This window comes from Bradyrhizobium sp. RD5-C2 (assembly GCF_019972155.1).
GTDB lineage: Bacteria > Pseudomonadota > Alphaproteobacteria > Rhizobiales > Xanthobacteraceae > Bradyrhizobium.
In genome coordinates, this window is sequence record NZ_BOVL01000056.1 from 1 (window position 1) to 55,620 (window position 55,620).

The 55,620-nt window shown below is 64.1% G+C and carries 53 protein-coding genes and 1 pseudogene (1 of these 54 only partly in view); 30 read left to right on the top strand and 24 right to left on the bottom strand.

Annotated features, from left to right (window positions below; translation table 11 throughout):
- Nucleotides 1-644: 644 nt before the first annotated feature.
- From BraRD5C2_RS34630 to BraRD5C2_RS34650, 5 genes are all read right to left on the bottom strand, one after another.
- Nucleotides 645-1,034, bottom strand: a complete 390-nt coding sequence (locus BraRD5C2_RS34630; protein WP_223976070.1) for a DUF1330 domain-containing protein — start codon at nucleotides 1,032-1,034, stop codon at nucleotides 645-647.
- Nucleotides 1,035-1,507: 473 nt separating this feature from the next.
- Entirely contained in the window at nucleotides 1,508-2,278 is a 771-nt protein-coding gene (locus tag BraRD5C2_RS34635) for an SDR family NAD(P)-dependent oxidoreductase (RefSeq protein ID WP_223976073.1), read from the bottom strand.
- Nucleotides 2,279-2,352: 74 nt separating this feature from the next.
- Nucleotides 2,353-4,017 carry a thiamine pyrophosphate-binding protein gene (locus tag BraRD5C2_RS34640; protein ID WP_223976076.1) on the bottom strand — a complete coding sequence of 555 codons (1,665 nt, stop codon included), beginning with the start codon at nucleotides 4,015-4,017 and terminating at the stop codon, nucleotides 2,353-2,355.
- 118 nt (nucleotides 4,018-4,135) lie between these two features.
- Nucleotides 4,136-5,362: an ABC transporter substrate-binding protein gene (locus tag BraRD5C2_RS34645; protein WP_223976078.1), complete on the bottom strand. Its 1,227-nt coding sequence runs from the start codon at nucleotides 5,360-5,362 to the stop codon at nucleotides 4,136-4,138.
- 230 nt (nucleotides 5,363-5,592) lie between these two features.
- A complete protein-coding gene (locus BraRD5C2_RS34650; RefSeq protein ID WP_223976081.1) occupies nucleotides 5,593-6,054 on the bottom strand; it encodes a PACE efflux transporter in 462 nt (153 codons plus the stop codon).
- 149 nt (nucleotides 6,055-6,203) lie between these two features.
- Here BraRD5C2_RS34650 and BraRD5C2_RS34655 point away from each other — a divergent pair, with 149 nt between their 5' ends.
- The 3 genes from BraRD5C2_RS34655 (at nucleotide 6,204) to BraRD5C2_RS34665 (ending at nucleotide 9,311) form a co-directional block, all read left to right on the top strand.
- A complete protein-coding gene (locus BraRD5C2_RS34655) occupies nucleotides 6,204-7,094 on the top strand; it encodes a LysR family transcriptional regulator (protein ID WP_223976083.1) in 891 nt (296 codons plus the stop codon).
- A 102-nt stretch (nucleotides 7,095-7,196) separates the two neighbouring features.
- Complete coding sequence (locus BraRD5C2_RS34660) at nucleotides 7,197-7,925, top strand: SDR family oxidoreductase (protein WP_223976086.1); 729 nt, start codon at nucleotides 7,197-7,199, stop codon at nucleotides 7,923-7,925.
- A 111-nt stretch (nucleotides 7,926-8,036) separates the two neighbouring features.
- Nucleotides 8,037-9,311, top strand: a complete 1,275-nt coding sequence (locus BraRD5C2_RS34665) for a tetratricopeptide repeat protein (RefSeq protein WP_223976089.1) — start codon at nucleotides 8,037-8,039, stop codon at nucleotides 9,309-9,311.
- 44 nt (nucleotides 9,312-9,355) lie between these two features.
- Here the strand turns inward: BraRD5C2_RS34665 and BraRD5C2_RS34670 are convergent, their stop codons facing one another.
- Nucleotides 9,356-10,573: a GGDEF domain-containing protein gene (locus BraRD5C2_RS34670; RefSeq protein WP_223976091.1), complete on the bottom strand. Its 1,218-nt coding sequence runs from the start codon at nucleotides 10,571-10,573 to the stop codon at nucleotides 9,356-9,358.
- Nucleotides 10,574-10,834: 261 nt separating this feature from the next.
- A complete protein-coding gene (locus BraRD5C2_RS34675) occupies nucleotides 10,835-11,494 on the bottom strand; it encodes a TetR/AcrR family transcriptional regulator (protein ID WP_223976094.1) in 660 nt (219 codons plus the stop codon).
- Between the two features lie 267 nt (nucleotides 11,495-11,761).
- Between BraRD5C2_RS34675 and BraRD5C2_RS34680 the strand changes: the two genes are divergently transcribed.
- From BraRD5C2_RS34680 to cynS, 4 genes are all read left to right on the top strand, one after another.
- On the top strand, nucleotides 11,762-12,304 hold the full coding sequence (locus tag BraRD5C2_RS34680) for an OsmC family protein (protein ID WP_223976097.1): 543 nt from the start codon (nucleotides 11,762-11,764) through the stop codon (nucleotides 12,302-12,304).
- 35 nt (nucleotides 12,305-12,339) lie between these two features.
- On the top strand, nucleotides 12,340-13,467 hold the full coding sequence (locus BraRD5C2_RS34685; protein WP_223976098.1) for an acyl-CoA dehydrogenase family protein: 1,128 nt from the start codon (nucleotides 12,340-12,342) through the stop codon (nucleotides 13,465-13,467).
- Nucleotides 13,468-13,513: 46 nt separating this feature from the next.
- Nucleotides 13,514-14,392 carry a sulfurtransferase gene (locus tag BraRD5C2_RS34690; protein WP_223976100.1) on the top strand — a complete coding sequence of 293 codons (879 nt, stop codon included), beginning with the start codon at nucleotides 13,514-13,516 and terminating at the stop codon, nucleotides 14,390-14,392.
- 99 nt (nucleotides 14,393-14,491) lie between these two features.
- Nucleotides 14,492-14,980, top strand: a complete 489-nt coding sequence (cynS, locus tag BraRD5C2_RS34695) for a cyanase (protein WP_223976102.1) — start codon at nucleotides 14,492-14,494, stop codon at nucleotides 14,978-14,980.
- A 59-nt stretch (nucleotides 14,981-15,039) separates the two neighbouring features.
- Here the strand turns inward: cynS and purB are convergent, their stop codons facing one another.
- Both purB and BraRD5C2_RS34705 read right to left on the bottom strand, forming a co-directional pair.
- Complete coding sequence (purB, locus tag BraRD5C2_RS34700) at nucleotides 15,040-16,470, bottom strand: adenylosuccinate lyase (protein ID WP_223976105.1); 1,431 nt, start codon at nucleotides 16,468-16,470, stop codon at nucleotides 15,040-15,042.
- A gap of 189 nt (nucleotides 16,471-16,659) precedes the next feature.
- A complete protein-coding gene (locus BraRD5C2_RS34705; RefSeq protein WP_223976107.1) occupies nucleotides 16,660-17,487 on the bottom strand; it encodes an isocitrate lyase/PEP mutase family protein in 828 nt (275 codons plus the stop codon).
- A gap of 115 nt (nucleotides 17,488-17,602) precedes the next feature.
- Here BraRD5C2_RS34705 and BraRD5C2_RS34710 point away from each other — a divergent pair, with 115 nt between their 5' ends.
- Together BraRD5C2_RS34710 and BraRD5C2_RS34715 are read left to right on the top strand one after the other, a co-directional pair.
- Complete coding sequence (locus BraRD5C2_RS34710) at nucleotides 17,603-18,559, top strand: LysR family transcriptional regulator (protein WP_223976110.1); 957 nt, start codon at nucleotides 17,603-17,605, stop codon at nucleotides 18,557-18,559.
- A 103-nt stretch (nucleotides 18,560-18,662) separates the two neighbouring features.
- The gene (locus BraRD5C2_RS34715; protein ID WP_223976114.1) at nucleotides 18,663-19,055 is read left to right on the top strand and encodes a hypothetical protein; all 393 of its coding nucleotides are present in this window, start codon (nucleotides 18,663-18,665) and stop codon (nucleotides 19,053-19,055) included.
- Nucleotides 19,056-19,095: 40 nt separating this feature from the next.
- Here the strand turns inward: BraRD5C2_RS34715 and BraRD5C2_RS34720 are convergent, their stop codons facing one another.
- The gene (locus tag BraRD5C2_RS34720; protein ID WP_223976116.1) at nucleotides 19,096-19,419 is read right to left on the bottom strand and encodes a DUF1476 domain-containing protein; all 324 of its coding nucleotides are present in this window, start codon (nucleotides 19,417-19,419) and stop codon (nucleotides 19,096-19,098) included.
- A 347-nt stretch (nucleotides 19,420-19,766) separates the two neighbouring features.
- Between BraRD5C2_RS34720 and purC the strand changes: the two genes are divergently transcribed.
- Genes purC through BraRD5C2_RS34745 form a run of 5 tightly spaced genes read left to right on the top strand, consistent with a single transcriptional unit; the run spans nucleotide 19,767 to nucleotide 23,066 of the window.
- Nucleotides 19,767-20,534, top strand: coding sequence for a phosphoribosylaminoimidazolesuccinocarboxamide synthase (gene purC / locus BraRD5C2_RS34725; RefSeq protein WP_016843454.1), 768 nt, complete (start codon nucleotides 19,767-19,769; stop codon nucleotides 20,532-20,534).
- 15 nt (nucleotides 20,535-20,549) lie between these two features.
- On the top strand, nucleotides 20,550-20,792 hold the full coding sequence (gene purS / locus BraRD5C2_RS34730; protein ID WP_029083848.1) for a phosphoribosylformylglycinamidine synthase subunit PurS: 243 nt from the start codon (nucleotides 20,550-20,552) through the stop codon (nucleotides 20,790-20,792).
- A gap of 12 nt (nucleotides 20,793-20,804) precedes the next feature.
- Nucleotides 20,805-21,386: a hypothetical protein gene (locus BraRD5C2_RS34735; protein WP_223976119.1), complete on the top strand. Its 582-nt coding sequence runs from the start codon at nucleotides 20,805-20,807 to the stop codon at nucleotides 21,384-21,386.
- A 4-nt stretch (nucleotides 21,387-21,390) separates the two neighbouring features.
- The gene (purQ, locus tag BraRD5C2_RS34740) at nucleotides 21,391-22,092 is read left to right on the top strand and encodes a phosphoribosylformylglycinamidine synthase subunit PurQ (protein ID WP_223976121.1); all 702 of its coding nucleotides are present in this window, start codon (nucleotides 21,391-21,393) and stop codon (nucleotides 22,090-22,092) included.
- 5 nt (nucleotides 22,093-22,097) lie between these two features.
- Nucleotides 22,098-23,066, top strand: coding sequence for a tripartite tricarboxylate transporter substrate-binding protein (locus BraRD5C2_RS34745; protein WP_223976124.1), 969 nt, complete (start codon nucleotides 22,098-22,100; stop codon nucleotides 23,064-23,066).
- A gap of 9 nt (nucleotides 23,067-23,075) precedes the next feature.
- Here the strand turns inward: BraRD5C2_RS34745 and BraRD5C2_RS34750 are convergent, their stop codons facing one another.
- Nucleotides 23,076-24,056 carry a DMT family transporter gene (locus BraRD5C2_RS34750; protein ID WP_223976127.1) on the bottom strand — a complete coding sequence of 327 codons (981 nt, stop codon included), beginning with the start codon at nucleotides 24,054-24,056 and terminating at the stop codon, nucleotides 23,076-23,078.
- A gap of 156 nt (nucleotides 24,057-24,212) precedes the next feature.
- Entirely contained in the window at nucleotides 24,213-24,587 is a 375-nt protein-coding gene (locus BraRD5C2_RS34755; protein WP_223976130.1) for a winged helix-turn-helix transcriptional regulator, read from the bottom strand.
- 107 nt (nucleotides 24,588-24,694) lie between these two features.
- Here BraRD5C2_RS34755 and BraRD5C2_RS34760 point away from each other — a divergent pair, with 107 nt between their 5' ends.
- Entirely contained in the window at nucleotides 24,695-25,408 is a 714-nt protein-coding gene (locus BraRD5C2_RS34760) for a glutathione S-transferase family protein (RefSeq protein WP_223976133.1), read from the top strand.
- A 72-nt stretch (nucleotides 25,409-25,480) separates the two neighbouring features.
- On the opposite strand, the gene BraRD5C2_RS34765 is transcribed toward BraRD5C2_RS34760, so the two are convergent.
- Both BraRD5C2_RS34765 and BraRD5C2_RS34770 read right to left on the bottom strand, forming a co-directional pair.
- Nucleotides 25,481-27,715, bottom strand: a complete 2,235-nt coding sequence (locus BraRD5C2_RS34765; protein WP_223976136.1) for an alkaline phosphatase family protein — start codon at nucleotides 27,713-27,715, stop codon at nucleotides 25,481-25,483.
- 274 nt (nucleotides 27,716-27,989) lie between these two features.
- Nucleotides 27,990-28,481 (bottom strand): PaaI family thioesterase, encoded by a 492-nt coding sequence (locus BraRD5C2_RS34770; protein WP_223976139.1) that lies wholly within the window; start codon nucleotides 28,479-28,481, stop codon nucleotides 27,990-27,992.
- Between the two features lie 185 nt (nucleotides 28,482-28,666).
- Between BraRD5C2_RS34770 and purL the strand changes: the two genes are divergently transcribed.
- Nucleotides 28,667-30,898: a phosphoribosylformylglycinamidine synthase subunit PurL gene (gene purL, locus BraRD5C2_RS34775; RefSeq protein ID WP_223976142.1), complete on the top strand. Its 2,232-nt coding sequence runs from the start codon at nucleotides 28,667-28,669 to the stop codon at nucleotides 30,896-30,898.
- Nucleotides 30,899-31,008: 110 nt separating this feature from the next.
- Here the strand turns inward: purL and BraRD5C2_RS34780 are convergent, their stop codons facing one another.
- Nucleotides 31,009-31,269 (bottom strand): GlsB/YeaQ/YmgE family stress response membrane protein, encoded by a 261-nt coding sequence (locus BraRD5C2_RS34780; protein ID WP_223976144.1) that lies wholly within the window; start codon nucleotides 31,267-31,269, stop codon nucleotides 31,009-31,011.
- 302 nt (nucleotides 31,270-31,571) lie between these two features.
- Entirely contained in the window at nucleotides 31,572-32,756 is a 1,185-nt protein-coding gene (locus BraRD5C2_RS34785; RefSeq protein ID WP_223976146.1) for an acyltransferase family protein, read from the bottom strand.
- A 186-nt stretch (nucleotides 32,757-32,942) separates the two neighbouring features.
- Here BraRD5C2_RS34785 and BraRD5C2_RS34790 point away from each other — a divergent pair, with 186 nt between their 5' ends.
- On the top strand, nucleotides 32,943-33,116 hold the full coding sequence (locus BraRD5C2_RS34790; protein ID WP_021077845.1) for a DUF1328 domain-containing protein: 174 nt from the start codon (nucleotides 32,943-32,945) through the stop codon (nucleotides 33,114-33,116).
- A 124-nt stretch (nucleotides 33,117-33,240) separates the two neighbouring features.
- Here BraRD5C2_RS34790 and BraRD5C2_RS34795 read toward each other — a convergent pair whose 3' ends face one another.
- Nucleotides 33,241-33,600 (bottom strand): DUF427 domain-containing protein, encoded by a 360-nt coding sequence (locus BraRD5C2_RS34795; protein WP_097675699.1) that lies wholly within the window; start codon nucleotides 33,598-33,600, stop codon nucleotides 33,241-33,243.
- A 210-nt stretch (nucleotides 33,601-33,810) separates the two neighbouring features.
- Here BraRD5C2_RS34795 and BraRD5C2_RS34800 point away from each other — a divergent pair, with 210 nt between their 5' ends.
- On the top strand, nucleotides 33,811-34,047 hold the full coding sequence (locus tag BraRD5C2_RS34800) for a BolA family protein (RefSeq protein ID WP_021077843.1): 237 nt from the start codon (nucleotides 33,811-33,813) through the stop codon (nucleotides 34,045-34,047).
- Nucleotides 34,048-34,077: 30 nt separating this feature from the next.
- Nucleotides 34,078-35,259 (top strand): low temperature requirement protein A, encoded by a 1,182-nt coding sequence (locus tag BraRD5C2_RS34805; RefSeq protein WP_223976148.1) that lies wholly within the window; start codon nucleotides 34,078-34,080, stop codon nucleotides 35,257-35,259.
- Between the two features lie 9 nt (nucleotides 35,260-35,268).
- Here BraRD5C2_RS34805 and BraRD5C2_RS34810 read toward each other — a convergent pair whose 3' ends face one another.
- From BraRD5C2_RS34810 to egtB, 3 genes are read right to left on the bottom strand one after another with little or no spacing between them, the layout of a single operon-like run.
- A complete protein-coding gene (locus BraRD5C2_RS34810; RefSeq protein ID WP_223976151.1) occupies nucleotides 35,269-35,664 on the bottom strand; it encodes a DUF4345 domain-containing protein in 396 nt (131 codons plus the stop codon).
- A 26-nt stretch (nucleotides 35,665-35,690) separates the two neighbouring features.
- Nucleotides 35,691-36,659, bottom strand: coding sequence for an L-histidine N(alpha)-methyltransferase (egtD, locus tag BraRD5C2_RS34815; protein ID WP_223976153.1), 969 nt, complete (start codon nucleotides 36,657-36,659; stop codon nucleotides 35,691-35,693).
- Nucleotides 36,660-36,712: 53 nt separating this feature from the next.
- The gene (gene egtB / locus BraRD5C2_RS34820; RefSeq protein ID WP_223976155.1) at nucleotides 36,713-37,966 is read right to left on the bottom strand and encodes an ergothioneine biosynthesis protein EgtB; all 1,254 of its coding nucleotides are present in this window, start codon (nucleotides 37,964-37,966) and stop codon (nucleotides 36,713-36,715) included.
- 292 nt (nucleotides 37,967-38,258) lie between these two features.
- On the opposite strand from egtB, the gene grxD reads away from it, so the two are divergent.
- From grxD to BraRD5C2_RS34840, 4 genes are all read left to right on the top strand, one after another.
- On the top strand, nucleotides 38,259-38,591 hold the full coding sequence (gene grxD / locus BraRD5C2_RS34825) for a Grx4 family monothiol glutaredoxin (protein WP_223976157.1): 333 nt from the start codon (nucleotides 38,259-38,261) through the stop codon (nucleotides 38,589-38,591).
- A gap of 2 nt (nucleotides 38,592-38,593) precedes the next feature.
- A complete protein-coding gene (locus BraRD5C2_RS34830) occupies nucleotides 38,594-39,139 on the top strand; it encodes an O-acetyl-ADP-ribose deacetylase (protein WP_374708081.1) in 546 nt (181 codons plus the stop codon).
- A gap of 49 nt (nucleotides 39,140-39,188) precedes the next feature.
- Nucleotides 39,189-40,475, top strand: coding sequence for a serine hydrolase domain-containing protein (locus BraRD5C2_RS34835; RefSeq protein ID WP_223976159.1), 1,287 nt, complete (start codon nucleotides 39,189-39,191; stop codon nucleotides 40,473-40,475).
- A 104-nt stretch (nucleotides 40,476-40,579) separates the two neighbouring features.
- Complete coding sequence (locus BraRD5C2_RS34840; protein WP_223976161.1) at nucleotides 40,580-41,842, top strand: serine hydrolase domain-containing protein; 1,263 nt, start codon at nucleotides 40,580-40,582, stop codon at nucleotides 41,840-41,842.
- 22 nt (nucleotides 41,843-41,864) lie between these two features.
- Here BraRD5C2_RS34840 and BraRD5C2_RS34845 read toward each other — a convergent pair whose 3' ends face one another.
- The 4 genes from BraRD5C2_RS34845 to BraRD5C2_RS34860 all read right to left on the bottom strand — a co-directional run bounded on the left by BraRD5C2_RS34845 (nucleotide 41,865) and on the right by BraRD5C2_RS34860 (nucleotide 45,206).
- Nucleotides 41,865-42,932: a threonine aldolase family protein gene (locus BraRD5C2_RS34845; RefSeq protein WP_223976163.1), complete on the bottom strand. Its 1,068-nt coding sequence runs from the start codon at nucleotides 42,930-42,932 to the stop codon at nucleotides 41,865-41,867.
- A 92-nt stretch (nucleotides 42,933-43,024) separates the two neighbouring features.
- Nucleotides 43,025-43,642: a 30S ribosomal protein S4 gene (rpsD, locus tag BraRD5C2_RS34850; protein WP_223976164.1), complete on the bottom strand. Its 618-nt coding sequence runs from the start codon at nucleotides 43,640-43,642 to the stop codon at nucleotides 43,025-43,027.
- 270 nt (nucleotides 43,643-43,912) lie between these two features.
- Entirely contained in the window at nucleotides 43,913-44,698 is a 786-nt protein-coding gene (locus BraRD5C2_RS34855) for an acyltransferase (protein ID WP_223976166.1), read from the bottom strand.
- A 118-nt stretch (nucleotides 44,699-44,816) separates the two neighbouring features.
- A complete protein-coding gene (locus BraRD5C2_RS34860; RefSeq protein WP_223976168.1) occupies nucleotides 44,817-45,206 on the bottom strand; it encodes a cupin domain-containing protein in 390 nt (129 codons plus the stop codon).
- Nucleotides 45,207-46,143: 937 nt separating this feature from the next.
- Between BraRD5C2_RS34860 and BraRD5C2_RS34865 the strand changes: the two genes are divergently transcribed.
- The 7 genes and pseudogenes from BraRD5C2_RS34865 to BraRD5C2_RS34895 all read left to right on the top strand — a co-directional run.
- The gene (locus BraRD5C2_RS34865; RefSeq protein ID WP_223976169.1) at nucleotides 46,144-47,145 is read left to right on the top strand and encodes a formylglycine-generating enzyme family protein; all 1,002 of its coding nucleotides are present in this window, start codon (nucleotides 46,144-46,146) and stop codon (nucleotides 47,143-47,145) included.
- Nucleotides 47,146-47,171: 26 nt separating this feature from the next.
- Nucleotides 47,172-48,974 (top strand): arylsulfatase, encoded by a 1,803-nt coding sequence (locus BraRD5C2_RS34870; protein ID WP_223976170.1) that lies wholly within the window; start codon nucleotides 47,172-47,174, stop codon nucleotides 48,972-48,974.
- Between the two features lie 64 nt (nucleotides 48,975-49,038).
- A complete protein-coding gene (locus BraRD5C2_RS34875; protein ID WP_223976171.1) occupies nucleotides 49,039-50,088 on the top strand; it encodes an HAD family hydrolase in 1,050 nt (349 codons plus the stop codon).
- Between the two features lie 37 nt (nucleotides 50,089-50,125).
- Nucleotides 50,126-51,526: pseudogene (locus tag BraRD5C2_RS34880) on the top strand (DUF1254 domain-containing protein); the annotation flags it as partial.
- Nucleotides 51,521-52,510 (top strand): DUF1254 domain-containing protein, encoded by a 990-nt coding sequence (locus tag BraRD5C2_RS34885; RefSeq protein WP_374708090.1) that lies wholly within the window; start codon nucleotides 51,521-51,523, stop codon nucleotides 52,508-52,510. The pseudogene BraRD5C2_RS34880 and the gene BraRD5C2_RS34885, both read left to right, overlap by 6 nt.
- 49 nt (nucleotides 52,511-52,559) lie before the next feature.
- The gene (locus tag BraRD5C2_RS34890; RefSeq protein WP_223976172.1) at nucleotides 52,560-53,585 is read left to right on the top strand and encodes a SphA family protein; all 1,026 of its coding nucleotides are present in this window, start codon (nucleotides 52,560-52,562) and stop codon (nucleotides 53,583-53,585) included.
- Nucleotides 53,586-53,698: 113 nt separating this feature from the next.
- A protein-coding gene (locus BraRD5C2_RS34895) for an adenylate/guanylate cyclase domain-containing protein (protein WP_223976173.1) crosses the window boundary here: on the top strand, nucleotides 53,699-55,620 show its 5' portion. It continues 181 nt past the right edge of the window; the window shows 1,922 of its 2,103 coding nt (coding positions 1-1,922); the start codon lies at nucleotides 53,699-53,701; its stop codon lies beyond the right edge, outside the window.

Consider the following 55,620-nt stretch of genomic DNA (forward strand, 5'->3'; position numbering starts at 1 on the left):
ATCGGGTGGTCGACATGCAGGCGGTCGATGTCGAGCGCGACCTCGACGGCGAGCTGGCGCGGCTGGAGGGGAGTTTGCGGCAGGAGCGGTGAGCTTTCGCCGGCTGAGAGCCTAATGGCGTCGAGATCGACCGCGGGCCTCTCCACACGTCGTCCTGGCGAAAGCCAGGACCCATAACCACTGCATTCGGTGATGAATGGGATCGCCGCCCCAGCGTCGCGCAACAATTGAGACTTGGGGTAATGGGTCCTGGCTTTCGCCAGGACGACACTGAATGTGGCATTGCCGACATCCTCAATCGTCGTCCCGGCGAAGGCCGGGACCCATACTCCGCGGCCGGTGTTGTGAACGGGACTCGTCTTTGCAGTATCGTTCAGCAATGAGCATCTGTGGTTATGGGTCCCTGCTTTCGCAGGACGACATCGAATGTGTTGTGCGGTCCGCGAGTCACACATCCGCATTCTCGCGACATGATCTGTTCGAGTCTTGCTCTTCGTTCCAACCTCTCATTGAGCAGAGGGTGCAGGGAAAGCCGGGTGCCCTTGCAACGGATCGGTCGATTGCGATCGGACCCGGCTAGATTTGACACCGTGAAAAGTTGAGAGGCTTCGGGCGGCGGGCCGGGCCCGCCGCCTTTCGCGTGGTTATTTCTGCTCGACGCCCTCGATCCCGATTGCACGGAAGCTGGCATATTTGTTGCCGACGTCTGCCTCGAGCTGGGTCTGCTTGGCACCGAACGCCTTGAGCGAGTCCATATCGGGAAACTGGATCAGCACCACGCGATTTGGTGGCGGCGCCCCGTTCATGGTGATCGTCTTGTTCAGACCGCCCGCGAGGTATTTGCCGCCGTGCTCCCTGATGTTGGCTTGCGCCTTCGGCAGAAAATCCTTTGCGTAGCCGTCCTGATCCCTGACATCGATTTCCGCAACCGAGTAAGCGGGTATCTTGGCCTGCGCGTGCAGGACGCTGCCGGCGCCGACGCCCAGAACAAAGCTGGCGATTGCAGCCGTTGCAACCTTGGAAACAGACTTCATTGCCATTGTCCTCCCTCGTCACGTGCGCGGACGCCGGGGCGCACGCTGCCCGGTTCGAAATCGGCAGCGCCATAGCAAGCGGGAAAAACGCGTTCTTATCGCCGGCGATCTGTATGATTTCGTACCGTCATGCGTGATGCAGGACGTACAATCACAATCATCCTCAGTCAGGGCCGGATGGTTCAGCTTTCCACGACGAATGGCGAGGCACTAAAAAGGGATTGATCCAAATCCACGATGACACGGCTCTCGCCGTTCAACCGCGTAGGCAAGCCGCACTTGACGCGCAGGCGATCAAGCGTATCGCTCTCAATTCGCGTTTGGAAGATGCCAAACCCGGCCAAATCGTTTCCACAAATTTCCAGGCTCGCACTCACGCGTCATAGCCAGACAACGGGACGATTGCAGATACGGACTTGTTTCGCCCCGTCGCGGTCACGCCCCGACGGTTCCTGTCGCCTCTTTCGCAAAGCTCAGGCAGCGCTGTAGCCGCCGTCGACCACTTGCGATGCGCCCGTCATGAACGACGCCTTGTCCGAGCACATCCAGACCACGGCCTCGGCGATTTCCTCTGGTACCCCCAGGCGACGTGCGGGCACCTTGGCGATGATTTCGTCGTATCGTTCGTCCATCGTCTCCTTGGTCATCGGCGTCTTGATGTATCCGGGATTGACGCAATTCACGCGGATGCCGTCCTGGGCGTATTCGATCGCAGCGGACTTGGTCAGCCCGACGACGCCGTGCTTGGTCGCGACATAGTGCGCCGACGTGGCAAGGCCGACCAGCCCGGCGATCGAGGCTGTGTTGACGATGGCGCCGCCATCACCTTGCTTCAGCATCTGCGCGATCTCGTATTTCAGGCACAGGAACACGCCCATCAGATTCACCGAAAACATCTTCGCCACCGAAGGCTGGGTGAGCTCATGGATGCGCTGGCCGGGCGGGCCGACGGAGCGCCCGGCCACGCCGGCATTGTTGAACGCGCAATCGATGCGCCCGAACGCCGATACCGTGCGGGCCACCATGTTGGCGACATCGGCCTCGTCGGTGACGTCGCCCTGGATCGCAATCGACTGGCCGCCCGCGGCGTTGATGAGCGCGACCGTCTGTTCGATGCCATCTTTCGAGAGATCCGACACCGCGACGCGCGCGCCTTCGCGGGCCATGGCAATCGCCGTTGCCCGACCGATGCCGGAGCCGCCGCCTGTCACCAACGCAGCCTTGCCGTCCAGAATGCCAGCCATCAGAAGCTCCTCCAGCTTTTTTTATGGAGCATGATCTTGTCGGAAAACCGCTGCGCACTTTTCCGGATCATGCTCTAGCGCTTGCCTTCGATTGCGATCTCGACGAGGTACGGGCGCTGCGCCGCGACAGCCTTTGCGACTGCGCCGGCGATGTCGTCCGCCTTTTCGACCCTGACCGCCTCGACGCCCATGCCGGCCGCGAGATGCACGAAGTCGAGCGCGGGGCCGGTGATGTCCATGTTCTGGTAGGGATGCTGGGTGCCGGCTTCGAAATTCTGTCGCCAGACGTCCACATTGTGCTTGAGGATGCGGTACTCGCGGTTGGCGAGTACCACGAACACGATCGCAAGCTTGTGGTGCGCGGCGGTCCACAGCGCCTGGATCGCGTACATCGCCGAACCGTCGCCGGAGATCGCGACAACCGGACGGTCCGGCATTGCGACCTTGACGCCGATCGCGCCGGCAAGACCCTGGCCGATGCCGCCGCCACGTCCGCCGAAATAGTCGCCGAAGCCGCGATAGTCGAAGGCGCGGGCGAGATCGAGGCTCGCGGTGATGCTCTCATCGACGATGACCACATCATCGGGCAGGCCGCGGCGCAGTTCCGCGGTGACGCGCGGCATCGAGCTCGGCTCGCGGTTCCAGCTCTTCTCGACGCGCGCGCGATAGGCTTCCTTCTCTTTCGCCTGCAGTTCGGCCAGCGCAGCATTGCGATTTTGCGCAGCCTGCCTGAAGTCTGCGCTCGCCTTGGCGCGTAACGCGTCGGTCAATGCACTGATGCTGACCGCGATGTCGCCGACGATGCCGGCATCGAGCCGGTTGTTGAGCGCGAGACGCTCGCTTGAGGCTTCGATCTGGAGCAGGGACGCGCCGTCGGGAATGTGGCTATCAGGCGCGAACCAGATGTCCTCGAAGAATGGGCCTCCGATCAGCAGCACGAGATCGGTATCGCCGAGCGCCTTGCGCACCTGCCGGGCGTCGCCGGGGAGCGACTGACGATAGCTCGGATGATTGGTCGGGAAGGGTGCGTGATGCCGCAATCCTTCGAACCACACGGTCGCACCGATCGTTTCCGCAAGCGCGACCAACGCCTGTTCGTCGCCCGACCGCGCCACGTCGTCGCCGGCGATGATGGCCGGATTCTTCGCCTTCAGCAGCAGTGCGACCAGAGCCTCGATGCCTGCCGGATCGGGGCGTGTCGATCGCCACAGATTGTCCGGCGTCGATGCATCGACCGCGGTCTCCTGTTCCAGGACGTCGATCGGGAGCGATACGAACACCGGCCCCTGCGGCGCATCGGTCGCCACCTTGAACGCACGGCGCATGATCGGTGCGATCTCGTCGGCGCGCTCGATCTGAACGCTCCACTTCGTCACCGGGGCTGCCATCGCAACGAGGTCGTGGCCGAGCAGCGGATTGTTGAGCCGCATGCGCGTGTCCTGCTGACCCGCGGTCACGACCACGGGCGAATTTGCTTTCAGCGCGCCGTAGAGCGAGCCGATGCCGTTGCCGAGGCCCGGAGCGACGTGCAAATTGGCGACGGTGACGCGTCCCGATGCCTGCGCATAGAAGCTGGCGGCGCTGACGGCGACGCCTTCGTGCAGCGCCATGATGTATTCGAGTTTCGGGAATGCCGGCAGGCTGTCGAGCAGCGGTGTTTCCGTCGTGCCGGGATTGCCGAAGATGTGACGCACGCCGTGCGACACGAAGGATTCCATCAGCACACGGCGTCCACGCATTCACTTCCTCCCGGTCGTTTCTGATCCGTTTTGCGCATCATCGGCCGATGAGCGGCCGATGGCAACTGCGACAAGGTTTGCGTACGCCGCGCTGTCTTTCGCGGGGCGCCGTGGACGATCACGCCTTCGAAATGCCGCCGTCGATCACGGGACCCAGCGGCTCGTAACGTTCGCCGCTGAAGCGCGTCAGCTGCAGTTGCTCGAGCGGATAGTAGTCGGTCGGCGAGGTGTTGATCTTGATGCCCGGCAGCAGCATGTCGGATTCGACATCCTTCAAGTTCGCCGCCTGCTTGATGATGTTTTCGGACGAGACGTCGTCGCCGCACTGCTTGAGCACCTGAACCAGAATCTGGCTGGTGAGATAGCCGGTGACCGCGTAGATGTCGTTCCTGGCCGCGGCCGGATCGTATTTGTCGAGGAAGGCACGCCACTTCTGAATGGCGGGATCGCTGTCCCAGGCGGCGTCGACGGGATCCTTCAGATAGGCGCTGGAAATGATCCCCTTGGACACGTCGAAGCCTGCGGCCTTCAGGGTCGAGCCGGCGGAGGAGGCGTTGTTGCCGATGTAATGCGCCGGCTGCCAGCCGAGCTCGGCGATCTTCTTGATGCCTTGCGCGGCGAATTTCGGCGTGGTCATGCTCATGAACACGTTGGCGCCGGCGGATTTGCAGCGGACCACCTGGCTGTCGATGGTAGGATCCGCGGTCTCATAGGATAGCTCCGCCACGATTGCAGAGGTCTTGCCGCCAAGTCCGTCCTTAAAACCCTTCAGCACGTCGCGTCCGAAATCGTCGTTCTGGTAGACGATGCCGATCTTGGGATCATTCTGAGTCGACAGGACATGCTGCGCGAAGGCCCGGCCCTCGATCTGGTAGCAGGGCTGGAAACCCATCGTGTAGGGGAAGTTCTTGTAGTCGCCGAACTTGGTGGCGCCCGAGGCGATGAAGAGGTGCGGGACCTTCTTCTGGTTCATGTATTTCATGATCGCCGCATTGGTCGGTGCACCGAGCGGCGCAAACAGCACATCGATTTCGTCGCCTTCGACCAGCTTGCGCGCCTGTTCCACCGTCTTGGCCGGGCTGTAGGCATCGTCATAGGTGATGTATTTGATCATGCGGCCGTTGATGCCGCCTTGCTCGTTGATCATCTTGAAATAGCCGCCGGGCGTGCGGCCGATCGACGAATAGACCGCAGCCGGTCCCGAATAGGCGTCGATGTTGCCGATCACGATCTCGGTCTTGCCTTTGGCAATGGCGGGCTTGCCGAGCAGCAGCGTGGCCGCCGTGGCGGCAGCGCCCTTGATGAGATGACGGCGGTTGAGTTGGGGGGAACGGTTCCTTGGCATTGTAGTCCTCCGCTTCTTCTTGTTGGCCGTTTTGGCATTGTTGGCCGTTTGGCAGCCTCTGACGGGCATGTCGGCTTCAAGCATTGTACCGCGCTCGAGCCGGATCAAGCCAGTGTATGAGCGCGGCCCGGCGGAACTTGTGCGTAGTCGCTACCATCGGGAATATTGCTGCGGTGTCAGGGTCCGGCGCGGCAGATCGAATGATCCGCCGCGCCGGACACCAAGATCGATCAGGCCGGCAGGGCCCGGCTTGCCGTGCGACCGTGCGGGCTGAGCTCGCGCACCGGAAACACGCGATCGTAAGCGATGTTGAAGACGAACGCGTAGACCAGATAGAAGGCGACGATCGAGATATCCATCATCAGCGCGGCCCACAGCGAGACGCCGAGATACCAGGCGACGAACGGGATCAGCAGCACGATCAGGCCAGCCTCGAACAGCATCGCGTGCACGACGCGGATCGGCATCGTCTTGGCGACACGGCCGGTGACGCGGACCAGCGCGTGGTCGAAGCCGAGATTGAACAGCAAGTTCCAGATCGTCGCCACCGTCGCCGAGACGACGCCGATGACGCCCATATGGGCGACCGGCTGATTGAACAGCCAGGCGGCTGCCGGCGTGAAGATGGCGATACCGATCAGTTCGAACAGGACTGCGTGCCTGATCCGGTCGGAGAAGGAACGCATAGACATTTTGAAACCCTTTCTTGATTCTTGTTTTGACGCGTTTTCTTCACGCGAACCGGCATCCACTTCGCTTGAAAACGCTCTCGTTGTTGCGACCGGGTTTCTATCTGATATTGTGGGATTAGAAAGTTAGGTAATATCTGGAAAAGAGATAGATGGCCGTTTCCATGGACCAGCTCGAATCCTTCGTGGCGGCGGCCGAGCAGGGCTCGTTCTCCGGTGCGGCACGGCTGCTGAAGAAGGCGCAATCGGCCGTCAGCACCCACGTCGCCAATCTGGAGACAGACCTTGGGATTGCGCTGTTCGATCGGACCGGGCGCAACCCGGTGCTGACCGAAGCCGGTGTGCGGCTGTTGCCGGAAGCAAGATTGATCCTCGATCGCCGCGAACACCTGATCGGTGTCGCCAGCAGTTTCGAGGCGCATGTTGAGAAGCGGCTGGTGGTGGCGATCGACGAGCTCTATCCGGAGAGCGCGGTCGGCGAGCTGTTCGCGGAATTCGCCAAGCGCTTTCCCCATGTCGAAGTGGAGCTGCTGTTTCCGATCATGGAGGACGTCAGCCGTCTCGTGCTCGACGGCAAGGCCGATGTCGGCGTGATGTGGCGGCAGGAGCAGCTGCCGCCCGAACTCGGCTTCAAGACCATCGGCTGGGTGCCGCTGCAGCTCGTGTGCGGCAAGAACCATCCGTTGGCGCATGGGCGGGTGGATTGGGAGGAGCTGAAGCGGCATCGCCAGATCATGGTCACGGTGCGCAACGAAGGCACCGAGCGGCACCGGCTGCGTGTCGCAGCCGAGGTGTGGTGGGTCGAGAGCCATTGGGTGATCCTGCAGATCCTCAAGCAGGGCGTCGGCTGGGCGCTGATCCCGGCGCACATCATGGCGAGCTCGCAGATTGCCGAAGAACTGGCAATACCCGAGCTGGAATTCGGCGAGGGCGCGCATCCCGTCGCGCTCGAAGTGGTTTGGCACAAGCAGCGGCCGGCCGGACCCGCGGCAAAATGGCTGCGTCGCCGTTTCGCAACGCGGCCGCCGATGCTTCGCATGTGACGGGCCATGCGCGTCGGACAACGTCGCTGGCCGCACGGGAGCTGACATCGCGACCGCGATGTGTTGCCATGTGTGCCGCACTGACCGGACAGGGTGGAGATGATGGCGAAGCAGTTGGAAGGCAAGGTCGCGGCCGTGACCGGCGCGGCGTCGGGCATTGGACTTGCGAGCAGCGAGGCGATGCTGGCCGCGGGCGCGCGCGTGGTGATGGTCGACCGTGACGCGGCCGCGCTGCAGGCGCTCGCCGGCAAGCACGGCGATGCGGTGATCCCGCTGGTCATCGACCTGCTCGATCCGAAGGACTGCGCGACGCTTCTGCCAAGGATCCTCGAGAAGGCCGGCCAACTCGACATCCTGCACGCCAATGCTGGGATCTATGTCGGCGGCGATCTCGTCGATGCCGATACCGGCGCGATCGACCGGATGCTGAACCTCAACGTCAATGTCGTGATGAAGAACGTGCACGACGTGCTGCCGCACATGATCGCGCGCGGGACCGGCGACATCATCGTGACGAGCTCGCTCGCCGCGCATTTCCCGACGCCGTGGGAGCCGGTCTATGCCTCGTCAAAATGGGCGATCAACTGCTTCGTCCAGACGGTGCGGCGCCAGGTGTTCAAGCACGGCATTCGCGTCGGCTCGATCTCGCCGGGGCCCGTGATCAGCGCGCTGCTCGCGGACTGGCCGGCGGAGAAGCTGGAGGAAGCCAAGGCTTCGGGCAGCCTGCTGGAGGCGAGCGAGGTCGCCGAGGTCGTGATGTTCATGCTGACCCGGCCGCGCGGCATGACGATTCGCGACGTCGTGATGCTGCCGACGAATTTCGATCTGTAGGCAGCATCGCGCCAATACCGTCGCCGGCGCGCCGTTGCGGCACAGGCAACGGAAGGTTGTGTTGCGGGCAGGGGCTTTGCTACTAGTCTCCCGGTGGGCGTGGGGGACGAAGTGACAGAACGGGCAAAACGTGCATTCGCCGCCAGGGCGATGATGATCGCGCTTGGTGTATTGCTGGCGCCAATTCCGGCTGCACGTGCACAGCTTCTCCTGCCGGCCAAGTGCACCGTGGCCGGAAATATCAGCCTGGACGATCGTATCGCAGGTTGCACTGCCTTGATCGAGGCGATGTCGACCAATTTGCAAGGGGCGATCTCCGCACATTTTCGCCGCGCCGCGCTCTATCTTGATAAGGGCGACGTTGATCGGGCAATCGAGGACTACAGTTACGTCATCGAGCACGATCCGAACAATCTGATCGCCCTTCTCCGCAGGGCATGGGCGCACAAACGGAAGGGCGAGGTCGATACAGCGCTTGCCGACTACGGTCGAGCCATAGAACTCGCTCCAAAAGACACTTACGCATACCTGGGACGGGCTGGCGCCTACCTGATCAAGCAGGATGTTGACAGCGCGATCGACGACTACGGCCGAGCCCTTCTCACCCATCCCGACAATGTGGCTGCGTATGTCGGCCGCGGGCGCGCCTACAATCTCAAGGGCGAGCCAGATCGGGCGATAGCCGACTGCAATCGTGCGATCGAGATCAGCCCGGAACGCGGGGCGGGGGTGGGCCTCATTTGCCGCGGACACGCTCACATCATCAAGGGCGACATCGAGCTCGCATTGGACGACTTCAATCAAGCTATCGGTTTCAGTCCAAAAAATCCCCTGCCTTATGTTGGCCGCGCCAGCATCCTTCGCGCTCGCGGCGACCTCGAACTCGGACTATCCAACATCAAACAGGCGATCGAGCTGACCCCGAACGATCCTCAACTTCATCGCTGGGCGGGGAGCGCTTACTTTCAAGGTGGGCTCCTGTCGGAAGCGCACGACGCGTTCGTCCGCGCCAGCGAACTCGATCGGAAGGATGTTTACACACTGCTATGGCTCGACCTCGTGCGCCAGAAGACCGGCCAACCGAGCGGACTTGATGAAGCCTCCGGGCGGCTTGACCTGTCGAATTGGCCGGCGCCGATCGTTCGCTTGTTCCTCGGCGCTACAACGCTTGAGGATGTCGTAAAGGCCGCCGACGATGCCAATCCAGTCAAGATGAAAGGGCAGCTCTGCGAAGCGCATTTCTATGCCGGTGAGCTGGCGCTGGCGAAAGGTGCGACGGACGAAGCCGTGCGGCTGCTTCGCCTCGCCGCTGACGGATGCCCGAAGATCTACTTTGAATGGGCGCCAGCCAATGCCGAGTTGCGCAAGCTCGACACCAGACACTGATGGCGTTTGACGGTCGCTGGGCCGCGTTCCTGCCGGACGTCGCCTCAGGCGGCGCCGCGATCGAGCGCCGGCGTGGGGTCCTTTTGCGTCAGCCGGCGCAGGGCCGCAACGTTGGTGGCGACGGACGCCAGGCGGCACTGTGCCTTGCCGTCGGATTTGGCTTCATAGAGCGCGGCATCGGCAACGGCCAAAAGCTCCTCGGCCTCGGTGCCGTGCTCGGGCGAGACAGCGACGCCGACACTGACGCCGACCTTTGCGAAGATGCCGTCGGCCAGCCGGTAAGGCATCGTGACGGCCTGGATGATGCGCTGGCCGATCCCGAGTGCCTGCTCGGCGGTGACGCCGTTCGCCAGCACCACGAATTCATCGCCGCCGAGCCGCGCGATCACCGAGGTCTCGGGTAGAGCGCGCCGCAGCCGCTCGGCAGCCAGCATCAGCACCTGGTCGCCGGCCGCATGGCCATAGGTGTCGTTGATTGGCTTGAAATTGTCGAGGTCGAGGAACAGCAGCGCGAACGGCCTGTCGTGTCCGGCCGGAGCCGTGAGCTTGGTGTTCAGCGCGGCGACGAAACCGGCGCGATTGCGCAGTCCGGTCAGGGTGTCGTGATGGGCAAGATGGCCGTTCTCGCGCTCGGCGCGCATGGTTGCGATCAGCATCTTGTTGAGGCGGAAGGCCGCGACCGTCATCGCCGCAAGATACATCGGCACCTGCAGGAACACGATGAAGAGCAGCGGCTCGTCGGCCAATGCCGCGCCGGGCACGATCGGGCCGAGGCTGAGCAAGATCATGGTGCCGGCAAGGCGCGGGGCGCTGAAGTTGCGAAAGCAGATGCCGCCGACCATCGCCGCCGCCGACAGCGAGGCCAGCATCGCAACCACCCAATCGCCGCTTGCAAGGCTGATCAGCATGCCGAAGCCGACGCTCGCGCTCCAGGCGACTGCGAGGACGAGGTGAAGATCGGTCGGCGTCGGCCGCCCCTCGCGTGCCGCGCGATGGGCAGCCACGAGCACCGACAGTCGCGAGAGGCAGATGACGAGTTCGAGGATGACCCAGGCGATGAACGGCGCGGTCGGCTCGCGGATCGCAATCACGGCCGCGACGGCGACCGTATTGACCGCGCCGGCCGCGAACACCGGCAGTGAGCCATAGAGATCCCCGATCAGCGCCGCGCGGATGTCATCGGGCACGCCCGGACCCGCATCGGCGAGCCAGCGCGTCACGCCCCAGCGCGGCTGGCTGTATCGTCCTTTTTCGGACTGCATTGTTCTTGCCTCGTACTTTCACGGCGCAACTGACCCGGGTGGACCTAACAGGCGTTTAAGGCCGCGGCGGATCGCGCGGTGTGATTGACGACCGGTAAACCCGGCGGGCGATCGCACCGCCGAATACCGATGCCGGAAGCTGCGATGCGGCCGATGGTCGCGACGTCCATTCGGCCGGCGGTTAATTTTTGAGCGGGGGTGCCGATCAAAGCGGGCAGCGAGGTGATCGGGGGCGTCGCTCTACCGCAGCGTCCTTCTGTGTCAGACCGCCACCAGTTCGTCCGCGCGGCCCGCGCGCTTCGCTTTCTTCAGCTTGGCCGGCGCGAACAGATTGCTTGCGGCGAGGCCCGCGGTGTCGGCGACCGTAGGGTCACATGACACCATGGCAGCGACAATGGCGCCGTCGATCAACAGCGCGAGCTGATGCGCGAGCACCGCCGGTTCGGTCGCGCCCATCTCGCCGGCGAGCTTCTCGATATGCGCCAGCACCACCTTCTTGTGCTTCAGCGCGATGTTGCGGAACTGCTTGGCGTCCTTGTCGTGCTCAGCGACCGCGTTGATGAACGGGCAGCCGTAGAAGCGTTCCTCGGCAAACCAGGTCTTGAGGGCAGGGAAGATCCGCGACAGCTTGGTCTGCGGATCGCCGCCGCCGGCCTCGATCGCACCGATGAACCACTCACGCCACTGCTTGCCTTCGCTTTCCAGCACGGCATGCACGAGGTTGGTCTTCGAGCCGAACAATTTGTAGAGCGTGGTCTTGGCGGTTCCGGCTTCGTCGATGATCGCATCGATGCCGGTGGCGTTGATGCCGTTCTTGCAGAACAGATGCGTCGCCGCATTGAGCAGGCGCCCGCGCGCGGACTCGTCATCGCCGGCGGCGAACGCGGCGGCAGGTTTTTTCTTCACAAGCGATTTGGCCATGCGCGGTAGTAAATCGGAGCGCGTCAAAATCATCAAGTCGCATCTTCACGGGGTCGGGCATGTGCGCCGTCCTGCGCTCAAAGTAATCGCGGCAGCGCGGCAGATGCACCGCGTTTGAGCAGCCGCGACCTGATCAATCCGCGGGCAGGCAGAGCTAACCGTCTGCGCGATTTCAGCTTTTGATTTGGCGGAGGACTGGCACGCTTCGTGCAGGAAACAGACCGTTCGGTATCCTTACCCAATCCATCGCTCCCAGGGAGAAAACTGATGACCGCTGTCGCTCAAAAAACCGCACTGACCGGCTGCCTCGCGCCGATCGACAGGGGCGGGCTCGAGCAGCTGATCGCTAACGGCAAGGCCAACCCGAAGGTGATCAAGACCTTGAGGTGCAAGACGGTGGCGGAGGGCAAGTTCCGCCACGCCAACTACATCCGCAATCTCGCGCCCTACATCGTCGACGAGCCGCCGGGCCTGCTCGGCGATGACACCGCGCCCAATCCGTCGGAGGCCTCGCTCGCCGCGCTCGGCTCCTGCCTTGCGGTCGGCCTGCACGCCAACGCGGTGCATCGCGGCTGGATCGTCAACAAGCTCGAGCTGGAGCTCGAGGGCGATCTCAACATCACCGCGGTGTGGGGCACCGGCGACGTCAGCGAAAAGCCGGTCGGCTTCACCGATGTCCGCGTCAAGGTCGACATGGAATGCGAGGGCGTCGCGCAGAGCGAGATCGATGCGCTGGTGGCGCATGTGAAGAAGTGGTCGCCGGTCGCCAACACCTTCACCCGTCCCGTCAATCTCGAGGTCAGCGCGTAAGGCTCGACCGGCAATTCAAGGTGCGGAGACCAACCATGGGTTCACTGGCTTTATCGCGGGTCGCAGCTCAAGATCCCGCACCGACCATTACGGACGAGGTCGCGCGCCTCGCTCGTCAGGAGCTGGCGCCGCTCGCATCCGCGATCGATGCCGGCTCGATCTATCCCGGCGAATTCCTGCGCCGGCTCGGCAAGACCGGCGCGTGGAGCAGCCACGTGCCGCAGGAGGGCCCTGCCGACCTGCGCTGGGCGATCCAGTCGATGGCGGCGCTCGGCGAGATCTGCGGCGCCACCGCCTTCATGGCGTGGTGCCAGAACACGCTGGTCTGGTACGTCGCCAATTCCACCAACGTGAAGCTCGCCGCGCGCTTCGGCAACTGCTTCTCCAGCGGGCGTGCGCTCGGCGGCACCGGGCTCTCCAACCCGATGAAGAGCTTCTTCGGCATCGAGCGGCTGAAGCTGAAGGGCCGCAAGGTCGATGGCGGTTACGTCGTGCGCGGCGCGCTGCCCTGGGTGTCCAATCTCGGCCCCGACCACTACTTCGGCACGATCTTCGAGCGCGAGGACGAAGGCACCAACGGCGAGCCGGGCAGCACGGTCATGTTCCTTGCCGATTGCTCTGACCCCGCGATCACGCTGACGCCGTGCAAGCCGTTCCTGGCGATGGACGGCACCGGCACCTACAGCGTCCAGTTCCGCGACGTGTTCGTGCCTGACGAGCTGATCCTGGCCGAGCCGGCTGCGCCGTTCGTCAAGAAGGTCCGCGCCGGCTTCATCCTGCTGCAGACCGGCATGGGCCTCGGCCTGATGAGGGATTGCATCAACATCATGGACGAGGTCCATGCGCCGCTCGGTCACGTCAACCGCTATCTGCCGCAGCAGCCGGTGCAATTCCGCGAGCTCTATGCCGAGTTCGAGAAGGAGGCGATGACGCTGGCTAGCGATCCCTATAACGCCGACGACAGCTACTGGCGCCGCGTCGTCGCGCTGCGCCTGCGGATCGGCGATGCCAGTGTCGCGGTCGCGCATGCGGCGATGCTCCATTGCGGCGCGCGCGGCTATCTGATGAGCCATCGCGCACAGCGCAGACTGCGCGAAGCCTATTTCGTCGCCATCGTCACGCCTGCCACCAAGCAGCTGCGCAAGATGCTGGCGGACGGCTGAAGGAGTTTGGGACCACCACAACTGCAACCGCAAACAGGAGAGAGCCATGACGGACGTTCTGATCACCGCCGGCGAACTTGCCGAGCTCGTCAAGAAAGAGCCGTGTGTCATCATCGACACGCGGAATCCGGATGCCTATGCGGCCGGCCATCTGCCCGGTGCCGTCAATGTGCATGACGTCTTCACGTTCCTCGCGACCTCGACGCCGGAGGGAATCCACGAACTGAAGACCAAATTCGCCGACGCCTTCGGCGCCGCCGGTCTCTCCGGCAAGGAGACCGCCGTGATCTACGAGCAGTCGATGAATTCCGGCTTCGGCCAGTCGTGCCGCGGCTACTACCTGCTGACGATGCTGGGTTATCCCAAGATCAAGGTGTTGCATGGTGGCTTCGATGCCTGGAAGGCCGCCGACCTTCCGGTTACCACCGACGTCGCGGTTCCGGCGAAGGCCTCCTTTGCGATCGTGCCGGAAGCCGGCGACATCATGATCGACGCCAAGGCGATGCTGGCCGCGGTCGGCAAGCCCGGCGTCGCGATCCTCGATGTGCGCGACGTCGACGAGTGGATCGGCGATAGCTCCTCGCCCTACGGCAAGGATTTCTGCCCGCGCAAGGGCCGCATCCCCGGCGCCGTCTGGCTGGAATGGTACCGGATGATGAAGCCGACCGGCGAAGGCCCGCGCTTCAAGTCCAAGGACGAGATCCTGGCGGAGTGCGCCACCGTCGGCATCTCGCAGACCACGCCGGTCTATCTCTACTGCTTCAAGGGCGCGCGCGCCTCGAACACCTTCCTGGCGCTGAAGAACGCCGGCGTGAAGGACGTGCGGATGTACTTCGGCTCGTGGAACGAGTGGTCGCGCGACCCGGCGCTGCCGATCGACGAGGGCCTGCCGACCGCTGCCGTCGTCACAGGCAAGGCGGCATAGAATCTGCATGTTTGCTGGCGTCCGGCGGCGTAAAATGCGGCCGGACGCCGATCAATGCCGGTGTCGGCACGGCGCGCCGATCCGCAAGGAGGAAGCCTCATGAAACGCGAAGACCTCACCGAAAAGCTGCTCGACATCAAGCGCGAGAAGGGCTGGAGCTGGAAGCATATCTGCGAGAAGATCGGCGGCTATTCCGAGGTCCTGATCGTGGGTGCGATCCTCGGCCAGATGAAGCTGACAAAACCGCAGGCGGCCAATGCCGGCGAGCTGTTCGGGTTGTCGAAGGCCGAGACCGCGATGCTCAACGAGGTGCCGATGCGCGGCGCCGGCACGCCGATGCCGCCGACCGATCCGCTGATCTATCGCTTCTACGAGATGGTGATGGTCAACGGCCCAGCGTGGAAGGCGCTGATCGAGGAAGAATTCGGCGATGGCATCATGTCGGCGATCGACTTCGACATGGCGATGGAGCGTGTAGCCAATCCGAAGGGCGACCGCGTCAAGATCACGATGTCAGGCAAGTTCCTGCCGTACAAATATTACGGCGCCAGCGGGAACGTGCCGGAATACGGCTTCAAGGAAGACTGAGACGATAGCGCGAATGGCGAGTAGCGAACGGAATCGTTACTCGCCAATGGCAAATGACACTACAGGATCGTACCCGGCGCGTAGCTCGCCGCTTCCGGCTTGGCCCGGGCGAGCGCGTCGACTTGCTCGGCGAAATAATCGACCTGGGCGCCGGCGTCGCCGGAGTTGGCGCGACCTTGCGCGAGCACGAGCTGCAATTCGCTTTCGCTCAAGCCGAGCCGTTGGTCGGCGGCGAGACGCTGCAGCAGATCGTTCTGCACAATCTTGCCGGTGCGCAGGTCGCCGATGGCGGCGACGGCGTGCTCCTTGATAGCCTCGTGGGCGCCTTCGCGGCCGGCGCCCTTCTTGACCGCTTCCATCATCACCGTGGTGGTCAGCAGGAAGGGCAGATAGCGGTTGAGCTCGGTCGCGACGACGGCTTCGAACACCTCCATCTGATCGAGCACGGTGAGCAGGGTTTCGAGCAAGCCATCCATGGCGAGGAAGGCATCCGGCAGCATGACGCGGCGGACGACCGAGCAGGAGACGTCGCCTTCGTTCCACTGATCGCCGGCGAGCCCGGAGGCCATGGCGAGATAGCCCTTCAGGATCACATGCAGGCCATTGATGCGCTCGCAGGAGCGGCTGTTCATCTTGTGCGGCATGGCCGAGGACCCGACCTGGCCCTTGGCAAAACCTTCACTGGCGAGTTCGTGGCCCGCCATCAGGCGGATGGTCTTGGCGAAGTTGCCGGGACCGCTGGCGAGCTCGGTGAGCACGCTGACCGCACGGAAGTCGAGGCTGCGCGGATACACCTGGCCGACGGCGTCGAGCGCTTTCGGCAAGCCGAGGTGAACGAGGATGCGCTCCTCGAGCGCGCGCGCCTTGCCGGCATCGCCATTGAACAAGGTGATCTGGTCGAGACGGGTGCCCACTGCGCCCTTCAGGCCGCGCGCGGGGTAGGTCTGCAGCACGTTGACCAGGCTCTGATGCGCCAGCAGCATCTCTTCGCCTGACATGGCGATGCGCTTGCCGAGCGTCGTGACCTGCGCAGCGACGTTGTGGGTGCGCGCGGTGAACGGGATGTCGCGCAATTGCTGCGCGCGCTTCGCAAACCGAATCAGCGCGGCGATGCTCTTGGTCTCGACCAGCTGCAACGCGCGGTAGACCTGCAGCTGTTCGACGTTTTCGGTGAGGTCGCGGCTGGTCATGCCCTTGTGCAGGTGCTCGTGACCGGCCAGATCGCAGAACTCCTCGATGCGCGCCTTGACGTCGTGGCGGGTGACGCGCTCGCGCTGCATGATGGAGGCCAGGTTGATCTGGTCCTTGACGCGCTCGTAGCTTTCGATCACGCCGTCCGGAACCGGAATCCCGAGATCGCGCTGGCCCTTCAGCACGGCGATCCAGTAGTCGCGTTCGAGGCGAACCTTGCCCTCGCCACTCCAGATGGCGCGCATGGCGGGTGAGGCATAACGTTCAGCGAGAACGTTGGAAATGTGATCCTGGGACATGATCCCGCTCTCTTGGCATTGCCTGAGGCTGCCTGCAAGTCGCGACCTGTCATGAATCGTCAGGTCTGGTAGCGCCTTGGCCGGACTTGCGGTGTTCGCGCTACCATACCAGATCAGTGGATACGCCGCCTCAGGCAAGTCCCGGGGCGGCGCCGGCATTCCCTGGCGCTGGGCAGGACGTCCCACGCGCTACGCGCCTTTCGCGGCAGCAAACGCCTCGCGCACCTCCCTCACCGGCGCCATGTCGCGGACGAAGCTGAACGCGCCCTGATCCTTCATCTCGCGGGCACAGCGCAGGAACGCGGCCAGCGCGTGCCGCTCCATCGCGCCGCCGACGCTGATGCGCTTGACGCCGGCGGCGGTCAGTTGCTCGACCGTCAGGGTCGGGTCGGCGAAGCCCATCACGAGGTTGAACGGCTTCTTGACCGACGACACCACGGTCCTGATGGTGTCGATGTCGTAGAGGCCCGGCGAATACAGCACGTCGGCGCCGGCGGCCTCGAACGCCTGCAGCCGCCTGATCGTGTCGTCGAGATCCTTGCGACCCCAGAGGAAGTTCTCCGCGCGCGCCGTCAGCGTGAACGGGAAGGGCAGCGCCCGTGCCGCCTCGACGGCGGCCTGCACCCGCTCGACCGCCAGCGCGAAGTCGTAGATCGGACGCTCGCGATCGCCGGTCGAATCCTCGATCGAGCCGCCCACTGCGCCGGCTTCGGCGGCGAACCGTATCGCCTCGGCCGCGAGCTTCGGCATGTCGGCGCCGCAATTCTCCAGATCGGCATTGACGGGCAGGTCGGTGGCATCAGCGATCGCCCGGCAGTTCTCGATGATCTCGTCGAGGCCGACGGTTGCGCGGCCGAGTGTGTTGGCGAGCCCGAGGCTCGTGGTCGCAAGCGCCTCGAAGCCCATCGCCGCGAGCAGCTTCGCCGTGCCGGCATCCCATGGGTTCGGAATGATGAAGGCGCCGGGCCGCTGATGCAGCTCGCGAAAGCGTGCTGCCTTGTCTGCCTGGGTGCGCATGTGAACTCCTGAGGGTTGAAAAAAGCGTCTGAAAGCAGCGATAGGGCGGTTTCGACCATCAGACAAATTTGCTATTTCTTTCGATGTCATCAGCTTTTTGCATGAGGCCTGGCGAATGGACAGCGACGCGCTCAACACGTTCCTGGTGGTGCACCGGCGCGGCGGCGTCTCGAATGCCGCCAAGGCACTGCACCGCTCGCAGCCGGCGATCTCCCGCCGTATCGCGCTGCTCGAGCAGGAACTCGGCGTGCCACTGTTCGAGCGGGTCGCGGGCAAGACCAGATTGAGCGATGCGGGGCGGGTGATGGTGCCCTATGCCGAACGTGCGGTGGCGGCGGCGCAGGATGCGGAGAATGCGGTGCGCGCGCTGTTGCGCGACAATTCCGGTCCGGTGGCGCTGGCGGTGACCGGCACGCTTGCGGGCGAGCGGCTCTCCAAGGTGCTGAAGCGCTTTGCCCGCCAGCATCCGGATGTCGCGCTGACATTGCGCACCGCGACCAGTGCCGAGGTCAGTGATCTGATCCGGCGCGGCGAGGCCACGATCGGGCTGCGCTACGACCGCGACCGCTCCGGCGAGCTCGATTGCGAGGTGCTGTTCGCCGAGCCGCTCGGTCTGGTCTGCGCGCCGGACCATCCGCTGGCGGGACGCCGTGTCGGCCGTCTCGCCGATCTCAGGGACGAGCGCTGGATCGCCTTTCCCGAGGTGCCGGGACGGCGCGAAATCACCGCATCGCATGTGTTCGCATTGTTCCTGACGCACGGGCTCGGCGAGGTCGCTTGGACACCGGTCGACAGCCTGACGGCACAGAAGCGGCTGGTTGAGGCCGGGCTCGGGATCGCGCTGCTGTCGCACAGCAACGCAGCGGAGGAGCTGCGCGCCGGGTCGATCGCGACGATCCGCGTCGGCAATCTCACCGCAAGTCACGAGGTTGTCGCGGTGACGCGGCATGGCGGCTTCCTCAGCGCCGCGTCGCGCCGCTTGCTCGACATCATCCGCACTGATTTCAGCAAGGTGGAATCGGCCGCGCCGGCCGCGAAGCCGCCCCGTCCGTCGCGACAACGTCACCGTTAACGGGTGATGAAGTGGCATCGGGGTTTTTGCCCGCCGCGGTTTGTCTTGTTGCAACCGGAGGTGGTTAGAAACGCGTCACGTTCCCTCGGTGCAAGGATCCGCCATGACGTCGATGACACGCCTGTCCGCAACGGCCATCAGCCTGCTGCTCCTGACGGCTCCTGCTTTCCCTCAAACTCCGGCCGGGCGCATCACCCTGATCGAGCAAGCCGCTCCGATCCGCCAGGAAGGGATGGTCCGCGTTCAGAGTAACGTCAACCTGTTCCTGCCGGGGCCGAGCGGTGACGGCGAGGAGGCACAGAAGCTGCGCGACCGCGCTCGCCGCACCGTTTACGAAATGGCGGCGCACGAATGCGACCTGTTGCGCGAGGTGATCGCCAGGGATTGCCGGCTCGAATCGATCAATGTGAACATCAACGTCGCCCGGCAATACGGTCAGCAGCAGGAAGGTTTCAACGTGAACGGCTCGATGAGCATGCAGATCACGTTGAAATAGGTATCGGGAATCGCCGTCGCGGGGACTTACGTCCCCGCCTTCAAGTTCCAGCCTTCACCTGAGCCGCAGCCACAGCCAGCAATTCGTCCATCTTGGCGCGAACGTCGCGCTCGGTCGTGGCCTGGCCCTTGGCGGTGAGGTCCTTCAGAACCTTGTGCAGGACGTCCTTGTCGCCGGCCTCCTCGAAATCGGCGGCCACCACTTCCTTGGCATAGGCGCCGGCCGCATCGCCCGTGATGCCGAGCTTCTCGGCCGCCCACAGGCCGAGCAACTTGTTCCGGCGCGCTTCGGCCTTGAACTTCAGCTCCTCGTCGAGGGCGAACTTCTTCTCGAAACCTTCCTCGCGCTTGTTGAATTCGTTCATGCCGAAGTTCCATTTCCCTGCTGAATGGCGGGCCGATGCTCGTTGCGGCAGCCCCGATGCCTGCCTAGATAAGTGGGAGGAATCGGCAAGACAACGAGCCGTTAAGCCGCAGGCAAACAGGCGGAATCGGGCCTTTTTGATAGGGCGGTATAAGTGCCCTGCATGGGGCACTATCGATTGTGCTGGAAGGGCCAATCGGATAGGTTGCCAACAGGCATGGTTCTTGTTCTGTTTCCAGTTGGATTGCCCAGGTTCCAGGCCTCCGCGGCAGCTCCGTCGTGGGTCGTAACCCCAAGTCATCCGGAGCACCCAAATCCATGGATTTCAACAAAACACGGTACATCCCAATGAGCCGTCGACGCCGTATTTATGAAGGCAAGGCCAAGGTGCTTTACGAAGGCCCCGAGCCGGGAACCCTGATCCAGCACTTCAAGGACGACGCGACCGCGTTCAACGCCAAGAAACACCAGGTGATCGAGGGCAAGGGCGTCCTCAACAACCGGATTTCGGAGTACCTGTTTCAGCATCTCAACGACATCGGGGTGCCGACCCACTTCATCCGCCGCCTCAACATGCGCGAACAGCTGATTCGCGAGGTCGAGATCGTGCCGCTCGAGGTGGTGGTGCGGAACGTCGCCGCCGGCTCGCTGTCGCAGCGGCTCGGGATCGAGGAGGGCACCCAACTGCCGCGCTCGATCATCGAGTTCTATTACAAGAACGACCAGCTCAACGACCCCATGGTGTCGGAAGAGCACATCACCGCGTTCGGCTGGGCCACGCCGCAGGAAATCGACGACATCATGGCGCTGGCGATCCGCGTCAACGACTTCCTGACCGGCCTCTTCCTCGGCATCGGCATCCGCCTCGTCGACTTCAAGATGGAGTGCGGGCGGCTGTTCGAGAACGAGATGATGCGGATCATCGTCGCCGACGAAATCTCGCCGGACTCCTGCCGTCTCTGGGACATCAAGTCGAACGAGAAGCTCGACAAGGACCGTTTCCGCCGGGATCTGGGTGGCTTGCTCGAGGCCTACACCGAGGTCGCGAAGCGGCTCGGCATTCTGATCGAAAACGAGCGGCCGGCCGGCAGTGGCCCGGTGCTGGTGAAGAGCTAAGCTTAAGGGGCGACCGTGAAGGCACGTGTAACTGTGACATTGAAGTCGGGCATCCTCGATCCGCAAGGCAAGGCGATCGAGGGCGCGCTGAAATCGCTCGGCGTCGACGGCGTCGCCAGCGTTCGCCAGGGCAAGGTGTTCGACATCGAGCTCGCCGCGACCGACAAGGCCAAGGCGGAGGCGGCGCTGAAGGCCGCCGCCGACAAGCTGCTGGCCAATACCGTGATCGAGAATTACCGGGTCGAGGTTCTGAGCTAGCGAGCGAGCCAAATGATGACAGCCGCTCCCACCTCTGCTCGCAGAGACCAAATCTTCGTCCGAGCGCTCGTGGTCGGCTTGCTGACGGTAGCCGGAATCGGCGGGGCTTCGGCTCAACCGGCGCCGGCAGCGCCTGCCGCGACGACGCAGGCGCCACCATTCACGGTCAGCGGATGGAGCTACGAGCGCCGCGGCTCCGATGTGCATATGTTCCGCTGCGCGCAATCGGCCTGCGGCGCAGGCTCCAAGGTGAGCTACCGGTATTATACCGGCGGAAAACAGATGACGCTCGACCAGTTCCGCGAGGGGCAGGAGCAGATCATCAAGGCGCTGGAGCAGCGGACGCCGGGGCAGCGCATTACGCTGCTCGGCGTTGATGGCGACAAGGGCACCGCGGGGCCGCGCATGTTCAAGGCACGGCGCCTGACCGTGGCAGCCAACGGCGCAAGCGAGTATCAGGTCAGCGGCTTGCTGCTTGCCGGACAAGGCTCTGCCAGCCTGATCAGCTCGGCGCGTGACGAAAAGGCCAGCAACGACAATTACGCGAAGTTTGCCGCCGCAGTTAAGCTCGTGCTGGCACCCAAAACCAGGTGATGCAATGAAATCAGCCGTCCTCGTCTTCCCCGGCATCAACCGCGAGCGCGACATGGCGCGCGCGCTCAAGCTTGCATCCGGCAATGAGACCGCGATGGTGTGGCACGCCGAGACCGCGCTGCCCAAGGGCACCGACCTCGTGGTGGTGCCCGGCGGCTTCTCCTATGGCGACTATCTGCGCTGCGGCGCGATCGCGGCCCGCGCGCCCGTGATGGACGCGGTGCGTGACTTCGCCGCCAAGGGCGGGCTGGTCCTCGGCGTCTGCAACGGCTTTCAGATTCTCTGCGAGTCCGGGCTGTTGCCGGGCGTGCTGATGCGCAATGCCGGGCTGAAATTCGTCTGCCGCGACGTGCATATGCGCATCGAACGCTCCGACACGCCGTTCACCCGCGGCTACAATGCCGGCCAGGTGATCCGCGTGCCGGTCGCGCATGGCGAGGGCAATTACGAGGCGGACGAGGAGACGCTGAAGCGGCTCGAGGGCGACGGGCGGGTGCTGTACCGCTACTGCTCGGCCGAGGGCGAGGTCGATGAGGCTTCCAACTTCAACGGCGCCGCGCATTCGATCGCCGGCATCGTCAACGAGCGCGGCAACGTGCTCGGCATGATGCCGCATCCGGAAAACCACGTCGAAGAGATCATGGGCTGCACCGACGGCCGCGGCCTTTTCGCGGGTCTGGTCCAGCATCACGAAAAGGCGGCCTAACCGTCATGTTTGGAAGGTGCCTTGCCGCAGCGGCGGCTGCATTGCTGCTGCTTGCGACGGCCGCGCACGCCCAGGATACCTCGAAGCTGGACTTCCCGAAGCGTCCGATCACGATGATCGTACCGTTCACGGCCGGCGGCACCTCGGATGTGATTGCCCGCGCGGTGGCCGACCAGATGGGTACGGCGCTCGGCCAGACCATCATCATCGAGAATGTCGGCGGTGCCGGTGGCTCGACTGCGTTGACCCGCGCCGCACGCGCCGAGCCGGACGGCTACACGATTGCGATCGGCAACGCCGGCACCAATGCGGCGACCTACACGATCTATCCGAAGCTGTCGTTCACGCCGGATTCCTTCGCGCCGATCGCCGTGGTTGCGAAGACCTTCGGCATCGTCGCGCTGCGCAAGGATTTTCCGGCCAAGGACCTCAAGGAATTCATCGACTACGCCAAGAAGAATCCGGGCAAGGTCAATCTCGGCCATGCCGGCGTCGGCTCCTCGAATTATTTGATCTGCAAGAGCTTCGTGCATGCCGCCGGGATCGACGTGCAGCTCGTCGGCTATCGCGGCGCCGCGCTCGCGCTGACGGACGCGATCGGCAGCCAGATCGACGGCGTCTGCGATGCGGCCGCTTCGGTGTCGCAGGCGATCGACGACAAACTGGTGAAGGCGGTCGTGGTCGGCTCGACCGTGCGGCTCGCCTCGCTGCCGGACTTGCCGACCGGCCTGGCCGAGTTCGAGGCGCAGGGCTGGAACGGCCTGTTCGCACCGAAGGGCACCCCGCCTGACATCATCGCCAAGCTCAATGCCGCCGCGCGCACCGCGGTCGCGAGCGAGGCGGTGAAGAAGCGCTTTGTCGAGTTGTCGACGGTAGCGCCCGACGCCGATGAACTCACACCCGAAGTGCTGCAGCAACTCGTGACCCGCGACGTCGCGAAATACCGCGCGTTGCTGGCGGACGACAAGAAGTAGCCGGAACGGCTATCCGCGCAACCTGCCTAGCCACCGCTTCACGGCTTCGCCCGGGATTGTCATCGCGGCGACGCCGGCCATGACCAGCAGCAGGCCGAGCGCGAGGTTCGACGGCACGGATTCCCCGAGCAGGATCACCGATAGCGCGACGCCAATCGGAATCCGCAAGTAACCTTGCGCATTTGTCGTGAGCGTGCCGAGCCGCGTCAGGCACATGTAGAACAGCATCAGACCGAACGCGCTCGAGAAGATGCCCATCACGACGGTGGCGACCAGCGCCTGCGGCGTCGGGTGCAGCGTCCAGGGGTGGTCGACGATCAGGGCGGCCGGCAGCAGCACGGTGCCGCCGAACAGCAGCGAGCCGGTCGCCACCACCATGGGGTCATAGTCGGAGAGGCGAAGCCCGAAGATCGTGGCGCAGGCGAACGAGACGGTGGCGAGCAGGATCGCGATCTCGGCGACAATCTCCTTGCCGAAGCCGGAGAGCGCGTCGAGGCCGATGATCGCGACGGTGCCGGCGAGGCCGAGGATCGCGCCGACGAACTTGAGCGGCGAGGCGGGCTCGTGCCGCGTGATCGCCCAGGTGATCAGGAAGGCGAAGATCGGCGTCGTCGAGGCCAGCACCACGGTATTGGACGCCGGCACATAGAGCTGGGCCCAGGTGATCACCAGGAACGGAATGGTCGAGTTGATGGTCTGCTGGAAGGCGAACAGCTTCCAGGCCTTGATGTCGGTTGGGATGCGGATGCCGCGGATCCGCAGCACCACGAGCAGGAAGGCTGCGGCGACCAAAGAGCGTGCCGAGATGAAGGTGACCGGCGGGATCGAGCCGAGCCCGATCTTGGTCAGCGGATAGGTCGAGCTCCAGCAGCAGGCCAGCGCCAGCAGCAGTGCATAGTCGCGCCAGCCGCGCGCACCGGGCGCGGTGGTCGAAGTCGGCGTGATCGCGGGAGCCGTCACGCCGCCCGTCTTCGCGCCTTGTTTCAGCATGATCTTTTCGGAAAACCGCTTCGCACTTTTCCGGATCATGCTCTGGCTGTGCTCTTCGGCACCTTGGTTTGGCTCCCCGCGCACTGCCGCGCATCAAAACTGATACTTCGGGAGCGTATCCGATGCCAGCGCAAGTTTGACGGCGCTTCGTGCCGTTCAATCCCGCGAGACGGTATTCGGAATGACCGGCTCGGCATCCGCGGAGCTGGACTGTGCTCCGGCATCCGACGTCGTTTCCCACCATTCACCCAGCGCGTCGATCAGCGGCACCAGCCGATGGCCGGCCGGCGTGAGCTGGTATTCGACGCGCAGCGGATAGCCTTCGAATTCGGTGCGCTCGACGATGCCGGCGTCCTCGAGCTTGCGCAGCTCCAGGGTCAGCATCTTGTGCGAGATGGTCGGGTTGTCGCGGCGCAGGTCGCTGAAGCGTTTGGTGCCCTGCTTCAGATAATAGATCAGCAGCGTCGGCCAGCGGCCGCTCAGGATCCGCATCACTTCCTCGATCGGGCAGCGGGAGACGAGAGATTTCATGGCGGCTCGTGGTTACAAAAAGGTGCGTAATTTACTTCACGGTTGTGGCGAATAGGGTCCGGCTCCGCTGCGCAGCGTGATCGTCTGACATCACCGGAGACCACGTCATGGAACCTATCCTCATCTATGGCTTCCCGCTCGGAAGCTCCATGGGGCTCGTTGCAGCTCTCGAATGGCTGCGCAAGCCCTATCGCCTTTGCCGCGTCGACATGCTCGGCGAGATGCGCGATCCCTCCTATGCGCGGATCAATCCGCGGCATGAAACGCCGGCCTTCGTCACGGATCACGGCAAGGTGCTTACCGAGAACATGGCGATCGCAGGTTGGCTCGCGGCACGCGATACCGAGCGTCGCATCAGCTTCGACCCGTTGTCGCCGGAGGACGACCGGATGCATCAGCTGATGGCCTTCGTGAATACCGGCTTCACCGCGGCGTTCAGTCCGCTGTGGGCGGCGCTGGAGATGCAAACGCCGAATCCCGCGATGCAGTCCGCGCTGCGGCAGTGGGGGCAGGGCAATGTCGTGCAGCGCCACGACCGGCTCGAGCAACTGATCGGCGATGGGCCGTTCCTGCTCGGCGACCATCCGACATTGGCGGATGGGCTGCTGATCGGTGTTGCGCGCTGGCTCGATTTCCACGCCGTCGCCGACCGCAGTCGCTGGCCGAAGCTGGCCGCAATTCGCGCGCGACTGGAGGCCGATCCGGCCGTGATCTACGCGACGGCGCTGGAGAGCGGCGAGAGCAGCCCGGGATCCGGCGCTTGCGCCGGTCACGTTTCGCTTGCCGAGGTAATCGAGCGGTTCGGCACGCCGCGCGCGTGACGATTCCCGTTGTGATTGGCGAGGCGGTGGACGCCGGTCTGACGTCCACCGCAATAAATTTGCGCGAGTATCCTAGCGCAGGACCTCGCTCAGCACCTCGCCATCGACCTGGTGCGGTGTGGTGCCGAGGAGCCGCATGACTGTCGGCGCCACGTCGATATTGCGCATGCGCCGCACCACGGTGTCCCTTCGGATGTGCGGCCCCGCGGCGATGAAGGTCGCGCTCATCACTGGAAGCTCGGGATCGTGACCGTGGGCGCCGTAGAAGTTCGGCATCGACAACGCGGTGGTTGCCGAATTGAACGGCGCATCGCCCTGGCGCGCGACGCCGGGGTTCTGGATGCCGTCGAAATTGTAGCCGGGCGCCATCAGCGCGAACACGTCGCCATAGTCCTGGCCGACGGTCTTGCTGATGCACTGTCCGGTTCCGGCGTCGCATTGCAGCGGCCGGGTTTCGACGACGGTGAAGATGCGCTGCTCCTTCAGCGAGTAGTTGAAGCGCGCATTGGGATCGACCGCGTTCTTCACCGCATCGGTGATCCGCGCCACCAGGTTACGGTAGGTCGCCAGATCGACGGTGCCGCCGAGCTCGCGGTTCTGCAGGTTGACGTAGATGTCGGCGGCCGGCCCGGAGGTGCGGATCCCGACCTTGCTGGTGTCGATGCCCGCGTTGCGCAGGATGTTGGTGAGATTGACCGAGGTGTGGAATGGCGCGAAGCCGTGGTCCGACACCACGACGACATTGCTGTCATGGCCCGCCGCATCGGCGATCTGCTTCACCGCTCTGTCTGCGGTCTGGTAGGCGAAGCGGATGTAGGAGGCGTAGCGCTTGACTTTGGCGGGATCCTGATTGGCGCCAATCGAATTCGGGTCGGTCGGGCTGGTGCCCTGGCGGGGATCGGTCAGCAGGAACTGGTGCTCGGAGCCGTCGGGCTGCTCGATATAGACCATGACGAGATCGGCGTCCGGATGGGTCTTGATCGCGCGTTCGCCGATATTGGCCTGGTAGCGCACGAAGGTCTTCACCATGTCCTCGAACATCGTCTCGATCTCGACGTCGAGGAAGGTGGTGAAGCCGGGGCTCAGGCGCTCCGGGATGCGAAAGTCGGCCTGCGGACGCCAGAAGCCGATGTTGTTGTTGATGTCGTCGACATCGGCGAGGACAGACGTGTTGCGCGGGATGAAGTTGGCGCCGTAACGGGCGAAGCGCACAGTCGAAAGATCGGGCGACAGCGCCGAGACGAAGTAGGCGGCGCCGACCTTGGCCCCGCTGCCTTCGAAGAAGAACGGCGCGTTCTCGCCGCCGAACTTGACGTAGGCCGGCCCGGTCGACGGTGCATGGAACGGTCCTGCAGTGATGCCTCTGATAGCATCGAAGAACACCAGCGTGTCGTAGTTCACCTTGCGGTCATTGGTGGTGTCGATCGCGGCGACGCGGATCGAATATTTGACGTCGAGCGTCCCAGCGTTGGTGCAGGTCGCGGTCGCAGCCTGAGAGCATGAGAACGTCTCGATCGGCGCCGAGGTCACCAGCACCGGGCTGAACGAGAAGTGGCCGGCGGCCTGCAGCGCCGCGACGATGCCCGGATCGGTCGTGAAGTCGCTGCGCGACAGCGAGAAGCCTTGGGCGCCGATGCCGCCGAATGCGCCGAACGGCACCGTGAAGTCGGTCACGCGGGTGGGCTGGGCCGGCTGCACCACGGTCTTGTTGATCGAGATGTCGGCGCCGTCGCCGCCGGGCCACGTCGCGGTGACGACCTTCTTGCCTTGCTGGCGCAGCTGCACCCAGAGCGGCTGTGCCGTCGGATGCGCCGACGGCCCGAGCGGGCTTTCGCTGTAGCCGCCGATCGGCGCAGCGAAGCCGCTAATGCTGGTGGAGATCGGGCCGACGATCGGCTGGAACGTGTTGGACGGGATGTCGTTATGGACCGCCGTCGAACCGGTCGCGATCGCGATATGCGAGACTGCGGTGAGCGATGGCGACGCCGTCACGTTCTGCAGCGCCACTGCGCCGCGCCGGCTGAGCCGGGCGAGGCCACCGTCGCGCGGCAGCACGCCTTCCTCGATGAATTTCTGGATGAAATCGGGCTTGGCACCATCGAGCGAGATCAACACCACGCGCGGCTTGCGGCCGTGATGGCCGCCGTCATGATCTTGATCCTGGTCTTGATCGTGACCGCGGGACTCGCCGACGCCGCGATCGCCATTGTCGCCGTCCTGGCCCGCGCGCGCCGGCGTTGCAACACAAGCCAGCGATGCGACGAGCGACATCGCTGACGTCATGGAAACAAACGTCTTCAATTTCATGAGAATGCCCCAACTTCGCTGACGCGAATGCACAAACGGAAACCGTTCAGCAATATTCCGGGCTTGGCTGACGCGCATGTGACGCGTGCGCGACGACGCAACGACAGCATGTCGTCGCGTTACAACTGGCGTTTCGCATTGCTTCACGCGAAGAACGCGCGTGAACACAACGCGCTAGCGCCGTGCTATCGATTCAATTTCGCGCCGATGTAACGGTTGAATGACGGCGTGTGTTCACGGAGCTTGCGCGTTTTGCGCGAACGGGTCGTGAGCGCTACGCTGTCTTCTCCGCCGGTGCCTTGCGCTTCGTCCGCTTGATGGTGCCGGAGAAGCTGAACAGCGGCCGCTCGGCCGATGTCAGCATGCCGCGCACGAAGATCAGCGATCCGCCGGCGCGGGTGACCTCGCCGGTGCATTCGATCAGGTCACCCTCGCGGGCCGCATCGAGGAATTCCGAGGCGAACGAGACCGTGACCCCGGGGCCCTGGAGCACCGGGGAGGCGAGCGCGAACAGGCAGTAGTCCGCGAAGGTCATGAGGCAGCCGCCATGGACGTTGCCGGAGCCGTTGAGGTGCTTCGGACCGACCCGGAACGCGCAGGCGATGCGGCCGTTCTCGTCCATGCGGTGGTAGAAGGGGCCGGTATGAGTCTCGAAACTGTCCCGGGTCCAGGTTCGCCAGCCGGCGAATTCGCCCTCGGTTTCGACGTGCAGGTCGGGGCGGCGGTTGAACGCCGTAGAGAGTGCGGTCTTGGCGAGCTCGTTCACGAAATCTGGCCTTCAATTATCGGGTTCGGGACCTTAAATCCGATCCATCCCCATTGTGCAAATCCCAGGCACAGATCCAGCTGCAAATCCCGGGCCGCGTCCAACCGCCGCAAAGCTCTGGACAGGCCGGAAATGGGCCGTAAAAGGCCTTTTCGCCCCCGTTCGATCTACCTATTAAGGGTCCCATGACCGCGCCCAAGAACGACCCCAAGAACGAGCCTCAAATCACCCCCGAACTCGTCGCCGCCCACGGGCTGAAGCCGGACGAGTACGAGCGCATCCTGAAGCTGATCGGGCGGGTTCCGACCTTCACCGAGCTCGGCATCTTCTCGGCGATGTGGAACGAGCATTGCTCGTACAAGTCGTCGCGCATCCATCTGCGCGGGCTGCCCACCAAGGCCCCTTGGGTGATCCAGGGCCCCGGCGAGAATGCCGGCGTGATCGATATCGGCGACGGCCAGGCCGTGGTCTTCAAGATGGAGAGCCACAACCACCCGAGCTACATCGAGCCCTACCAGGGCGCGACCACCGGCGTCGGCGGCATCCTGCGCGACGTCTTCACCATGGGCGCGCGCCCGATCGCCTGCCTGAACGCGCTGAGCTTCGGCGCGCCCGAGCACCCCAAGACCCGGCATCTGGTGTCCGGTGTGGTCGCGGGTGTCGGCGGCTACGGCAATTCGTTCGGCGTGCCAACGGTCGGCGGCCAGGTGCGCTTCCACACCCGCTATGACGGCAACATCCTGGTCAACGCGATGGCGGTCGGCCTCGCTGATGCCGACAAGATCTTCTACGCGGCGGCCTCAGGCGTGAACATGCCGATCGTCTATCTCGGCTCCAAGACCGGCCGCGATGGCATCCACGGCGCCTCGATGGCCTCGGCCGAATTCGACGACGCCTCCGAGGAGAAGCGCCCGACCGTGCAGGTCGGCGATCCCTTCGCCGAGAAGCTGCTTTTGGAAGCCTGCCTCGAGATCATGGAAGCCGATTGCGTGATCGCGATCCAGGACATGGGCGCGGCCGGCCTGACGTGCTCGGCGGTCGAGATGGGCGCCAAGGGCGACCTCGGCGTCGACCTCGATCTCGATGCGGTGCCGACCCGCGAGACCGGCATGAGCGCCTACGAGATGATGCTCTCGGAGAGCCAGGAGCGCATGCTCATGGTGCTCAAGCCCGAGAAGGAGAAAGAGGCCGAGGCGATCTTCCGCAAATGGGGGCTCGATTTCGCCATCGTCGGCTACACCACGCCGAGCAAGCGCTTCGTCGTCAAGCATGGCGGCGACGTGATGGCCGATCTGCCGATCAAGGAGCTCGGCGACGAGGCGCCGGTCTATGACCGTCCGCATGTCGCCTCGACTGCGCTGCCGGTGATCCGCGGCCAGGACGTCAAGCCGCCGCTCGGCATCGCCGAGGCGCTGACCAAGCTGATCGGCACGCCCGAACTGTGCTCGAAACGCTGGGTCTGGGAGCAGTACGACCACGTCATCCTGGGCAATACCATGCAGCGCCCCGGCGGCGATGCCGCGGTGGTCCGCGTTGAGGACGGCCCGAAAGGGCTTGCGCTCACCGTCGACGTCACGCCGCGCTATTGCGAGGCCGATCCGTTCGAGGGCGGCAAGCAGGCGGTCGCGGAAGCCTGGCGCAACATCACCGCCGTTGGTGGCCGGCCGCTCGCGATCACCGACAATCTCAACTTCGGCAATCCGGAGCGGCCCGAGATCATGGGCCAGTTCGTCGGCTGCCTGAAGGGCATCTCGGAAGCCTGCCGCGCGCTCGACTTCCCGGTCGTGTCCGGCAACGTCTCGCTCTACAACGAGACCAACGGCCGCGGCATCCTGCCGACGCCCTCGATCGGCGGCGTCGGCGTGCTCGACGACTTCACCAAGTCGGCGACCCTGGCGTTCAAGGCGGCGGGCGAGGCGATCCTGCTGGTCGGCGACACGCAAGGCTGGCTCGGCCAGTCGGTCTACCTGCGCGATGTCTGCGGCCGCGAGGAGGGCGCTCCGCCGCCGGTCGATCTCGCTACCGAGAAGCGCAACGGCGACGTGGTGCGCGGCATGATCCGCGCCGGCACCGCGAGTGCGGTGCATGACGTGTCCGACGGCGGGCTCCTGATCGCGCTCGCCGAGATGGCGATCGCAAGCGGCATCGGCGCGCAGCTGCTGGCGGCGCCGTCCTCGATCGTGCCGCATGCCTACTGGTACGGCGAGGATCAGGCGCGCTACATCGTCACCGTGCCTGCGGCGGACGCGGGCCTGGTGCTGGCCAAGATGAAGGGCGCCGGCGTGCCCTGTGTGCGCATCGGCACCACCGGCGGCGAGGCGATTGCGGTCGCCGGCGAGCCGCCGGTGACCATCGAAAACCTGTCCCGTGCCTTCGAGCACTGGCTGCCGAACTACATGCACGGCACTGCTGCCTGATCCGGATGGATCAGGCGCTGCAACGCCGAGCGAACAAGGTCTCAATCGCGCGATGAACCCGTCATCGCGCTATTGTCTTGTGGCGAGGCGCGATCCCTTCGGATCAAGCGCTAGGTTGCGCCGCGGATCGCGCGCCAGGCAAAGATGATGATCACTGCGCCGATGAAGCCGGCGACGAGATAGCCGATCCATCCTCCGCCGAGCGATACGCCGAGCAGACCCAACAGCCAGTTCGCCAGCGCGGCGCCGACGATGCCGAGGATGATATTCATGAAGATGCCGGTTCCGGTCTTCATGAACATCTCGGCGAGCCAGCCGGCCAATCCACCGACGATGATTGCGGCGATCCATCCAACTTGAGGGTCGTTCATCCCAGGACTCTCCTTGAGGTCAGCAGTGCGGCCAGCATAACCGAGAATCACATGGCCACATGTGACCAATGGCAGGTTGTGCGCAACTTGTTGGCGACGGGCTCAAGCCTGTCGCCCATGGCGCTGCCGGCGTTCGGCCGCCGTGATCAGGATGCGGGGGCGGCGCGGGGCGAGATCGCTGCATAGAGCATGATCCGGAAAAGTGGAGGCCGGTTTTCCCGCGACAAACGCGAAGCGTTTGCGCAGAGATCATGCTCAGAAAAGGAGGGAGGTTATGATGCGATTGCGCATCATAACCGAAATTACAGCACGTATTTGGCGCCCGGAATCTTGCGCAGCACGGCGGTCGCGGCCCAGCTCAGCGCAACAGTGGCGAAGAACGCGATCGCGGCCTTGGCGATCGCCGGCAACTCCATGTCGAACAGCCAGTATTGCAGCCACAGCACGATCGGATAGTGCACCAGGAACATGCCGTAGGCGTCGCCCTGCATGCGGTCGAGCAGCGTCGGTCCCGGCGCCTTCGATTGCAGGAAGTAGGCCAGGATCGCGAACAGGATCGAGGCGCTGAACAGCACGTAGAAGGTGCCGTAGAACGCGAGATACCAGCCCGGTAGCGGATCGGGGTTACCGATGATCCCGCGCTTGATGTAGATCATCACCCACATCAAGCAGTAGGGGATCAGCGTGATCCCGGTCCAGAACCAGCGCCGCTCGGTCAGCCGTCCATGCGCGCTGAGCAGGCCACCCTCGAGATTCGCCGCCCCGATCCCCGCACCGATGAAGAAATAGGACGCATACAGCAGCACCCGGCTCGCCTGCACCGAGAACGGTCCAAGCTCGAACCAGTAGTTCTGGCCGTAATGCACCAGCATCGGCAAATAGGCGGCGGCACTGACGACGACGAGGAACAGCCAGAACTTCGAGGGACGCTCAAATCCCTTGATCGACAGGCGGTTGATCGGTTCGAGCAGGCGCGACGACACCCGGTACAGCACGCTCGCCGTCAGGTCGAAGGTCATCAGGACCCAGACGAACCAGATCGGGCCGCTCGGCCAGGGCCCGAAAATCATGGTCTTCCGCCAGAACTCGGAGAAGGTCAGGTCCGGCGTCGCACGCAGCGCGATCGCGTAATAGGCGATCGGAATCACCGTGAACGCACAGATCACAAACGGCAGGCCGAGCCGCAGCAGCCGGTCGCGCAGGAAGATCAGCCACGGCTTGTGGCCGAGCCCGGGCCAGACGAACAACCCGGACAGGAAGAAGAACATCGCCATGAAGAAGCTGTCGGTGGCGAGCACGACGCAGTCGAAGCCGATCCACGATGTCGGGTCGGTGTGGCCGAAATGGGTGTAGGGGATCACCGCATGATGCAGCAGCACGACCAGCGTCAGGAAGGTGCGCGCACGGTCGAGGGCGACATTGCGCTTGTGGAGCTTCGGTGCTGCCTGAACGTCGACGGCCGGAGCCGCGTGAGCAATCGATTTCATGGTGCCCCCAGCCGGGTCTGCAGCCGGATGTTGCAATCGGGAACCCGATTCAGCAAGGCCCAATCGTCCCGATTCCGTGGTGTCGAGGTCGGTCATTTCAGTGGATCTGTTTCGTTCTGGAACCGGGGTCGGTGGCGGGCGTTGTCGGGCGGACGCGTACGGCGCGCGCGGTTTGTGGAGCAAGCAATGACACTGCTGAAATGGGCGTTGGTCTTCCTCGTCGTCTCGATCATCGCGGGCCTGCTCGGCTTCACCGGCATTTCCGCTGCCTCCGCCGACATCGCGCGCTTCCTGTTCTACGTGTTCGTCGTGATCTTCCTGGTGCTGCTGATCCTTGGGCTCACGATCTTCAGGGTCTAGCGGCGATCCGGCCGAACACTCTCGTCGTCATGCCCGGGCTTCGCCCGGGCATTTCCGTCTTCGGGCTGATCAGCACGCAACAAAGCGCCGGGCGAGGCCCGGCGCGTGCGGCAGGCGCGATGGTCTAGGCGACTTCCTCGATTTTCACCTTGTCCGGATAGAAGGCGAGGTGGCCGGCGATCTCGGTCATGGCCGGAAAGGGCGCCTCATAGGTCCAGATCGCATTGTCCAGCGTCTTGCCGTTGGCCTTGATGCTGAAGTAGTTCGCATCCCCCTTATAGGGGCAATGCGTGGTCCGCTCGGTGCGGGTCAACAGCTCCATGTTGGCGTCCTGCCGGGGGACGTATTGCACGGCCGGATAGCTCGCTTCCTTCAAGGTCAGCGCATGGGTGGTCTCGGCGATGACGACGCCGTCGGCGGTGACGCGGACACGCTTGGCATTCGGCGTGATCGTGATCGGATGGTCGGGGCCGGGGAGCTTCATGATTCCGCGCCTCTTCTGGTCATTTCGGCGTGATGGCTTGTGACCGATTGATGCAGGTTTAAATCGCTGGGAATGGGAATATAGTGTGCCCCGGAATGACCTAGAAGACCTCAGGCGCCAGGTTTTATCTTGGGTTTTGCCTTGAGGTTTGTCTTGGTTTTCCTGGCCGAATCGGCCCTGATTCGAATGACCTGACGGAGGTGGACTGGGATGCCGATGGACGCCCGTGATATCGAATCGATGATCAAGGCAGCGATCCCTGATGCCGAGGTGACGATCCGTGATCTGGCCGGCGACGGCGACCACTACGCGGCCACTGTCGTTTCCGAGTCATTCCGCGGCAAGTCCCGCGTTCAGCAGCACCAGATCGTCTACCAGTCGCTGAAGGGCCAGATGGGCGGCGTGCTTCACGCGCTGGCCTTGCAGACCGGCGTGCCGGAAGGCTAGGCCCCGGCCAGCGGGCGGGGGCCCCAAGCGATGGCAGATAATCCGCGCGGCGCGATGTTTCGCGTCATCGTGCCGAATCAGCACAGCCGCGTCACCAATGCCGAGCTGTTCTTCGACCTCGTCTTCGTCTTCGCCGTCACGCAGCTGTCGCATACGCTGCTGCACCACTTCACCCCGCTGGGCGCGGTGCAGGTCACGGTGCTGTTCCTCGCGGTGTGGTGGGTGTGGGTCTACACCACCTGGGTCACCAACTGGCTCAATCCCGACCTGACGCCGGTCCGCCTGCTGCTGTTCGTCCTGATGCTGGGCGGGCTGCTGCTGTCGACCTCGATCCCGTCCGCCTTCGACGGACGCGGGCTGTGGTTTGCCGGGACCTACGCAGCGATGCAGGTTGGCCGCACCGCGTTCTGGCTGCTGGCGACGCCGCGGCGGCGAACGGCAGTCCGCCACAACGCAATCCGCATCCTGACCTGGCTGTCCTGCTCCGCCGTGCTCTGGATTCTCGGCGGCTTCGCCGAGCACGAGACGCGGATGTGGCTGTGGATCGCGGCGCTGGTCATCGAGTACGTCGCGCCGGCTCTGCGGTTCTGGACCCCCAGGCTCGGCTTCTCCTCGATGGAAGCCTGGTCGGTCGAGGGTGGCCACATGGCCGAGCGCTGCGCAGGGTTCATCATCATTGCGCTCGGCGAGGCGATCGTGGTCGACGGCGCGACCTTTGCCGAGCTGACCTGGACGCCGGAGAATGTCGCCGCATTCATCTCGGCGCTGGTCGGCAGCATCGCGATGTGGTGGATCTATTTCCACAAGGGCGCCGAGGCCGGCGCGGACATGATCTCCAAGTCCGAGGAATCCGGCCGCGTGGCGCGGATCGCCTACACTTATCTGCACATGCCGATCGTCGGCGGCATCATCCTGACCGCGGTTGCCGACGAGCTGGTGCTGAAGCATCCCGGCGGCCATTCCGACCTGAAGACGATCGTGAGCTCGGTCGGCGGCGCCGCGCTGTTCCTGGTCGGGACCATCCTGTTCAAATACGTCATTCGCAATTTCCTGCAGCTCTCGCACGGCGTCGGCATCGTGGCGCTGGCGATCACGGCCTATTTCGCTCGCGAGATGTCACCGCTGGTGCTTTCGATCGTCACCACCGCGATCATGATCGTGGTCGCGGCGTGGGAATCGATCTCGCTGCGGTCGAGCGGGGAGGAGGAATAGCGCGGAGGGTTACCTGCGACCGGCCGTGGCCACGCGGTGCTGCCAATAAACGAACAGCGGCGCGCCGATCACCTCCAGCGCGGTGAAGCCCACGAAGGGCAGCGGCGGGAGGCCGACCATCACGATCGACAGCAGCCTGCCGATGCCGCCGAGGAAGATGCCGCCCCAGATCACACGGAACAGCACGCTCTCGCTTTCGATGCGCGGCACCAGCCAGAGCAAAGCGAGGCCGAGACCGAGCCAGACCCCGCCGAAGAAGCGCAGATTGCTGTCGAGCACCGGCAGCGCGGGAACGCCCGACGAGGCGTACAGCGGATCGCTCACGCCGAGCATCGTGATGAGGCCGGTCAGGATCGGGACGAGGGCGAGCAGGGCCGTCGCGATCTGTAGCGCACGCCGGCCCATGTCACGTTCCCTTGGCTGCCGGGATGCTAGTCTGCGACCAGCGCGTGCACCGAGAACATCGTGTTGGCGTCGGTCCAGCTGTCGCGCACCGTCCAGCCCGCGCTGCGGGCGAGCGCGGTGAACCGCTCGAGGCTGTACTTGTAGCTGTTCTCGGTGTGGATGCTCTCGCCCGGACGGAACGCGAAGGTGTTGCCGAGGATGCGCACGGTCTGCGCCTTGCGGCTGATCAGGTGCATCTCGATGCGGTGGCGGTCGCGGTTGTAGATCGAGCGGTGCGTGAATCCCGACAGGTCGAAATTGCCGCCGAGCTCGCGGTTGATACGCACCAGCACATTGAGGTTGAAGCGCGCGGTGACGCCGGCTGCGTCGTTATAGGCGTCGTACAGCACCCGCTCGTCCTTCTCGAGGTCGACGCCGATGATCATCTGCGCCCCGTGGCCGAGGATCTTGCGCGCGCTGCGCAGGAAGGCCAGGGCCTCGCTCGGCTCGAAATTGCCGAGTGTCGAGCCCGGGAAGAAGCCGACCTTCGGCATCGCGGCGACGGCCTCGGGCAGCGCGAACGGCGTGGTGAAATCGGCTGCGACCGGATAGATGCCAAGACCCGGGAAATCCCGGCGCAACCCGTCGGCCTGGGCTTTCAGGAAATCGCCGGAGATATCGACCGGCACGTAGGCTGCGAATTCGCTGGTCTCGAGCAGGAGGCGCACCTTGGTGGTCGCGCCGGCGCCGAACTCGACCAGCGCCGCGCCGTTCGGAATGATTGCGGCGATCTCGCTGCCGCGGTCGCGCAGGATGCCAAGCTCAGTGCGCGTCGGATAATATTCCGGCAGCACCGTGATCTGCTCGAACAGCTCCGAGCCGGTGGCGTCGTAGAAATATTTCGGCGACAGCCGTTTCGGGTGACGGGCGAGGTCGCCGATCACATCGCCGGCAAACGCCGAGGTCGCTTCGTCGAACGGATACGCTTTGGCCAAAGCGGCGGCACGCACATTCATGATACTCTCCCGAACGCGCTTACCGACGCGTCATCGATGTCGACAGGACTCAATCAGGCATAGTCGGCGAGGCGTAACCCCGTGAATTGCCAGCGATGGTGCGGATAGAAGAAGTTGCGGTAGGTGACACGGCTGTGACCGGCCGGCGTCGCCAGCGACGAGCCGCGCAGCACGAGCTGGTTGACCATGAACTTGCCGTTGTATTCACCGAGCGCGCCTTCGATGGCGCGATAGCCGGGGTAGGGCGCATAGGCGCTGCGGGTCCATTGCCAGACGATGCCGTAGGCGTCGTTGAGCAGGCCGGCGCGGGCGGCGACCTCCCATTCCATCTCGGTCGGCAGATGCTTGCCGGCCCAGCGGGCGAAGGCGTCGGCCTCGTAGTAGCTGACATGGCAAACCGGGGCCTGCGGATCGATCGGCTGCAGGCCGCCGAGCGTCATGATCTTCCACTCGCCGTCGATCTCGCGCCAGTGGCCCGGCGCCTGCCAGCCCTCGTTGCTCACGGTGCCGAAGCCGTCCATCAGCCACAGCGTGGCGGTGGAATAGCCGCCGTCCTTGATGAAGGCGAGCCAGTCAGCATTGCTGACGAGGTTTTTCGCGAGCTTGACCGGGCCGACCAGCGCGCGATGCGCGGGCTTCTCATTGTCGAAATGGAAGCTGTCGTCGGCGTGGCCGACGGTGTGGATACCCTCGTTGAGCGTCACCCATTCCTGGGGCCCGCGCTGCGATGCCGGGAAGCGCCACGCCGGATCGTAGGCCGGCGGGATCGGGTTCTGCGCGAAGGCATGCAGGATATCGGTGTACATCAGCTCCTGATGCTGCTGCTCATGATTGAGGCCGACCTCGACCAGCGGCACCAGGGCCTCGAGCTTGTCCGTCGGGGCGGTCTGGAAGAACTTTACCACCTCGGCGTCGACATGGCGGCGGTAGGCGCTGACTTCGTCTGATGTCGGGCGGGTCAGATGGCCGCGTTGGTGGCGGGCGTGCCGGGGACCGGCGGTGACGTAATAGGAATTGAACAGATAGGCGTAGTCGGGATGGAAGGGCGTGTAGCCCTTGACGTGCTCGCCGAGCAGAAACTGCTCGAAGAACCAGGTGGTATGGGCGCGGTGCCACTTGGCGGGGCTCGCATCCGGCATCGACTGGATCAGCTGGTCTTCCGCCGACAGCGGCGCGACCCGGCGCTCGGTCTCGCCGCGGACCGCGCGATAGGCGTCCACCAGCCGCCGCGCGAGCGATCCGGATTCGGAGGACAATGACGGGGGGGTGCCGGGAATGGCGGCCGCGGCAGAGGCTGGTTTCGTCAACGATGGTCTCCGATTCAAGGGGAGAACGTTGCTTCGGTAAACTGGTTCCAGACGGACAGTTCGTCCTAGATAGGGGCTCCGTTACGGGAAAAAAGCCTCCCCTATGATGATATTGGGCCCGTCAGATAATCCCGGCCCGTTTTGCGGTGCGGTCCGGCTCCCGCCGCATGCCTGATTTCCGCCATTTTGCTTTGGATGCACAATGGTTTGAGCTACATATATAGCCAGTCACGGGTTAGAAGGGTGGGCCGGCCCACAAGGCTTGAGAGCGCCGCCCCCGAAGGAAGCGAAAATGAGCATCGAGCAATTCATCGACAACGAAGTGAAGTCGAACGACGTCGTGCTGTTCATGAAGGGCACGCCGCAATTCCCGCAGTGCGGGTTTTCCGGTCAGGTCGTGCAGATCCTCGACCACATCGGTGTCGGCTACAAGGGCCTCAACGTTCTGGAGTCCGCCGAGCTGCGCAACGGCATCAAGGTTTTTTCGAACTGGCCGACGATTCCGCAGCTCTATGTGAAGGGCGAGTTCGTCGGCGGTTGCGACATCATCCGCGAGATGTTCCAGACCGGTGAATTGCAGCAGCTGTTTGCCGACAAGGGCATCCCGGTCGACGTGGCTGCCTGACCTTGACGGCGCGCCAGATCGGCACGGCGCGGCTCGAAGTCATCGTTACCGACATCACGACCCTGCGCGTTGACGCCATCGTCAACGCGGCCAATTCGTCGCTGCTTGGGGGCGGCGGCGTCGATGGCGCGATCCACCGCGCCGCGGGCCCCGAGCTGCTTGCGGAATGCGGCACGCTGCATGGCTGCAAGACCGGCGATGCCAAGATCACCGGGGGCTACCGGCTCCCTGCCAAGCACGTGATCCACGCCGTCGGGCCGATCTGGCATGGCGGCGCCGAGAACGAGGAAGCGCTGCTCGCGTCCTGTTATTGCCGAGGCATCGAGTTGTGCCACGCCAACGGGCTCGGCTCCGTTGCATTTCCCGCTATCTCGACCGGCGTCTATCATTTCCCGCCGGACCGCGCCGCCGCTATTGCGGTTAGGGCCGTGGTCGACGCCCTGGCAACCGCACCCTGCGTCACGCAAGTGATCTTTTGCTGCTTCTCGGCCCAGAGCGACGAGCTGCATCAGCAGGCCCTGGACGCCTTCGGGAGCCCTTGTGCCTGATGATACCGCCGCTACACTTCCTCGTGATTTCCGGGGAGGGATAGTTCAAATGCATTCATTTCGTTTGAAGTGCGCCGCCGCAGCCGCCGCGGTGTTGCTGGCGGCATCGTTGGCGTACGCGCACACCGAAGGCACCTACGAGATTCCGGCGGGCGCGCATTTCAACCCCGACAAGCTCGCCAAGATCAGCGAGTTCTTCAAGAACGAGGTCGCGACCGGAAAGATTCCCGGCGCCATCGTCCTGATCCAGCAGCATGGCAAGCCGGTGTATCACGAGGCCTTCGGCGTGCAGGACGTGGTCAGCAAGGCGCCGATATCAGACCAGACCATCTTCCGCCTGGCCTCGATGTCCAAGTCGATCACCGCCGTGGTCTCGATGCAGCTTCTGGAGGAGGGCAAGTACAAGCTCGACGATCCCGTCTCGAAATACATCCCGTCCTTTGCCGATGTGAAGGTCGGCGTCGAGAAGAAGGCCGAGGACGGCACCAAGACGCTCGAACTGGTGCCGCCACAGCGGCCGATGACGATCCTCGATCTGATGACGCATACGTCCGGCATCACCTACGGGTTCTATGGTGATAGCCTGGTCCGCAAGGCCTACAAGGACGCCAATATCTACGGCGGAGATTTCGATCTCGCCGAATTCGCCGAGCGGATCGCCAAGCTGCCGCTGCACAACCAGCCCGGCGCGCTCTGGCAATACGGCCATTCCACCGACATTCTGGCGCGCGTGATGGAGGTGGCCACCGGCGAGAAATTCTCGACGATCGAACGCGAGAAGCTGCTTGACCCGCTCGGCATGAAGGACACCGGCTTCTTCGTCACTGATCCCGAGAAGCAGAAGCTGATGGCCGAGCCGATGCCGAACGACAGCGACTTCCGGGTCGGCCGGATCAACGATCCGACCAAGGTCAAGAAATGGGAGTCCGCCAGCGGCGGCATGGTCTCGACCATGGCGGACTATTCGCGCTTCGCCCAGATGCTGCTCAATGGCGGCACCCTCGACGGCAAGACCATCCTGAAGCCCGAGACGTTCAAGGAATTGACCACCGATCGTGTCGGCCCGGGCTCAGGCGTTGCGCGCGACGTATTCTATTTCCCCGGCGACGGCTTCGGCTTCGGGCTCGGGATCGCTGTGCGTACCGATCCGGGCAATGCCAAGCCGCCGCCGCCCGGCGATCTCGGCGAGTTGAAATGGGACGGCGCCAGCGGCTGCTATTACATCATCGACCGCAAGCAGGACTTCTTCTTCGTCCTCCTTGAGCAGACGCCGACCGAGCGCCAGCGCATCCAGCGGACGTTGAAGCAGCTCGTCTATGAAGCCATGGAAAACTAGAGCGTTTTCGAGCGAAGTGGGTACCGGTTCGCGTGAAGAAAACGCGTCAAAAGCAAAACCATAAGAGCATGATCCAGTCCAATCGGATCGGAGCATGCTCTTATATGCGTGGGTGCCGCGCGTTCGTCGCGGCACTCGCGCTCGCCCTCGTCGCAACGGTTGCGCAGGCCGGCTCCGCGGGGCCAGCCGCGCACAGCTTCTCGGCGGAGGGCCTCGCCAAGGTCTCCGACTATGTCCGGAACGAGGTCGTGACCGGAAAGATTCCCGGTGCCATCCTGCTGCTGCAGCAGCATGGCAAGCCGGTCTACTACGAGAAGTTCGGGGTTCGCGATATCGCAACCGAGTTCCCGATGAGCGCGGATACCATCTTCCGTCTCTATTCGATGTCGAAGCCGATCACGACCGTCGTCGCCATGATGCTGGTGGAGGAGGGCAGGCTTGCGCTCAGCGATCCGGTGTCGAAATACATCCCGGCCTTTGCCGACATGAAGGTCGGCGTCGAAAAGCGCGGTGATGAGAGCAAGGCGGCGATGACGCTGGAGCCGCTCAAGCGTCCGGTCACGATCGAAGACCTGATGCGCCACACGGCAGGACTGCCCTATGGCTATTATGGCGGCGGTGTCGTCAACAAGACCTACGCCGATGCCGGCCTGTTTGACAACGATCCCGACAATGCCGAATTCGCGGCGCGGCTCGCGGCGCTGCCGCTTGCCGAGCAACCCGGTACGCAATGGGATTACGGCCATTCCACCGATCTGCTCGGCCGCATCATCGAGGTGATAACAGGGAAATCGCTGTTCCAGTTCGAGAAGGAGCGGCTGCTCGGTCCTCTCGGGATGAACGAGACCGCATTCTATGTTGCCGACCAGGCGAAATGGCCGCTGATCGCCGAGCCGATGCCGAAGGATCGCACCATCAGTCCGGTGGCCGAGCTTCGCGACCCGCGCAAGCCGCTGCGCTGGGAGTCCGGCGGCGGCGGCATGGTCGGCACCGTCGGCGACTATGCGCGCTTCTCGCAGATGCTGTTGAACGGCGGCAGCTATGGCGGGAAGCGCTATCTGAAACCGGAAACCATCGCGCTGATGGCGTCAGATCACATCGGTCCCGAAACCGGCGTCGTGCGCGACAAGAACTATTATCCGGGGCCGAACTCCGGCTTCGGCCTCGGTTTCGCGGTCCGCACCTCAGTGCCGGAGAACACGTCCTGGCCGCTCGGCGAATATCGCTGGGACGGCGTCGGCGGCACGTTCTTCTTCATCGACCCGGCCGACGATCTGTTCGGGATCTTCATGGTGCAGACGCCGTCACAGCGCGGCCGGATCCAGCAGGAGCTGAAGACGCTGATCTACCGGGCGATGGGGCGCTAACCGGCTTCGTAGCCGGATGGAGCTACGCCCCGCGGACGATGTCCCTGACGTGACCGACCGCTTCCTCGATCATCGCGGCCGTGACATCGAGATGCGTGCAGGCCCTGATCCGGCCGTCCATCATCGCGAGCGTCACCCCGCGCTTGCGCAGCTCGGCGACCATCTTGTCGCCGGAGACGCCGGCGCCGTCGGGCTTGAAGAAGACGAGGTTGGTTTCGGGCGCCTGCACCGCGATGCCGTTGATCTGCGCCAGCCCGCGCGCCAGCGCCCGCGCATTGGCATGGTCGTCGGCGAGACGGTCGACATGGTGATCGAGCGCGTAGATGCAGGCGGCGGCGCAGACGCCGGATTGCCGCATCGAGCCGCCGAGCCGCTGCTTCCAGCGCCAGACATCGTCGATGAAGGCGCGGCTGCCGGCGATCACGCCGCCGATCGGCGCGCCGAGTCCCTTGGAGAAATCGATCCAGGCGGAATCCCAGCCCGCCGTCATGTCGCGCGGCGAGATGCCTGAGGCGACGGTCGCGTTCAGAAGGCGTGCCCCATCCATATGGGTTACGAGCCCATGGTCCTTGGCGATGCGCACGACCTCGTCCAGCGCGGCCTTCTTCCAGATCGTGCCGCCGCCGATATTGGCGGTCTGCTCGACGCTGACCAGCACCTGCAGCGGCTGGTAGCGGGTGCGCGGATGCAGCGCGGCGCGGAAGGTCTCCGGCGTGAACTGGCCGTCGTCGCCCGGCAGCTGCGTGATCTGGAAACCGCCGAGCGCGGCATGCGCGCCACCCTCGCGGGCGATGATATGCGCGGTCGCGTGCGCCAGGATCTCGTCGCCGGGGCGGCAATAGGCCAGCGTCGCCGCGACGTTGCACATCGTGCCCGACGGCATGAAGACGGCGGCTTCCTTGCCGAGCAGATCGGCGACGCGGGCGTTGAGCTCATTGGTGGTCGGATCGTCGCCGACCTGCTCATCGCCGACCTCCGCCCGTGCCATCGCCTCGCGCATCCCGGGCGTCGGTTTCGTCTGTGTGTCCGACAACAGGTTGATGCGGACGGCGGGCGCCTTGGGATCGGGCCGGGCAGGGGTGTAGTGCATGATGGTTCTCTCGGTCGGTGTGCCGCGACTTTAGCCAAACAAAAAGGCCCCGGCAAAACCGGGGCCTTTCGGATCTCGCATGCGTGCTGTGATCAGCGCGAATAGAATTCGACGATCAGATGCGGCTCCATCTGCACCGGGAACGGCACGTCGCCGAGCGCCGGGATGCGGACGAACTTCGCGGTCATCTTGCCGTGATCGACTTCGAGGAAGTCGGGCAGGTCGCGCTCGGGCAGCTGGGCGGCTTCCAGCACCGGGGTGAGCTGCTTGGAGGCTTCCTTGACCTCGATGGTGTCGCCGATCTTCAGCTTGTAGCTGCCGATGTTGACCTTGCGGCCGTTCACCTTGACGTGGCCGTGGTTGATGAACTGGCGCGCAGCGAACATCGTGGCGACGAACTTGGCGCGATAGACCACGGTGTCGAGACGGCGCTCGAGCAGGCCGATCAGGTTCTCGCCGGTGTCGCCCTTCAGGCGGCTGGCCTCGACATAGATGCCGTGGAACTGGCGCTCGGAAATGTTGGCGTAGTAGCCCTTGAGCTTCTGCTTGGCGCGCAGCTGCACGCCGAAGTCGGAGAGCTTGCCCTTGCGGCGCTGGCCGTGCTGGCCGGGGCCGTATTCGCGGCGGTTCACGGGGCTCTTCGGGCGGCCCCAGATATTCTGGCCCATGCGGCGATCGATCTTGTACTTCGCCTCACTGCGCTTTGTCATCGCGTCCTCTTTGATAGCCGTCGCACGAAGTGCCCGGCGTTTTGTCAGTTTCAGGTTTGAGGAGACGCGCCCTCCTGTGTACCGGCCAAAAAAGGCCCGTACCGACAGGTCCGCCTCGAAAGCTCGGGGAGAACCACGGGTCGCGAAACGCATCGCGGGCCGAAACCGGCCCGCGAGCAAGGGTGGTCTTAAGGAGAAAGTCCGGTTCTGTCAAACAAAACGCAGGGCGATTTGGGTCGAATCGGCGTCAAAATCGGCCGGTTTCACAGCTCAAAGCCGAGCTCCGGCCGCCCGGACCGGCCGGGCGTCGGCTTGCGGCCGGATCGCGCCCAATTCCGCGGCGATTTCGCCGCCCAGCACCTGCTCGAGCCGGGTCAGGGTCTGGGCAATCAGGGCGGCGTCGCAGACCAGATGGTCCCAGCGCAGCACCACATCGATGGTCAAGTCCGGCTTGATCACGCCATAGCTCAGCAGGAACGGCCCGGGGCTCAGTGCGTGCAACTCGCCCGGGCCATAGGCCGCGACCGAGGTGACGCCGAAGCTGCCGCAGAAATTGGCGCGCTGCCGGCCGAAATTCATCCCGATCGCCCATGCCAGGCGGCGCAGCGGAAACGGCAGGCGCGTCACACAGAGCATCTTGCGGAATGAGGGGATCTCGTGCAGCGGCGCGGTCTTGGCGCGCCGGATCAGCGCATCGACATCGCCAAGCGCCATCTCGTCGGCGCCCCGGACGCGTTCGAACAGTACGCATTCCTCGCCCTTCTCAACGCGCGCAATGGCCACCATGCCGACGCTGCACGGCAGCTCGTAGAGACAGGGCCAGGGCCATTTGGCGTGCAGGGTGCGCAGCGTCGGCTCGGTCTTGGCGACCAGCGCGAATGCCTTGACGAAGATCGCGGCCCAGCCCGGCGCCTGCGCCGCGCGTACGCGGGCCTCGACCACCGCACGAACGTTCAGCGAGCGTGTCAGGGAGACGAACGGCACGCCGGCCGACGCGTACATCAGATCTGCGACGAGACGGCGCGGCAATGAAATCCGACGAAATTTGCCGCGCATCTGTTCGGTTCATATCCCTGCATTCAGGCAAAAATCAAAAGGCCTGGCGAGCTCGGATGGTTGCTCGCCGCACCTGAAGCCAACATGAACCAACTGGTCGGAGGCCAACAGGTTCGGCTCACGGCGCCGGTTTGGCCAAGGGCTCGCCGGCCTTGACCACGTAGACCCCTAGCACCTTGAGCGGCTTGTCGCCGGAAGTTTTGGCATCGTGCACCGCACCTTCCGGAATCTGGTAGGAATCGCCTGCCTTGAGCTTCAGCGGCGGCTTGCCGTCGATCGCAAGTTCCAACTCGCCCTCGAGCACATAGCCGGTTTCAGCGCCGGGATGGCTGTGACGACCGGACGCACCCCCGGCTGGAACCTCGGCAATCGCCGTGACCGTGTTGTAGCCCGCCGGGAAATCGACCTTCTGCAGCGGCGTTCGCTTGATGCCGCTCTGCTGCGCAAAGGCAGCGCCGGCACCAGCAAACGCAATCACGGTGAGACCAAGCAGCAACTTCCTGAACATGCATTTTCCTCCCCAAGGCGCGGAACTCTAGCAGCGCGGAATCGCGGCGGAAAGCCGGCGAAGTGTGATCTGCGTTTGCGACGTTCGGATAAGTCCGCCGGCTGTTCATGGAATTGGACGCGGTCATCCTTACGCGGGGCTTACACGCTGTTCAGGCAATTGCAGTGTTCCACCGCAGGTCCGATGCCCGGCTTTGAACACCGGTTTCTTGACCTGATAGGAGCTTGCTCACCGGCAGATGCCGGGACGAAGCCGGTGGCTTCGCGTCTACGCTCGATCCCGGTGAATGCCGCGACGAATCCACGCTTCCAACGGCAGCGCGATCGATCGACTGAGTGCAGGCGCTTGAAGTCAGTGCACCGAGCGCCCTGCGACATCGTGCCTCGCTCGGTTGGACTCGTACCGTGAGCCCGTCGAGCGGATTTCGCAAACGCGCAGTTTTTCGCTTGTTTCTTCGAGAAAGAGAATCCGACGACGATATCGGATTGATGGAATTGGGACATCGTTCGTTAAGGCTGCACGCCTTGGGGTTGCGGGTGGCACAAACTGCACATCACATGCAAGGCGCGTTGCGCTATCGTTTGATCCCAAAGCGAAACAGCTCGTGACAACGTCCGGCGGGACGGATCACGCGCCGCAGGAGCGGGCGCGTGCGGACGCGCGCACCGATAACGACAAGCAGAGAAAGGGAAGCGGGCCTGACGTAATCAACGCTGCCGAGAAGTGCAGTACAGAAAAATGGAAGGGCGCGACAATGCGATCGAGCACGACGTTGGATCCCTACGAACCCAAGCCTGTGACCTACAAGCCTGTGATCTACAAGGCTGCCATCTTCAGCAAGATTTTCCTCGGAGCGGTCATCGGAGTCACCGCCCCACCGAGAACGCAGGGGTTCCGGGACCATTGCCCACGGTAGCGCGCGAACAGGTGCATCGCCATGTCCCGGGCAGAGATCACCTCCGCTGAACCAGGGCCGGACGACCGGATGCAGACCGACGACATGGTCTGGATTGCCGGCGGCACCTTCCGCATGGGCTCGGACCATCACTATCCCGAGGAGGCACCGTCGCATCGGGCCTCGGTCGATGGCTTCTGGATCGATCGTACACCGGTGACCAACGCCCAATTCCGCGACTTCGTGCGGGACACCGGCCACATCACCATAGCCGAGCGGCCGCCCGATCCCGCGCAATATCCGGGCGCGCTGCCGCATATGCTGTACGCCGGCTCGCTGGTGTTTTCGCCGCCGCGCCGGGTCCACACGCTGCGCGACTGGAGCCAATGGTGGACCTTCCTGCGCGGCGCGAACTGGCGTCGTCCCTATGGCCCGCGCAGCAACATCAATGTGCTCGGCAGCCATCCCGTCGTCCACGTCGCCTATGCCGATGCGCTCGCCTACGCCAAATGGGCCGGCAAGGAGCTTGCGACGGAAGCGGAGTGGGAGTTCGCGGCACGTGGCGGGCTCGACGATGAGGAATATGCCTGGGGCAATGCGCTGACGCCCGGCGGCAAGCACATGGCCAACATCTGGCAGGGCAATTTCCCGCTGCAGAATCTCTGCGAGGACGGGTTTGACCGAACCTCGCCGGTGACCGCATTCCCGCCGAACGGTTACGGCGTGCACGACATGATCGGCAATGTCTGGGAGTGGACCGCCGACTGGTGGTCGGCCCGCCACGAGGCCGACGCGGCAAAACCCTGCTGCATCCCGCAAAATCCGCGCGGCGGCCGCGAGGACGCGAGTTACGATTCCTGCCAGCCCGCGATCAGGATTCCGCGCAAGGTCCTGAAGGGCGGCTCGCATCTCTGCGCGCCGAATTACTGCCGCCGTTATCGCCCAGCCGCGCGTCATGCCGAGCCGGTCGATACCTCGACCAGCCATGTCGGGTTCAGGTGCGTGGTGCGGCCCTCCGCCGACGTTTCTCGCCCGCCGAAATGAATGCCTTGCAACGAAGGGAGTGTCTGATGAGCAGCGACGCCGAGAACAACAAGCAGAACGGCACGAAGCAGGCGATTGACCGCCGCAATCTGTTGCTGGGGACATCGACCCTGGTGGCCGCGGCGGCACTGACGTCCGATGCGCTGGCGCAGGCGCAGAAGGCAGCACCAGTCACCAGTCCCGCGCCCGCGGCGCCATCCGGCCGCAAGCCGAACATCCTGATCATCTGGGGCGACGACATCGGCATCGCGAACATCAGTGCCTATTCGAATGGCCTGATGGGATACGAGACGCCAAACATCGATCGCATCGCGCGCGAAGGCCTCAAGATGCAGCACTATTACGGCGAGCAGTCCTGCACGGCGGGTCGCGCTGCGTTTCTCACCGGCCAGCATGGCATTCGTACCGGCCTGACCAAGGTCGGCTTTCCCGGTGCGCCGATGGGAATGAGCCAGCTCGATCCGTCGGTCGGCGGCCTGCTCAAGAATCTCGGCTATGCCACCGGCCAGTTCGGCAAGAATCATGTCGGCGACCGCAACGAGTCGCTGCCGACCGTGAACGGCTTCGACGAGTTCTTCGGCAACCTCTACCATCTCAATGCCGAGGAAGAGCCCGAGCTGCCTGACTATCCCAAGGATCCGGCCTACCGCGCCAAGTTCGGCCCCCGCGGTGTGCTGCGCTGCAAGGCGACGGATCGCGACGATCCCACGGTCGATCCTCGGTTCGGCAAGGTCGGCAAGCAGACCATCGAGGACACCGGCGCGCTGACCAAGAAGCGCATGGAGACGGTCGATGACGAGACGTCCGCGGCGGCGATCGACTTCATCAAGCGGCAGCAGGCGGCCGGCAAGCCGTTCTTCTGCTGGTTCAATGCGACGCGTATGCATCTGCGCACCCATGTGCGCGCCGAGCATCGCGGCCGCTACACCCACGGCGACAGCGAGTATGTCGACGGCATGATGGAGCACGACGACACCGTCGGCTCGCTGCTCAAGACGCTGGATGATCTGGGAATCGCCAACGACACCGTCGTGGTTTATTCGAGCGACAATGGCCCCCACATGAACACCTGGCCCGACGGGGCCATGACCTGGTTCCGCTCCGAGAAGAACACCAACTGGGAGGGCGCTTTCCGCGTCCCGTGCCTGGTGCGCTGGCCGGGCACGATCAAGCCCGGAACGGTCAGCAACGAGATCATGAGCCACAACGACTGGATTCCGACGCTGTGTGCGATCGCCGGCGAATCCGACATCGTGGGTAAGCTGAAGGCGGGCTACACCGCGAACGGCATCAACTACAAGGTCCACCTCGACGGCTACGACCAGTCCGCGTTCCTCCGCAATGTCAGCGGGACCGCCGGCAACAACAACGGCACCAAGAGCGCGCGAGACAAGTTCTTCTACTCGGACGACGACGGCCTGTTGGTGTGCTTCCGGCAGGGTGACTACAAATACGTCTTCTCCGAGCAGCGCAAGGAAGGGACGATGGGGCTGTGGGCCGAACCCTTCACCACGCTTCGCCTGCAGAAGATATTCAATTTGATGCAGGACCCCTTCGAACGCGCCGACATCACTTCCAACACGTTCTGGGACTGGAACATGAATCACGTCGGCTCAGCCTACGGCATGATGGACGAGGTGTTTCAGTTCGTCGCGACGTTCAAGGAGTTTCCGCCGCGCTCGTTCCCGCCGAGCTTCAATCCCGCCAACATCCTGGAAGGCATGATGGACGGGATCAAGCAGAAGAAGGCGTTGGTGGAAGGCGTCGACGTCGACAAGGTCCGCGCCGGACTGAACCGGATCATCCAGCAACAACTCCAGAATCGCTGACCCTCAATGCCCGGCCCATCTATCGGTGGGCCGGGTGGCTCTCTACAGGAAATTCGACGAGATCATGTCCTTGCTCGCCCGCTTTGCCCGGCTCGTAGCCCTCGTGACGCTGCTCGCAGTTGGCTGCGGCGCTATTGAGTACCGCGAGGCGCTGGCGCAGCCCGATCCGCTGCCGTCCTGTAATGACGGCGCGGCGAAGCAGGCGATCACCGCTTTCGTCACCCGCGTGACGACGCAAGGCGGTGCAGACTTCGTGCCGGCGGCCGGACGCATCGCCACCTTCGATAACGACGGCACGCTGTGGACCGAGCAGCCGTTCTATTTCCAGCTCGCCTTCGCGCTCGACCGCGTCAAGGCGATGGCGCCGCAGCATCCGGACTGGAAGGCCCGGCAACCCTTCAAGGCGCTTCTGGAGAAGGACACCAGGGCGCTGGCCGCCAGCGGGGAGAAGGGCGTCGCGCAAATCCTGACGGTTACGCATGCCGGCATGACCACGGATGCGTTTGCGCAGTCCGTCCGCGACTGGCTCGCGACAGCAAGACATCCGCGCTTCAACCGTCCTTACGACAGCCTGGTCTATCAGCCGATGCTGGAGCTGCTCGCCTATTTGCGCGCCAACGGCTTCAAGACCTTCGTCGTCTCCGGCGGCGGCGTCGAGTTCATGCGGCCCTGGATGGAGCGGGTCTACGGCAACCCGCCGGAGCAGGTGGTCGGCTCTTCGGGCGTGGTCACGTTCCAGATCGGCGCCGACGGCAAGCCCGAGCTGATGAAGGCGGCCAAGGTCGAGTTCATCGATGACGGCCCGGGCAAGCCCGTCGGGATCAACCGCTTCATCGGCCGCCGCCCGATCTTCGCTTTCGGCAATTCGGATGGCGACCTGCAGATGTTGCAATGGACCGCCGCGGGTGAGGGCGCGCGCTTTGCCGGCATCGTGCATCACACCGATAGCGCCCGCGAACATGCCTACGACCGGCAATCGAAGATCGGCAAGCTCGACAAGGCGCTCGACGCGGCCGCAGCCGGCGGCTGGACCGTGGTCGACATGAAGCAGGACTGGCAGGAGATCTTTCCGCCCCTGATCACAACGGGCGCTGCGAAGGAGCCGAAGCCATGAGCGGCCGAACAACGTCAATCCGTTTTGAGGTGATCCAATGCGAGTAGCCATGATGAAGGAAATCGCACTTGCCGCGCTCGTCATGATGTCGACGCTCGCGTCGGCCTCGGCGCAGACGACGCCGGAAGAGGCGCGGGCGATCGCGCGCGATGCCTATGTCTACGGCTTTCCGCTGGTAGACAACTATCGCGTTCAATATTCCTATTTCGTCGATCGTGCCGGACCGGAATACAAGGCGCCCGCGAATACGCTGTACAACAACGCGCGCGTCTACACGCCCGACGACAAGGCGATCCAGACCCCCAATTCGGACACGCCGTATTCCTATGTCGGCGCGGATTTGCGTGCCGAGCCGCTGGTCTTCACGGTGCCGGCGGTCGAGAAGCGCCGCTACTATTCGCTGCAATTCATCGACCAGTACACCTTTAACTTCGCCTATGTCGGCAGCCGCGCCACTGGCAACGGTCCGGGGAACTATCTGCTGGCGGGACCTGAGTGGAAGGGTGAGACGCCCAAGGGCATCAGCGGCGTGCTGCGGTCCGAGACGGATTTCGCGTTCGTGCTGTACCGGACGCAGCTGTTCGGTCCTGAGGACATCGACAATGTGAAGAAAGTCCAGGCCGGCTACAAGCTGCAGCCGCTTTCGCAATTCCTCGGCAAGCCTGCTCCTGCCGCGGCGTCAGCGATCGACTTCGTCAAGCCGTTGACGCCGCAGCAGCAGAAGAATTCACCCGAGTTCTTCAACGTCCTCAATTTTGTCCTGCAGTTCTGTCCGGTGAATCCCACGGAGAGCGCATTGCGGGCGCGCTTCGCAACGCTCGGTATTGTGGCCGGCAAGCCCTTCAATGCCGATCAACTGGCGCCCGACATCCGCCAGGCGGTGCAGGACGGCATGGCCGATGCGTGGAAGCAGTATGCGGCGGCCGACAAGAAGATGGCGACCGGCGAGATGACGAGCGCCGATGTGTTCGGAACCCGTGCGTTCCTGAAGAACGACTACCTCAAGCGCATGATCGGCGCTGTCGACGGCATCTACGGCAATTCGAAAGAGGAGGCGATCTATCCCGGCTACGTCATCGACGCCGCGGGCCAGCACCTCGACGGCACCGCCGGCCGCTACACCATGACGTTTGCGCCCGGCCAGTTGCCGCCGGTCAATGCGTTCTGGTCGCTGACCATGTACGACCTGCCGCAGCGCTACCTCGTCGCCAACCCGCTGCATCGCTACCTCATCAACTCGCCGATGCTGCCGAACCTGAAGAGGAATGCGGACGGCGGCCTGACGCTTTATGTCCAGCGCGAGTCGCCCGGCGCGGACAAGGAGGCGAACTGGCTGCCGGCGCCGAACGGCCCGTTCCTGATGGCGCTTCGGCTGTACTGGCCGAAGGCCGACGCCTTCAATGGCAAATGGAAGCGGCCGCTGCTGCAGCGCGTGGCGGATGCCACGGTCGGAGCAGCGTCTGCCACGAGCGGCGCCGTGCCGGTCACCGTCGACAACTTCGCCCGCGCGGAGTCCGATCTCTACATCAACAACCTTGCCAAGGACGCCGGCCTTGGCAAGCTCAGCCACCGACGCGAGCCGGCAAGCATCGACAAGCAGTCGGTCATCCGGCTCAATCGCGATACGCTCTATACATCCGGCGTGTTCGACCTCGACGCTGGTCCCGTAACGATCACGATGCCGGACGCCGGCAAACGCTTCATGTCGCTGCAGGTGATCAACGAGGATCACTACGTGCCCGCGGTGTATTACGGCACCGGTAAACGCACCTTGACGCGCCAGAATGTCGGCACGCGCTACGTGGTGGCCGGGATTCGCACGCTGGTCGATCCGAACGACCCGAAGGACCTCGCGCAGGTTCATGCATTGCAGGATGCCATCAAGGTCGACCAGAAGGCACAAGGCAAGCTTGAGCTGCCGAACTGGGATCAGGTCAGCCAGAAGAGCATCCGCGACGCGCTGCTGGCGTTGAATGACTATACCGGCGGCTTCGCCCACGCGTTCGGGCCCAAAGGGCAGGTCGACCCGGTGCGACACTTGATCGGCACCGCCGCCGGCTGGGGCGGCAATCCCGACAAGGACGCGTCCTACCTCAGCATCACGCCGCCGAAGAACGACGGCGCCACGGTGTACAAGCTGACCGTCAAGGATGTTCCCGTCGACGCGTTCTGGTCGATCAGCGTCTACGACGCGAAGGGATATTTCGAGAAGAATCCCTACGACGCATATACGCTGAACAACATCACGGCGAAGAAATCCGCCGATGGCTCGATCGCGATTCAGTTCGGTGGCTGCGACGGCAAGATTCCGAATTGCCTGCCGACCATGAAGGGCTGGAACTACACGGTCCGGCTCTATCGGCCGCGCCCGGAGATCCTGAACGGAAAGTGGAAATTCCCGGAGGCGCAGGCGGTGAACTGAAGTGCGCGCGAATCCGCTACGATGTCTTGAACGAGGTGGGGAGGTTCAGATGACGATGGTCAAACTTCACAGGCGCGCTTTACTCGGTATCGTCGGCACGCTCGCGCTGTCGGCGGTGCCGCGCACGGCGTTGGCCGACGCCGGTGGGCTGAGCTTCTGGCTGCCCGGCGCGTTCGCCAGCCTGACGGCGGCGCCGGCGATGCCCGGCTGGGCGTATGAGACGATCTACATTCACCTCGATCAAAGCGCCAACGCGAGCAAGAATTTCGTCATCGGCAACCGCGTGCCGGGATCCGTCGTCGCCGGGCTCAACGCCCATGCGGACGTGCTGATCGAAGGCTTCACCTATACCTGGGCGCAGTCCGTGCTTGGCGGGCAGGCGGCGGTGACCTTCCTGACTGCGCCGGGAAATATCGGTGTCGGCGTTGACGCGACGCTGACCGGCCCGCGCGGCAACACGCTCTCGGGCGTCGCAACCGACAACCGCACCACGGTCTCTGACGTCTTCTACCAGGGCACCCTGAAATGGAATCAGGGTGTCAACAACGAGATGTTCTATATCTTTGGCAACATCCCGAGCGGGACCTATGACAGCACCCGTCTCGCCAATCTCAGCTTCGGATTCGTCGCGATCGACGTCGGCGGCGCCTATACTTATCTCAATCCGGAATCCGGCCAGGAGTTCTCGGTGCTGGCCGGCGTCACCTACAATGGAATGAACAAGGATCTGCAGTACCAGAACGGCATCGACTTCCACGTCGACTGGGGACTTTCGAAGTTCATTGAGAAGAACGTCCATGTCGGTGTTGCCGGCTACTATTTCCAGCAGCTCACCGGCGATAGCGGGGCTGGCGCCAAGCTCGGCGATTTCAAGGGACGCGTCGCCGGGATCGGACCGCAGGTCGGATTCATCTTTCCGGTCGGCGAGGGCTATCAGGGCTATCTGAACGTTCGCGGCTACAAGGATTTCGCCGCCGAGAACCGCGCGGAGGGATGGACGGCCTGGGTCACGTTCCAGCTCTCGACCGCCGCGCCACAGACGGCGCCGGCAAAGCCGATCGTACGGAAGTATTAGAGGTTCGGTTCTGATCGAACCGAAGCTCTACCTTTTGTTTGACGCGTTTTCTTCACGCGAACCGGTGCCCACTTCGCTCGAAAACGCTTTGAAGGAGGCGAACGACAGACCCGATGAGTGATGCGCGCGCGACCGGCCGGCGGCCGGTTCGGATCGGCTTCCGCACTTCCATCATCACGGTGTTCATCGCCGCCGTGCTAGTGGTCGGGCTGACGCTGGTCTATCTCAGCTTCAGGCGGGTCTCCTCGATCACGCAGATGGCGGCGAGCACCTTCATCGACAAGGTCGGGCAACTCGGTGCCGACCGCATCGACGCGCAGTTCAAGAATGTGCGCGACAATCTCGAGATTTTGGCGGGGCTGCCGGCGATCCAGGAGGCCGACATCGCCGACAACACCAGGCTCTACGGCCTGCTGGCCTCGATGCTGCGCAACAATCCGCAGATCTTCAATCTCTATGTCGGATACGAAGACGGCTCGTTCCTCGAGATGGACGTCATCGATCGCGCCAAGCCGCAATTCCGCACGGCGTTGAATGTCGACGCCGACGCGGTCTACCGCGTGGTCGTGATCGCCCGCACCGGGGCGTCTGCTGCTGCGCCGGTGACGCTGTTCCTGTCGGAAAATTTGATCCAGGTCGCGCAAGTCGCAGGACCTGACAGCTACGACCCGCGGCAGCGTCCCTGGTATGTCGAGGCCTTCAAGGATCGCAAGACGCTGCTCACCGGGCCCTATGTGTTCTATGCGACCGGCGAGCCCGGCTACACGCTGCGCATCCCGCTGAGGGAGGGCCGCCGCGGGGTGGTGGCCGCCGATCTCCTGCTCAATCGCCTCGAGGAGATGCTGAGCCGGCAAAAGCTCGGCAAATCCGGGCTGGCCTTCCTGTTCAACGATGCCGACCGCATCGTCGGCCATCCCGAGATGCGCGATCTGATGGCCGAGCGCCGCGACGCGCTGCCCCGGATCGAGGCCCTCAAGCTTCCCGGCCTGTCTGCGGCGATTGCGTCCTGGCGCAGCGATGGCAGCGCACAGCAGTTCTTCACCGACGGCGACGGGCGGACGCTGGTTGCAGCCTTTCACCGCATCGAGACCGCCGGGGCGGCCAACATCCGGCTCGCGGTGATCGCCCCGCTCGATGAATTCTTTGCCAAGATCATCTCGGAGCGGCGCGCGCTGTTCGCCATCGCGCTCGGCTTTGTGATCGCGATGCTGCCGTTCGCGTTCTGGCTCGGCTCGCTGCTCGCCCGGTCGCTGCGCGAACTGGCGCGGCAGACCGACGAGATCCAGCGCTTTCAGCTCGCCGACCGGCCGCGCATGCAATCGGCGATCGACGAGATCGACGAACTCGGCCGTTCGGTATTCACGATGCGCACCGTCGTGCGCAATTTCTCCAGCTTCATTCCGCAGCCGATCGTCCGTCAGCTGATGGCGTCCGGGGCCTCGTTGCAGCTCGGCGGCGTCAGGCGCGAGGTCACGGTGCTGTTCACCGACGTCGCTGATTTCACCGCGAAGACGGAGAAAGCGGATCCGTCGCAGGTCATGATCTTCACCTCGCGCTATTTCGCCGCGATGTCGGAGGCGATCATGAAGCACCACGGCACCATCGACAAATTCATCGGCGATGCGGTGATGGCACTGTGGAATGCGCCGGACGACGACGACGATCACGTCATTCACGCCTGCGAGGCGGTGCTGGACTGCCTGCAGCGCAACGCCGAGCTCAACCGGGCGTTCCGCAGCGAGGGCTGGCCGGCCTACACCACGCGGTTCGGCCTGCATCTCGGTGACGCCGTGGTCGGCAATGTCGGCTCCGCCGACCGCATGAACTACACCGCGCTCGGTGCCACCATCAATCTGGCCTCGCGGCTCGAAGGGCTCAACAAGAACTACGGCACCCAAGTCCTGGTCAGCGCGGCCGTGCGGGCGCGCGCCGAGCACAAATTCGCGTTCCGCAGCGTCGACCAGATCCGGCCGAAGGGCTTTGCCGAGGCGATCACGGTCTATGAGCTCTGCGGCCCGCGCGGCGATGCCGAGCT

Excerpts from the sequence above, each read along its gene's own strand:
- BraRD5C2_RS34630 (WP_223976070.1), bottom strand. The coding sequence starts at position 1,034 with ATGAAGTCTGTTTCCAAGGTTGCAACGGCTGCAATCGCCAGCTTTGTT.
- BraRD5C2_RS34635 (WP_223976073.1), bottom strand. The coding sequence starts at position 2,278 with ATGGCTGGCATTCTGGACGGCAAGGCTGCGTTGGTGACAGGCGGCGGC.
- BraRD5C2_RS34640 (WP_223976076.1), bottom strand. The coding sequence starts at position 4,017 with ATGCGTGGACGCCGTGTGCTGATGGAATCCTTCGTGTCGCACGGCGTG.
- BraRD5C2_RS34645 (WP_223976078.1), bottom strand. The coding sequence starts at position 5,362 with ATGCCAAGGAACCGTTCCCCCCAACTCAACCGCCGTCATCTCATCAAG.
- BraRD5C2_RS34650 (WP_223976081.1), bottom strand. The coding sequence starts at position 6,054 with ATGTCTATGCGTTCCTTCTCCGACCGGATCAGGCACGCAGTCCTGTTC.
- BraRD5C2_RS34655 (WP_223976083.1), top strand. The coding sequence starts at position 6,204 with ATGGCCGTTTCCATGGACCAGCTCGAATCCTTCGTGGCGGCGGCCGAG.
- BraRD5C2_RS34660 (WP_223976086.1), top strand. The coding sequence starts at position 7,197 with ATGGCGAAGCAGTTGGAAGGCAAGGTCGCGGCCGTGACCGGCGCGGCG.
- BraRD5C2_RS34670 (WP_223976091.1), bottom strand. The coding sequence starts at position 10,573 with ATGCAGTCCGAAAAAGGACGATACAGCCAGCCGCGCTGGGGCGTGACG.
- BraRD5C2_RS34675 (WP_223976094.1), bottom strand. The coding sequence starts at position 11,494 with ATGGCCAAATCGCTTGTGAAGAAAAAACCTGCCGCCGCGTTCGCCGCC.
- BraRD5C2_RS34680 (WP_223976097.1), top strand. The coding sequence starts at position 11,762 with ATGACCGCTGTCGCTCAAAAAACCGCACTGACCGGCTGCCTCGCGCCG.
- BraRD5C2_RS34685 (WP_223976098.1), top strand. The coding sequence starts at position 12,340 with ATGGGTTCACTGGCTTTATCGCGGGTCGCAGCTCAAGATCCCGCACCG.
- BraRD5C2_RS34690 (WP_223976100.1), top strand. The coding sequence starts at position 13,514 with ATGACGGACGTTCTGATCACCGCCGGCGAACTTGCCGAGCTCGTCAAG.
- cynS (WP_223976102.1), top strand. The coding sequence starts at position 14,492 with ATGAAACGCGAAGACCTCACCGAAAAGCTGCTCGACATCAAGCGCGAG.
- purB (WP_223976105.1), bottom strand. The coding sequence starts at position 16,470 with ATGTCCCAGGATCACATTTCCAACGTTCTCGCTGAACGTTATGCCTCA.
- BraRD5C2_RS34705 (WP_223976107.1), bottom strand. The coding sequence starts at position 17,487 with ATGCGCACCCAGGCAGACAAGGCAGCACGCTTTCGCGAGCTGCATCAG.
- BraRD5C2_RS34710 (WP_223976110.1), top strand. The coding sequence starts at position 17,603 with ATGGACAGCGACGCGCTCAACACGTTCCTGGTGGTGCACCGGCGCGGC.
- BraRD5C2_RS34715 (WP_223976114.1), top strand. The coding sequence starts at position 18,663 with ATGACGTCGATGACACGCCTGTCCGCAACGGCCATCAGCCTGCTGCTC.
- BraRD5C2_RS34720 (WP_223976116.1), bottom strand. The coding sequence starts at position 19,419 with ATGAACGAATTCAACAAGCGCGAGGAAGGTTTCGAGAAGAAGTTCGCC.
- purC (WP_016843454.1), top strand. The coding sequence starts at position 19,767 with ATGAGCCGTCGACGCCGTATTTATGAAGGCAAGGCCAAGGTGCTTTAC.
- BraRD5C2_RS34735 (WP_223976119.1), top strand. The coding sequence starts at position 20,805 with ATGATGACAGCCGCTCCCACCTCTGCTCGCAGAGACCAAATCTTCGTC.
- purQ (WP_223976121.1), top strand. The coding sequence starts at position 21,391 with ATGAAATCAGCCGTCCTCGTCTTCCCCGGCATCAACCGCGAGCGCGAC.
- BraRD5C2_RS34745 (WP_223976124.1), top strand. The coding sequence starts at position 22,098 with ATGTTTGGAAGGTGCCTTGCCGCAGCGGCGGCTGCATTGCTGCTGCTT.
- BraRD5C2_RS34750 (WP_223976127.1), bottom strand. The coding sequence starts at position 24,056 with ATGCTGAAACAAGGCGCGAAGACGGGCGGCGTGACGGCTCCCGCGATC.
- BraRD5C2_RS34755 (WP_223976130.1), bottom strand. The coding sequence starts at position 24,587 with ATGAAATCTCTCGTCTCCCGCTGCCCGATCGAGGAAGTGATGCGGATC.
- BraRD5C2_RS34760 (WP_223976133.1), top strand. The coding sequence starts at position 24,695 with ATGGAACCTATCCTCATCTATGGCTTCCCGCTCGGAAGCTCCATGGGG.
- BraRD5C2_RS34765 (WP_223976136.1), bottom strand. The coding sequence starts at position 27,715 with ATGAAATTGAAGACGTTTGTTTCCATGACGTCAGCGATGTCGCTCGTC.
- purL (WP_223976142.1), top strand. The coding sequence starts at position 28,667 with ATGACCGCGCCCAAGAACGACCCCAAGAACGAGCCTCAAATCACCCCC.
- BraRD5C2_RS34780 (WP_223976144.1), bottom strand. The coding sequence starts at position 31,269 with ATGAACGACCCTCAAGTTGGATGGATCGCCGCAATCATCGTCGGTGGA.
- BraRD5C2_RS34785 (WP_223976146.1), bottom strand. The coding sequence starts at position 32,756 with ATGAAATCGATTGCTCACGCGGCTCCGGCCGTCGACGTTCAGGCAGCA.
- BraRD5C2_RS34790 (WP_021077845.1), top strand. The coding sequence starts at position 32,943 with ATGACACTGCTGAAATGGGCGTTGGTCTTCCTCGTCGTCTCGATCATC.
- BraRD5C2_RS34795 (WP_097675699.1), bottom strand. The coding sequence starts at position 33,600 with ATGAAGCTCCCCGGCCCCGACCATCCGATCACGATCACGCCGAATGCC.
- BraRD5C2_RS34800 (WP_021077843.1), top strand. The coding sequence starts at position 33,811 with ATGCCGATGGACGCCCGTGATATCGAATCGATGATCAAGGCAGCGATC.
- BraRD5C2_RS34805 (WP_223976148.1), top strand. The coding sequence starts at position 34,078 with ATGGCAGATAATCCGCGCGGCGCGATGTTTCGCGTCATCGTGCCGAAT.
- BraRD5C2_RS34810 (WP_223976151.1), bottom strand. The coding sequence starts at position 35,664 with ATGGGCCGGCGTGCGCTACAGATCGCGACGGCCCTGCTCGCCCTCGTC.
- egtD (WP_223976153.1), bottom strand. The coding sequence starts at position 36,659 with ATGAATGTGCGTGCCGCCGCTTTGGCCAAAGCGTATCCGTTCGACGAA.
- grxD (WP_223976157.1), top strand. The coding sequence starts at position 38,259 with ATGAGCATCGAGCAATTCATCGACAACGAAGTGAAGTCGAACGACGTC.
- BraRD5C2_RS34835 (WP_223976159.1), top strand. The coding sequence starts at position 39,189 with ATGCATTCATTTCGTTTGAAGTGCGCCGCCGCAGCCGCCGCGGTGTTG.
- BraRD5C2_RS34840 (WP_223976161.1), top strand. The coding sequence starts at position 40,580 with ATGCGTGGGTGCCGCGCGTTCGTCGCGGCACTCGCGCTCGCCCTCGTC.
- BraRD5C2_RS34845 (WP_223976163.1), bottom strand. The coding sequence starts at position 42,932 with ATGCACTACACCCCTGCCCGGCCCGATCCCAAGGCGCCCGCCGTCCGC.
- rpsD (WP_223976164.1), bottom strand. The coding sequence starts at position 43,642 with ATGACAAAGCGCAGTGAGGCGAAGTACAAGATCGATCGCCGCATGGGC.
- BraRD5C2_RS34855 (WP_223976166.1), bottom strand. The coding sequence starts at position 44,698 with ATGCGCGGCAAATTTCGTCGGATTTCATTGCCGCGCCGTCTCGTCGCA.
- BraRD5C2_RS34860 (WP_223976168.1), bottom strand. The coding sequence starts at position 45,206 with ATGTTCAGGAAGTTGCTGCTTGGTCTCACCGTGATTGCGTTTGCTGGT.
- BraRD5C2_RS34865 (WP_223976169.1), top strand. The coding sequence starts at position 46,144 with ATGTCCCGGGCAGAGATCACCTCCGCTGAACCAGGGCCGGACGACCGG.
- BraRD5C2_RS34870 (WP_223976170.1), top strand. The coding sequence starts at position 47,172 with ATGAGCAGCGACGCCGAGAACAACAAGCAGAACGGCACGAAGCAGGCG.
- BraRD5C2_RS34875 (WP_223976171.1), top strand. The coding sequence starts at position 49,039 with ATGTCCTTGCTCGCCCGCTTTGCCCGGCTCGTAGCCCTCGTGACGCTG.
- BraRD5C2_RS34890 (WP_223976172.1), top strand. The coding sequence starts at position 52,560 with ATGACGATGGTCAAACTTCACAGGCGCGCTTTACTCGGTATCGTCGGC.